Consider the following 57,671-nt stretch of genomic DNA (forward strand, 5'->3'; position numbering starts at 1 on the left):
GCGGTCCCAATCGACCCGCTCCGTTTTCACCGCTTCGAGTTCCTTCCGCAGCTCGCCGGCCTGCGCCTCATATTGCTCCCGGGCTTCGAAACCACGGGCTCCGCTATGGGCATGATGCACGAAATAAGCCGCGACCGCTGCTGAGATGCCGTAGAGCACCAGCGGAATCAGGAATCGTCGTGCACGCCTGCGGATGACCATGCACGACTCATAAGGCCGCCATGGTTAAAGAGCCGTTAGGACATTCCGCAACGGTGACGCGCTTCGCCGGGTTGATGAAAAGAGAAACGATGTCGGTCAGCCGCTCGGCTTATTCTTGCCGCTCGCCTCGACCTTTCCGCCCGTCTCGCTCTTTCCTCTCGCTTCGACCTGGATGCGGTGGGAGCGTTCCTGCTCCTTGCTCTTGGGCAAGCGAACCATGAGGACGCCGTTCTCGAAAGTCGCCTTCACCTGGTCCGGCTTGATCATATAGGGCAGCCGGAGGGAACGCTGGAACGTGCCGAAGGACCGCTCCACGAAATGGAAGTTCTCCTTCTCTTCCTTGCGTTCCAACTTCTTCTCGGCGCGGATGGTCAGCATGTCGTCGTCGAGGCTGACGTCGATGTCCTTTTCAGAAACGCCCGGCAATTCCGCGGAAATGAGCACTTCCCGATCGGTCTCGCTGACATTGATCTTGGGCATTAGCATGCCGGTGGCCTGTCCCTCCGGCATGGCGAGGAGTCCCCCGCCTCCGCCGCCGCGAAGCACGTCGTCGAAAAGACGGTTCATTTCGCGGTGCAGCGACGTGAAGGGGTCCTGCGCCAAGCCCATTTCCATCGGGAGGCCGAAACGATAGGGAGATAAGGGATTGCGGGCCATGATGCTCTCCGTGATCGGACAAGCGCCGTCCTGTCGGCGCTCACCTTTTCAACGCGGCATCGACCCCACGGTTTCTTGAGGATTGGAGTGATCGAGAGGAGCAATTGTCGTCTTGTTCCACTCCCAGCCGGAGGGGCGTCAGTCCTCGCAGGGGATGGACATCCGTAGCATGCCCCAGCCATGGATTGCTCTCAGCGCTACGCGCGCAGCAGAGTGACACCTTCTCCGTCATTCCGGGGCCGCGCAGCGGAGCCCGGAATGACCAGTGGGGTATCGTGTTTTAAGCCAGCGACTTCAGCGCGGAGCGGCCGGCATAGCGCGCCTGTTCGCCAAGCTCCTCCTCGATGCGGATGAGCTGGTTGTACTTGGCCAGCCGGTCGGAGCGGGCCAGCGAGCCGGTCTTGATCTGCCCGCAATTGGTGGCAACGGCGAGGTCGGCGATGGTCGAATCCTCGGTCTCGCCGGAGCGGTGGGACATGACGGCCGTGTAGCCGGCGCGCTGCGCCATGTCGACGGCGGCAAGGGTCTCGGTCAGGGTGCCGATCTGGTTCACCTTCACCAGAAGCGAGTTGGCGACGCCCTTCCTGATGCCGTCCGACAGGCGCGTCACGTTGGTGACGAAGAGATCGTCACCGACGAGCTGGCACTTGGAGCCGGCGAGATCCGTCAGGATCTTCCAACCCTCCCAATCGTCCTCGGCCATGCCGTCCTCGATGGAGGCGATGGGATAGGCGGCAGCGAGCTTGGCAAGATACTCGGCCTGCTCGCGCGGGCTGCGCTTTTTGCCTTCGCCTTCATAGACATAGGCGCCGTCCTTGAAGAATTCGGTCGCGGCGCAATCGAGCGCAAGCACCATGTCCTCGCCGGGCTTGTAGCCGGCCTTCTCGATGGACTTCATGACGAAGTCGAGAGCGGCCTCGGCGCTCGGCAGGTTCGGGGCGAAACCGCCCTCGTCGCCCACATTGGTGTTGTGGCCGGCGTCCTTCAGGGCCTTCTTGAGGGTGTGGAACACCTCGGCGCCCATGCGGACCGCTTCCGACAGGGTCGGCGCGCCGACCGGCATGATCATGAATTCCTGGAAGTCGATGGGGTTGTCCGCATGCGCACCGCCATTGATGATGTTCATCATCGGCACCGGCAGCACCCGCGCCTGGGTCCCGCCCACATACCGATAGAGCGGCAGGGTCACGGCATCGGCGGCGGCTTTCGCAACGGCAAGTGACACGCCGAGGATGGCGTTGGCACCAAGGCGCGACTTGTTGGGCGTGCCATCGAGCTCGAGCATCGTCTCGTCGATGAGAACCTGCTCTTCCGCATCCATGCCGCCGATGGCGTCCAGGATCTCGTTGTTCACGGACTCGACGGCTTTCAGGACGCCCTTGCCGAGATAACGCGACTTGTCGCCGTCACGCAGCTCGACCGCTTCATGCGCGCCGGTGGAAGCGCCGGAGGGAACGGCGGCCCGGCCCATCGAGCCGTCTTCCAGGGTTACATCCACCTCGACCGTGGGATTGCCCCGGCTGTCGAGAATCTCGCGCGCGTGAATATCGATGATCGCGGTCATAGAGCAGGCTCCTGAAGGCTTAAATGGCGAAAGGTGCGGCCTCACGTCGTTCAATGGCTTATTGACCGAAACGCGCAGGTGGGCAAGGACATCGGGACGTTTCAAACATAACCATCCAAGGTCAATTGCGGTGACGGATACAACCCTCCAGCTCGGCCATGCGAGCGCCCTTCCCCGTTCTCCCGAAGAAGCGCGGCTCGACCGGGTGCCCAACCCCCATGCGGACACGGATTACGTCGCTCGTTTCACCTGTCCCGAATTCACATCCCTGTGCCCTGTCACCGGCCAGCCGGATTTCGCGATCATCGTCATCGATTACGTGCCCGGAAAGTGGCTCGTCGAATCGAAGTCGCTGAAGCTTTACATGCACAGCTTCCGCGATCATGGCGCATTCCATGAGGATTGCACCGTCGCCATCGGCAAACGGCTGGCGGAACTGCTGGAGCCTCGCTACCTGCGGATCGGCGGCTACTGGTATCCGCGCGGCGGTATTCCTATCGACGTGTTCTGGCAGACAGGCGACATGCCGAAGAATCTCTGGCTGCCCGACCAGGGCGTCGCGCCCTACCGTCCCCGCACCTGAGCGGCCGGCCGCCTCAGAACCATGGAGGCGGTCAGTCCGACCCCGAGGATCACCAGGGCAGCCGTCGCGGTCGAGGCCATCAGGCCGACATTGCGCAGGCCCAGGCCCATGATCACCACGCCGAGCGCTTGGCCGACGAAGAACGAGAAGGCGTGCAAGGCGACCGCCGAGGCGCGGGCATGGGGCGCGACCTCGGTCACCTGCGCCTGGAAGGTGTTATGGAGCATGTAGAAGCCGAGCCCCATCGCCAGCATGGCGGCGGCATCGACCCTCCAGTCGCCTCCGAACCCTATCACGACAAGCGCGGCGGCGGCGAACATGCCGCCTCCGGCAACGATGCGGGCAATGCCGAGACGCCGGAGCATCCAGCCGACGAGCACGGAATAGACAAGACCGCCGATAGCAAAGCCGCCGATGGCGAACCCGGCCTGCGCAGCTCCGCCCCCGCCGCGCTCCTCGAGCAGCGGCGCGATATAGGGAAAGATGCCGAAGATCGCGATGGCCTCGACGAAGACGAAGCTGAACAACGCGAGAGCGCGCGGGTTGGAAAGGATATCCCGGTAGCGGAGCGCCGCGCTCCGCAGATCGAACTTGCCGCCTGCCTTGGCGCCTCGAAAGCCGATGACGGTCGCAGCCAGGGCGCAGGCCATCATGGCGGTAGACAGGACAAAGACGCCCCGCCAGCCAATCATTTCCGCCAGCAATCCGGCAAGGGACGATCCCGCCAACTGCCCGACGATGATCGCCACGAGATAGCGGCTCAATGCAACCTGTCGCTGGGCAACCTCGACCCGGTCGCCTATCAAAGCGATGGAGAGCGGCACCGCGCCTCCCGCTGCTGCGCCCGCGAGAATGCGGAGACCGAAGAGCGTCTGTGCATCGGGCGCGAGGAAGGAACAGGCTAGCGCCACGAAGAGAATCGAGAGCGCCACCTTCATCACGCGCTCCTTGCCGAGCGCATCCCCAATAGGGCCGAGGATCGGCTGAATGAAGGCGTAGGGCAGCGTGAAAGCGGCCGAGAGAAGCGCAATCGTCTGAGGATCGGTCTGGAGATCCCGCGCGATCACGCCAACCATCGGCTCCACGGCGCGGGATGAGAAAGTCCCCGCGAAGCCGCTCGTGCCGAGGATGAGGATCAGATTGCGAGGGGACATGGCACTTCGATGCTGGAAGGCGGGACGCGAGGTCCCTTAACACGCCCCGGCGGCAAGGCCGAGCACAGGCAGCGCACACCTGCCCTCAGCTATCGACATGGATCGTCAGACTAAAGGATCAGGCCAGAGCGTTCTTGGTGAGCGCGTCATAGGCCTTCAGTTGCGCCAGGAGCGCTTCCATCTCCTTCAGCGGCACCATGTTGGGACCGTCGGAGGGAGCCGTGTCCGGATCCTGATGGGTTTCGATGAAGACACCCGCCACGCCGACGGCGACCGCCGCACGGGCCAGAACCGGCACGAATTCCCGCTGGCCGCCGGAGGTCGCGCCCTTGCCGCCGGGCTGCTGCACGGAATGGGTGGCGTCGAAGATCACCGGAGCGCCGGTCTCTGCCATGACCGGCAGGGAGCGCATATCGGAAACGAGGGTGTTGTAGCCGAAGGATGCGCCCCGCTCGGTCAGCATGACGTTCGGATTGCCTGCACCCGTCACCTTGGCGGCGACATTCGCCATGTCCCAGGGGGCGAGAAACTGCCCCTTCTTCACGTTGACGACCCGGCCGGTCTTGGCGGCAGCAATCAGAAGATCGGTCTGGCGGCACAGGAAGGCCGGGATCTGGAGGATATCCACCACCTCCCCGACCGGCGCGCATTGATCGTTCTCGTGCACGTCGGTGAGGACGGGAATGCCGAGTTTCTCCTTCACTTCCGCGAAAACGGAGAGAGCCTTGTCAAGACCGATGCCGCGGCCGCTCGAGAGCGAGGTCCGGTTCGCCTTGTCGAAGGAGGACTTGTAGACGAACCCCATGCCGAGCTTCGTCGTGATCTCCTTGAGCGCCGAGGCCATTTCGAGCGCATGCTCGCGGCTCTCCATGGCGCAGGGCCCGGCGATGATGCTGAGCGGCAGATGATTGCCGAAGCGGACGGAGCCAGCCTCGACGACGGCGGAGCGGTGCTTTTGATCGGTCATGAGCCGTCACCTACCGTGTTTGGCGCCGGAGGCAAAGAGTAAAGGATACGCACATCTGTCATTCCCGGCCGAAAGAGGCGGAGCCGCTGGGGGAGGAGTTTAACCCCTCAGCGAGGCGTACCTCACTCTCCGCCCTCATCCTGAGGAGCAGCCGCAGGCTGCGTCGCGAAGGAGGATCCAGAGAACATTGGAGACGCCTCTCCTTCGAGACGGTCACTGCGTGACCTCCTCAGGATGAGGCTGTGGGTGCATTCCCACTGTCATTCCCGGCTGGAGCGCAGCGGGGAAGGGAATCCATGGCGCTACACTGGAGACTGGATCCCCCTCCCGGTCCTGACGGACCGTCGGGATGACAAGGGGTGTCTCAGAACGTCATCGCCGCAGCGTTGATGATTCCGGCGGACAGGGATGCTGCGCCGAGAAACAAGGCCGCCGCCATTTCGCCGGAGGCGATCCGCTGCGACAGGTTCGGCATGACGATGCGCACGAGCCAGTAGACGACGATCTGGACCGCCAGGGCGACGAGACCCCAGATCAGGCAATCGACGATGGTCTGGGAATGCACGATGGCGCTGGCGAGCGGCAGGGCGAAGCCCACGAGGCTGAAACCGAGCGAGGTCGCTGCCGAGATCACGTTCTGCCGGATCAGGGCGAACTCGTTATGCATGGTCGCCAGGGTGTAGATGGTGAGATAGAGCGCCACCAGAATGGTGGCGATGACGAAGAAAATCAGGAAATCGGGCAAGCCTGCCAGAGATGAAGTCACGATCTGTCCCCCTTGGATCGTTATCGAATCGCGTGCGGATTCGTTTTTGAGTCGTGCCCTATATTACGTTGCCTCGAAAGCAATCGCGACGCCCAAAGCGGCACTTGCCGGAACAACCAGCCTGCTTCCGATATGGGCATAGGGAATTTCGGCCGCATCGAGCCATTTCGCCTGCCTCTCGACATCCTCGATGCGGATGGCGAAGGCGACGAAGGACGGCTGCTCCATCTCGGCCTCGACGGAGCCGTAGACCTCGCCGGCGTCGTCCGGCGTCATGACGTCCAGATGCCCGCCCGCGAGACGATAGGACAGATCGTGCAGGGAAGGCTGGCTCGGCTTCACGCCGGTGAAGGACGAGAGAAAGCCCTCGTATCGCTCGGGGTCGGGCGCCGACAGGGCGACGACGCAGACATCCTCGGCCTTGTTGTCGTGGATCTGGAAGGCGGGATTCCAGAAGTTTTCCGGAAAGTGCTGCTGGCAGACGAAGAAGCCGGCGTGCGGTGCGTCCGCCGCCTCCGCGAAGGCGAGCGTGAAGGCGACCTTTATCTCTGAGCCGTCAGGCCGCCGACCCATCCGCTCGAAGAAGAACGGCTCGAACGCACCTATGCGTTTCTCGGCGAAGAGAGCAGCGTCGGCCTGCGCATCCTGGCTGTCGAGCACGAGCATCGCCAAGCCCTCGCGATGCTGTAGATAATCCCGAAGGAAGGCGCCGAAGCTGAACGCCCGGGGGGTATGAGGTGCAATTTCGGCCCCCTCCCCGACAGTGATCAGCTCGACGAACGAAGTGCGAAACTGAATCAGCCGGTTCTCGGTGCCCCAGGAATGGCGGTTGCGAGCGCCCACCTGGAAGCCGAGACGCTTATAGAACGACGCAGCCTTGTCGAGATCGCGGACGGCGACGACGAGATGGTCGATACGGCGGCTCATGCTACGCCCCTGTGATGCTTAGAGCATCGTGCGCAAAAGTGGATTCGGTTTTGCGGCAACACGATGCGCCATAAAGAGAATCTAGAGCGGAAGACGATTCCGTGAAATCGTCTTCCGCTCTAATGGCCGGGTCGAACCCGGCCATGACACATCAATATATTATCAAACCAGCCGGCTTTGCTCGACGGCGGCGTGGATGAAACTTTTGAAAAGCGGGTGCGGCTCGAAGGGTCGCGACTTCAATTCCGGATGATACTGGACGCCGATGAACCAGGGATGGTCCTCGTATTCCACGATCTCCGGCAGAATGCCGTCCGGAGACACGCCGGAGAAGCGCAGGCCCTTCCCCTCCAGACGGTCGCGGTAGGTCATGTTGACCTCGTAACGATGGCGATGGCGTTCGGAGATTTCCGTGCCGCCATAGATCTCGGCCACCTTGCTGCCCGGCTTGAGCGACGCCTGATAGGCGCCGAGCCGCATCGTGCCGCCGAGATCGCCGCCCGCCGCGCGCTTTTCCAGCTCGTTTCCGCGCAGCCATTCGGTGAGAAGGCCGACGACCGGCTCCGGGGTCGGTCCGAACTCGGTGGAGCTGGCATTCTCGATTCCAGCCAGCGACCGGGCGGCCTCGATCACGGCCATCTGCATGCCGAAGCAGATGCCGAAATAAGGCACCTTGCGCTCACGGGCGAAACGCGCGGCGCGGATCTTGCCCTCGGCTCCGCGCTGGCCGAAGCCGCCGGGCACCATGATGCCGTGAATTCCCTCCAGGAAAGGAGCCGGATCCTCGCGCTCGAAGATCTCGCTCTCGATCCAGTTGAGGTTGACCTTCACCTGATTGGCGATGCCGCCGTGATGAAGCGCCTCGATGAGCGACTTATAGGCGTCCTTGAGGCCCGTATACTTGCCGACGACGGCGATGTTGACCTCGCCCTCCGGGTTGTGGACCCGGCCGGAGATCCTGGTCCAGCGGCTGAGGTCGGGCGCAGGCGCGTTCTCGATGCCGAAGGCCGCCAGAACCTCGCTGTCGAGACCGGCCTCGTGATAGGCGAGCGGCACATCGTAGATGGAGGGCGCGTCCCGCGCCTCGATCACCGCCGTCTCGCGGACATTGCAGAACAGCGCGAGCTTGCGGCGCTCATCCCTCGGAATTTCGCGATCCGTGCGGCAGAGCAGGATATCGGGCTGGATGCCGATGGAGCGCAGCTCCGCGACGGAGTGCTGGGTCGGCTTCGTCTTCAGCTCGCCCGCGGAGGGAATGAAGGGCAGAAGCGTCAGATGGGTATAGATCGCCTGCCCGCGCTCGAGATCGTTGCCGAGCTGGCGGATGGCCTCGAAGAACGGCAGGCCCTCGATGTCGCCCACCGTGCCGCCGATCTCGACGAGCACGAAATCGAAGCCCTCGTTGCCGGTCAGCACGAAGTCCTTGATGGCGTTGGTGACATGCGGGATCACCTGGATCGTCGCGCCGAGATAATCCCCGCGCCGCTCCTTGGTGATGATGTCGAGATAGATCCGGCCGGTGGTGATGTTGTCGGCCTTGGTGGCCGGCACGCCGGTGAAGCGCTCGTAATGCCCGAGATCGAGATCGGTCTCGGCACCGTCATCGGTGACGAACACCTCGCCGTGCTGATAGGGACTCATCGTCCCCGGGTCGACGTTGAGGTAAGGATCGAGCTTGCGAAGCCGAACCTTGTAGCCGCGCGCCTGGAGAAGCGCTCCGAGGGCGGCCGAGGCCAAGCCCTTGCCGAGCGAAGACACCACGCCGCCGGTGATGAATACGTACCGCGTCATGGACCCCTATCCAAAATAATGGGCAGCCGATTCGCAAATGCGAAAGCGGCGCCACGATTGCCATCCACAAAAAGAGAGGGCCGGAAGTTCCGGCCCTGATCGTCCGATTACTGAGACTGAGGCACCTGCGGCGCCGCGGGGGCGGGAGCCGGAGTACCCGGCGCTTGCGCCGGAGGCTGACCGCCCTGCATGCGCTGAAGCTGCTCGAGGACGTTGCCGCCCTGCCCGCCCGCCGGAGCCTGCTGGCCTGCGGGTGCTGAGGTCGATGCGCCGTCGATGATCGAGCGCGGCGCGCCGCTATGGCCCGCCATGAGGGTCAGCGCGAGGCTCGTCAGGAAGAAGAGCCCGCCCAGAATCGCCGTCGTCCGGGTCAGGGCATTGGCCTGTCCACGGCCGGTCATGAAGCCGGAGACGCCGCCTCCGCCACCGCCGCCGAGTCCCATGCCGCCGCCCTCGGAGCGCTGCAGGAGAACCACGCCGATCAGCGCCAGGACTATGATCAGGTGGACAATGATGAGGACTGTTTGCATCGTTCCAAAAACCTCAAGCGGCCGCGCCGAAAGGCGTCAGCCGCTCGCATATGTCTCTTCGTTAAGGCGGGCTGTAGCATAGGTGTGCACGGGATCAAAGACCCGCAAGCACCCTTTTGCCGATTGATCAGCCGAGATAGGCCCCGGCAATGCCCAGAAAGTCCGCGGCGACGAGGCTGGCTCCGCCCACGAGGGCGCCGTCGACATTCTCCACAGCCATCAGCTCGGCCGCGTTCGAGGGCTTCACCGAGCCGCCATAGAGGATCCGGACTTTGCCATGCTCGGCCTTGCCGACCAGCCGCCGCAGTTCCTCGCGGATGACCGCATGCACCTCGGCCACATCGGCTGCGGTCGGGGTCAGGCCGGTTCCGATAGCCCAGACGGGCTCGTAGGCCACGACCAGGTTCCGGCTATTCGAGTCGGCGGGGATGGAGCCGCGCAGTTGCTTCTTCACCACGCTGAGGGTGCGTCCGGCCTCGCGCTCTTCCCTGGTTTCGCCGACGCAGACGATGGCCGTGAGACCGGCCCGGTGGGCCGCCAGCGCCTTGGCGCAGACATCGGCATCCTTCTCGCCATGGTACTGGCGGCGCTCGGAATGGCCGGCGAGAACATAAGTCGCACCCATATCGGCCAGCATCTCGGCGGAGACATCGCCCGTGAAGGCACCCGTTTCCTTGGGATGGCAATCCTGCGCACCGATGGCGACCCGCGAGCCGACCGCCATCACGGCGAACATGCCGACGAGGGTGGCCGGAGGGCAGATCGCCATGTCCACCTTGGCCTTCAGGCCCGGCGTATAACCCGCCTGGATCTCGTTCAGGACCTTGGCCGAAGACTTCAGCCCGTTCATTTTCCAGTTGCCCGCCACCAGCGGGCGCGGCCGATCGACGCTCATTCAGGCACTCCTGTCACGCTTGATAAGTTGGAACTAGCAGAGACTTAGAGCCTCTTTCAACCAGACTTGCCCTTTTCCCCGCGCCTCTGATCGGTTATCGCCGTCTCTAACGAGTTTTTACGAAGAACGGGTTCACAATGCTCAGAGGATTGCGCAACGCTGGTCAAAGCTTGGTCGGCAAGGTGATCATTGCCATCTTTTTTGGCCTCTTGATCCTCAGCTTCGCGATCTGGGGCATCGGCGACATCTTCCGCACGATGCCTCCGAGCACGGTCGCCCATGTCGGCAAGACCGACATCAGCGTCGAGGCGATGCGTACGGCCTATAACAATGAGCTCCAGCGGCTCGGACGCCAGTTCCGTACCGTTATCTCACCGGAACAGGCCCGGGCCTTCGGCATCGACCAGCAGGTCCTGTCCAATCTCGTGAACGAGGCGATCATGACCGAGGAGGCCAAAAAACTTGGCCTGAGCGTGTCCGATCAGCTCGTGGCCAGCTCGATCCTGGAAGATCCCGCATTGCGGGGGGCGGACGGACAGTTCAACCGTGCCCTCTTCGACCAGATGCTGCGCAACGCCTCCATGTCCGAGGCCGGTTTCGTACGCGAGCAGCGCAATGCCATGACGCGCATTCATCTCGCCGAGGCCATCGCGGGCGGCCTGACCGTGCCGAATGCGGCCCGCGAGGCACTGAACCGCTATACCAGCGAGCGCCGCGCCGCCTCCTACTTCGTCCTGACCCCGGCCATGGCGGGCGAGGTTCCGGCTCCGACCAACGACCAGCTCCAAAGCTTCTTCAACGAGCGCAGGGGCGCGTTCCAGGCGCCCGAATACCGTGCCCTGTCCGCCCTGGCGCTGGACGCCGCAGCAGCGGCCAAGCCGGAATCGGTCAGCGATGCCGATGCACGCCAGCGCTACGAGCAGGAAAAGGCCAAGTTCGGCACGCCCGAGCGCCGCACGATCCAGCAGATCGCTTTCCCCTCGCAGGAAGAGGCCGAGGCCGCCTTCAACAAGATCAAGGAGGGCGCGACCTTCGAGGCCGTCGCGGAAGAGCGCAATATTTCCCCGCAGGATCTTGAACTCGGCACTTTCACGAAGAGCGAAATGCTCGATCCGGCCGTGGCCGATGCGGCCTTCTCGATCGCGGAAGGTACCACTAGCGGCCCGGTCGCGGGCCGCTTCGGACCCGTTCTCGTACGGGTGACGAAGATCGAGCCCGAATCCGTCCGCCCGTTCGAGGATGTGGCGGGTGATATCCGCAAGGAAATCGCCCTGGCGAATGCAAAGACGCAGATCGAGCAGATCCACGATGCAATCGAGGACCTGCGTGCGAGCGCCCGTCCCCTGGCAGACATCGCCAAGGACAAGGGACTGACCCTCGTCCAGATCCCCGCAATCGACAACAAGGGCCTGGACAAGTCCGGCAATGCCGTCGCCCTGACCGACCGCGACGCTGTCGTGAAGGCGGCTTTCGCCTCGGATATCGGCGTCGACAACGAGCCCCTGCGGACCTCGGACGGCGGCTATGTCTGGTACGACGTCACCGGCATCGAACCCTCGCGGGAGAAGAGCCTTGACGAGGTCCGCGATCAGGTCGCCAATCTGTGGCGCGAGGACGAGATCGCCAAGCGTCTTGCCGACAAGGCCCGCGGCCTGACGGAGCGGCTGGACAAGGGCGAGGCCATCGAGACCGTCGCCCAGGAGGCCGGCGCTCCTGTGAAGAATGCCGCCGATCTTGCCCGTGCCACGGCCAAGGACGATCTGAGCGCCGATGCGGTCACCCGCATCTTCTCGGTTCCGGTCGGAAAGGCGGGCAACACGGCGACCGGCGTCGATACGCGTGCGGTATTCAAGGTTGCGTCCGCGACCGTCCCGCCGCTCGTCACCACCACGCCGGAAGCCCAGCGCCTCGAGACTCAGCTCCGCAACGGCATGGGCGACGATCTGATCAACGAGTACATCGCCCAGATCCGGAAGGACCTCGGCGTCACCATCAACCAGCAGGCGCTGCGTCAGGCGACGGGCGGCGAACTCTGAGCCGATGAGCATCACGCCGGATTTCGAGACTTTCGCCAAGGCTTACGACGCGGGCGAGGCGGGCGTGCTTCGCACCACGCTCGTCGGCGACCTGCTGACGCCGGTCGCGGCTTTCCTCAAGCTGCGGCACGGCCGGAAGGGTTCCGCTTTTCTGCTGGAATCGGTCGAGGGCGGCACCGTCCGCGGCCGCTTCTCGATGATCGGGCTCGATCCGGATCTCGTCTGGCGCTGCCAGGACGGCGTGGCGGCGCTCGACCGCCAGGCCCTGAACCATGCCCGGCAGTTCGAAACGGATAGCCGCCCGCCGCTGGAAAGCCTGCGCGCGCTCATTGCGGAGAGCGCCCTGCCACTCGGGGAGGAACTCCCGCCCATGGCGGCGGGCCTGTTCGGCTATCTCGGCTACGACATGGTGCGCCTCATGGAGCGCCTGCCCGAGCCGAACCCGGACGTGCTGAACGTGCCGGACGCCATTCTCATCCGCCCCACCGTCATGGTGGTGTTCGACGCGGTGAAGGACGAGATCTCGCTCATCACGCCCGTGCGGCCCCAGAAAGGCGTTGCCGCCAAGGCCGCCTTCGAGACGGCTCTGGCGCGGCTCGACGAGGTGGGCCGGGCGCTGGAATATCCTCTGCCGATCGATGACCGCACCGATCCGAGCAGGATCGATTTCGAACCTCCGGTGTCCAACACCACGCCGGAAGAGTTCAAGGAGATGGTCGCGAAGGCGAAGGAATATATCCGCGCCGGCGACATCTTTCAGGTCGTGCTCTCGCAGCGCTTCGAGGCGGCCTTCCCCCTGCCCGCCTTTGCCCTTTACCGTTCGTTGCGGCGGGTCAATCCGGCACCGTTCCTCTGCTATCTCGATTTCGAGGATTTTCAGATCGTCTGTTCCTCGCCCGAAATTCTCGTGCGCGTCAGGGACGGCAAGGTCACGATCCGCCCCATTGCCGGAACCAGACCGCGCGGCGCGACGGCGGCGGAAGACCGCGCCCACGCGGAAAGCCTGCTCGCGGACCAGAAGGAACGGGCCGAGCATCTGATGCTGCTCGATCTCGGGCGCAACGATGTGGGCCGGGTCTCGGAAATGGGCTCGGTCGAGGTGACGGATTCGTTCTTCCTCGAATTTTACAGCCAGGTGATGCACATCGTCTCGAACGTGGAGGGGCGTCTCGACAGGAAGTTCGACGCTCTCGAAGCGCTCGTCGCGGGCTTCCCCGCCGGCACGGTCTCCGGTGCGCCGAAAGTGCGCGCCATGCAGATCATCGACGAGCTGGAGAAGCACAAGCGCGGTCCTTACGCCGGCTGCATCGGCTATTTCGGGGCCAATGGCGAAATGGATACCTGCATCGTGCTGCGCACCGCCCTGGTGAAGGATGGCCGCATGGCCGTGCAATCGGGCGCGGGCATCGTCTACGATTCCGATCCCGCCTCCGAGCAGCAGGAATGCATCAACAAGGCGAAGGCCCTCTTCCGCGCGGCGGAGGATGCGGTACGTTTCGCCAGCCGGGCGAGGTTCGGACAATGAGCAGAGCGGCAACGCTTCCCTTGACCGCGCCCGGTGCTTACGCAAACGTCGTGACGTCATGACCCGCGTTCTTGTAATCGACAATTACGACAGCTTCACCTGGAATCTGGTGCATCTCGTCGCGCCGCTCGCTTCCTCGGTAGAAGTGGTGCGCAACGACGCCGTGACCACGGACGACATTCTCGCCTCTCCGCCCGATGCCATCGTGCTCTCGCCCGGCCCCTGCACTCCCAATGAGGCGGGCATCTGCCTCGACCTCGTGATGCGGGCGGGCTCGCAGATCCCCACCTTCGGAGTCTGCCTCGGCCTGCAGACCATCGGCCAGGTCTATGGCGGCACGGTCCTGCGCGCGCCCCTGCCCATGCATGGCAAGGTGTCCGAGGTGGAACATCGCGGCGAGACGATCTTTCGCGGCATCAATAGGCCGTTCAAGGCCACGCGCTACCATTCCCTCATCGTCGACCGGGAAACCTGCCCGGCCGATCTCGCGGTGACCGCCGAGACGGGCGACGGCCTCATCATGGGCCTGTCGCACCGCTCGCTTCCGGTGCACGGGGTGCAGTTCCATCCCGAAAGCATCCTGTCGGAGCACGGCGTCACCATCATGCGCAACTTCTTCGATCTGGCAGCCTCCTGGAATGCCAAGCATCGACCGGGCCGTGACAGCAGCCCCCAAGCCGGGCATTGAGAACCTATGGAATCCTTCAAATCCTATCTCGCCAAGGTTGCCACCGGCGCGTCTCTGACGCGCGAAGAGGCGCGCTCGGCCTTCGATGATATTCTATCCGGCGAGGTGACGCCCGCCCAGAGCGGCGCCTTCCTCATGGCGCTCCGGGTGCGCGGCGAAGCGCTCGACGAAATCGTCGGCGCGGTCTCGGCCATGCGCGGGCGGATGCTCAAAGTAAAGGCGCCCGAAAACGCCATCGACATCGTCGGCACGGGCGGCGACCATTCCGGCAGCTACAACATCTCGACGCTGGCCGCGATCATCGTCGCGGGAGCGGGCGTGAAGGTCGCCAAGCACGGCAACCGCGCCGCCTCCTCCAAATCCGGTACGGCGGACGTGCTCGCGGCGCTCGGCGTGAAGCTCGGCCTTGATCCGGAAGGGCTGGAGCGCTGCCTGAAGGATGCCGGCCTGTGCTTCATGTTCGCCCAGACCCACCATGCCGCCATGCGCCACGTGGCGCCCGTGCGTGTGGAGCTCGGCACCCGTACGATCTTCAACCTGCTCGGCCCGCTCTCGAACCCGGCGACCGTCTCCCGCCAGCTTCTCGGCGTCTTTTCAGAGACTTGGCTCGAGCCTCTCGCCCAGGTCATGAAGGAACTCGGCGCGAAGAAGGTCTGGGCCGTGCACGGCTCGGACGGGCTCGACGAGATGACCACCACCGGCCCGACCTTTGTGGCTGCCCTGGAAAACGGCACGATCCGTCGCTTCACCGTGACGCCGGAAGAAGTCGGCCTGCCTTTGGCGAAGCTGGAGGACCTGAAGGGCGGCGCGCCGGAGCATAATGCGGCCCAGCTCCGCGCCGTTCTGGAAGGCGCCCGCATTCCCTATCGCGATGTAGCCCTGCTCAATGCCGCCGCCTCCCTCGTGATCGCCGACGAGGCCGCGAACCTGCGCGAGGGCATCGACCGCGCGTCCCGCGCTCTCGACAGCGGCGCGGCGAAGGCTACCCTGGAGCGCCTGATCGAAGCTTCGAACGCTTGAAAGCCGAGAGCCATCATGAGCGACGTCCTCGCCCGCATCGAAGCCTATAAGCGCCAGGAGATCGCCGCCGCCAAGGCCGCGATTCCGCAAGCGGAGATCGAGCGGCGGGCTCACGAAGCCCCGGCCCCGCGCGGCTTCGCGGCAGCCATCGAGCGCCATCTCGCGGAAGGCCGTCCGGCCCTGATCGCGGAAGTGAAGAAGGCAAGCCCCTCCAAGGGCCTCATCCGCGCCGATTTCGACCCGCCCTCCCTTGCGAAGGCTTATGCCGAAGGTGGCGCGACCTGCCTCTCGGTTCTCACCGACGAGCCCTCGTTCCAGGGCAAGCCGGAATATCTGGCGCAGACGCGTGAGGCGTCCGGCCTCCCGGCCCTGCGCAAGGATTTCATGTTCGAGCCCTATCAGGTCTACGAGGCCCGTGCCTGGGGCGCGGACTGCATCCTTGTGATCATGGCGAGCGTCACGGATGAACAGGCCCGCGCGCTCATCGATACGGCGCATGGGCTTGGCATGGATGTCCTCGTCGAGGTGCACGACCGCGCGGAACTCGACCGGGCCCTGCCGCTCGGCACGAAGCTCGTCGGCATCAACAACCGAAATCTTCGCACCTTTGAGGTCTCGCTCAGCGTCAGTGAGGAGCTTGCGCCCCTGATCCCGTCCGACCGCATCGTCGTGGGCGAGAGCGGCATCTTCACCCTGCAGGATATCGAGCGGCTGGAGAAAGTCGGCATCCGCACCTTCCTGGTGGGCGAGAGCCTGATGCGGCAGGCGGATGTCACCGCCGCGACGCGGCGTCTCCTGTTCGGCGAAGCGGCATGACGAACCTGACGCATCTCGATGCGGCGGGCGAGGCCAACATGGTCGACGTCTCGGCCAAGGACGTGACGAGCCGCAGCGCCATCGCGGAAGGCGCGGTGGTCATGCTGCCCGAAACGGTGGAGCTGATCCGCCAGGGCGATGCCAAGAAAGGCGATGTGCTCGGCACTGCGCGGCTTGCCGGCATCATGGCCGCAAAGCGCACCCATGAGCTGATCCCGCTCTGCCACCCTCTCCTCATCTCGAAGGTGAAGGTCGACTGCATTCTCGACGAGAGCCTTCCCGGCGTGCGTGTGACGGCGGAGGTGAAGGTGTCGAGCCACACTGGGGTCGAGATGGAGGCGCTGACCGCCGTCTCGGTCGCCTGCCTGACGATCTACGACATGGTGAAGGCCGCCGACCGGGGCATGCGGATCGAGAATATCCGCCTGCGCATGAAGAGCGGCGGGCGCTCGGGGCACTACGAAGCCCCGTAAGAAATCCCTTGGGAGGCCTGGCATGAGCCTGATTTCCGTCGAGGAGGCCTTGAGCCGTATTCTGGCTGGCATTCCGGGCCCCGTGGAGAGCAAGCGCGTGCCGCTTTCTGCCTGCGCCGGCAGGACGCTTGCCGAGGATGTCGTCGCATTGCGCGATCAACCGCCCTTCCCGGCCTCCGCCATGGATGGCTATGCCTTGCGCAGCGCCGATTCTCCGCAAGCCCCCTCGACCCTGACGGTGATCGGAACGAGCGCCGCGGGCCATCGCTTCCATGGGACTGTCGGAGCAGGGCAAGCCGTGCGGATCTTCACCGGCGCGCCCGTGCCGGAAGGCGCCGATGCCGTCATCCTCCAAGAGGATGCACAAGCCCATGGCGACCGGGTGACGATCACCGAAGCGCCACGCCCGCAACGGCATATCCGCCCTGCCGGCCTCGATTTCAAAGCCGGCGAAGCCCTGCTCCATGTGGGTCGCCGGCTCGATGCCCGCCATATCGCCCTTGCCGCCGCCATGGGTCATGGTGCGTTGAATGTGCGCCGCAGACCACGGGCCGCCCTCCTCGCCACCGGGGACGAACTGGTGCGACCCGGAGAGGAGGCCGGTCCCGATCAGATCACGGCCTCCAGCCTTCCGGCGACGGCGCTCATGGTCGAGAAGGCCGGCGGCGAGCCGATCGATCTCGGCATCGCCCACGATACGCTCGAATCGCTGGAAGAGCGGATCCAGGCAGCCCTGGACGCGCAAGCAGACATCCTCGTGACCCTCGGCGGCGCTTCGGTCGGCGAGCACGATCTGGTGCAGAAGGCTCTCGCGCGGCAAGGCATGTCCCTCGGGTTCTGGCGTGTCGCCCTGAAACCCGGCAAGCCGCTGATGCACGGAAGGCTGGGATCGACGCTGTTGCTCGGGCTGCCGGGTAATCCCGTTTCCTCCCTCGTCTGCAGCGTCCTGTTCCTGATCCCAGCGATCCGTGCGCTTTGCGGCGATCCGCAGGCAGGCGCGGATCCGACGGAGACCGCCCTTCTCGGAACCGACCTTCCCGCTAACGGCGACCGGCAGGACTACATGCGCGCCAGCCTGTCGGGCCAGGAGATCGAGACGGAAACGGGTCGTCTGACCATTTCCGTGGCAACGCCTCATGCCCGGCAGGATTCGTCCATGCTGGGTATCCTCGAACGCTCGGACGCTCTCCTCGTCAGGCCCCCGCAGGCTCCGGCGACCGCCGCCGGCTCGCCTTGCAGAATCGTCCGTCTCGGCCGATTTTGCTGAAACTTCCCTCACCCAGCGTAGCCATGGCTTGCAGAACACAGCAGGAACAGCTAACCTGTTCCTGCTTTGTTTCAGAATCGCTCCCGTGCGGAGCAGTAAGGGCCAGCCATGCTGACGCGTAAACAGCACGAATTGCTCCGCTTCATTCATGAGCGGCTGCGGGAATCCGGTGTTCCGCCATCCTTCGACGAGATGAAGGATGCTCTCGATCTCAAGTCCAAATCCGGCATCCACCGCCTCATCACGGCGCTCGAGGAGCGCGGCTTCATTCGCCGCCTGCCGAATCGGGCCCGTGCCCTCGAAGTGATCCGCCTGCCCGAAACCGTCGGGGCCACAGCCGGCGGCCAGAAGCGCTTCACGCCGAGCGTGGTCGAGGGAGGACTCGCCGCCCGCGCCAAGGCTGCGCCTGCGCCGGTCGCGGACGAAAGAGTGCGGGATCTCTCGATCCCCGTCATGGGCCGGATCGCGGCCGGTACGCCGATCTCGGCAATCCAGAACCGCAGCCATTCGATCACCCTCTCCAATGACTTCCTCAGCCAAGGCGAGCATTACGCTCTCGAGGTGCGCGGGGATTCGATGGTCGAGGCCGGCATTCTCGACGGCGATCTGGTGGTGATCCGCAAGCAAGACACGGCCAATACGGGCGATATCATCGTGGCCCTCATCGACGAGGAGGAGGCGACGTTGAAGCGTTTCCGCCGCCGCGGCTCCTCGATTGCGCTCGAAGCCGCCAATCAGGCCTACGAGACGCGCGTGCTCGGCCCCGACCGGGTCAAGATCCAGGGCAAGCTCGTCAGTCTGGTTCGTCGCTACTGATCTCTTCCTCGGGGAGTTCCTGGGGAAGATCCTGCTCGGGAACCGGCCGCGCCTTCTGCGGACGATGCTGAACCGGTGCGGACCCGGCGCGAGTTTCAGGAATTGTCACGGCGACGACTTCGCTGCCCTTGCGCACGGAGCGGATTTCGATCGTGGCGTCGTCCCGGAAACGGATCGCCGTTGCACCCCGGGCGGAAAGAGCCTCCCGGTCGAGCAGCAGGCTCGCCTGACATCGCGAGGGCGCTTTGAGTCGCGTGATGACGATTGCGGCGCGGCGGCAATCCTCCTCGAAGGCCGATAGATCATGAACAAAGGCGATCATTCGTTTGCCTTTGCCCTCGACAATGCATCCGGACCTGTCACAGCGGGCATTGCGCCGCAAGGAGGCGTCGTCGGCGTTTCGTCCGTCGCCATCGGCGCGAAGCCATTGTTCCGTGACGAATTGCGATGTCCTGCCGACGACGGTGAGGTTTCCGTCGCTGGCCCGGATCGCAGCGCCCGCCCCCTCCCGGTCTACGAAGATATCGGCGCGGTTCGGAGCGGCGAAGGCAAGGCCCGCCCCTACCGGAATTACCGCGAGCCAGCGTAAGGAAGACGCGGAAAGGGTCAGGATCAGGAGGGCTGCGCTCAGCAATGCCAATGCCCCGACGCTCAGGGCCGGGACGACCATGATCGAGCCGCTGAGACCGCCGACCCAGGCCGAGACGTCGAGCACGTGGTTCACGGCAAATCCCATGATCTGCCAGATGGGGCGATCGAGACCGAACGGATAAGCCAGCACGCCCAGCACCGCCGACGGCATGACCACGAGGGACACGAGCGGCAGGGCCAGGGCGTTTCCGATCAGGCCATAGGGATTGAGCGTCTGGAAATGGTAGGCCGAGAAGGGCGCGGTGGCGATGCTGGCGACGAGCGTTGTGGTGACGAGCCCGAGCGCATTCTGCACCATCCAGAGAAACCCTTTTTCCAGGGTGCCGCCGGGCCGTCCCTCGAAGCCTTTCCATGTCATGAGGGGCACGAAGGTCGTCAGGGCGGCGACGGCGCCGAAGGACATCTGGAAGCTCGGGCCAAGGAGTGCCTCCGGCTCCCGTGCGAGCACGATGAGCGCAGCGACCGACAGGTTGCGGATGCTGAGCGCCGGCCGGTCGGCCAGAATGGCCCCGAACATGACGAGGGTCATGATCAGGGAACGCTCCGTGGCCACGTCCGAGCCCGAAAACACGCAATAGCCGGTCGCGCCGGCCATAGCGGCGACGGCCGCGATCTTCTTGACCGGCCAGAGCAGAACGAGGGCCGGAGCGAGGGCGAGAAACGCGCGGGCGAGCCAGAAGAACGTGCCCGCAGCCAGCACCATGTGCAGGCCGGAAATGGAAACGATGTGATAGATTCCGGCCGCGCGCAGCACATCGTTCGTCGGCTCACCGATAAGCCCCCGCTTGCCGGTGACGAGGGCGGCGCCCACGCCACCAGCCGGGCCGCCGATGGAAGAAGCGATGCGCTGTGTCAGGGTATTCCGCGCCTCGTCGATCTTCGCTGCCAGCCACAATGACCATGAAGGCTGCTCCGGTGAAGTGACCCTCCGGACCGGGCCGACAAGCGAGCCGACCGCGCCGATCCCTTTGAAATACGCATCGCGCCCGAAATCGTAGCCACCCGGCCAAGCCGGTTGCGGGGGCGGAAGCAGGCGGGCCTTGGTCTCGATGAACTGCCCCGCCGCGAGCCCCTCCCCGTTCCGCACGCTCACCCGCACGATCCTCGGCCTGTCAGACTCCGCCACACCCTTCATCTCGGCGATACGCAGGAGCAGCCGCTTCCCCTCCGGCCTGTCCTCCACCGCTTCGATGAAACCCGAAACGGGGGTGATCGTCATGCGGGCGAGAACCGGAGCCGCAACACTCCTCGTGCGGATGGCACCAGCCGAAAATCCGGCAAACAGAGCGGCAAGCCCGATCATAATCGCCAGGGCCGCGAGGCTCCGGCGCAGGAGGAAGGCCGCCACTACGCACAGCATCAAGCCGCCGAGCGGCGCCCAGAGAACCGGCTGCCCTTCGGCCTGAAAAAACAGGACGATGCCGAGCCCGAAACAGACCGCAATCCAGGGAAATAATCGGCGCTGCTCGATCTCGCGGGACAGGCCCTGCGCCAGAAAGCCCTGCCAGTCGGGAACGGCCCAGGGAAACGCGAACGGGCGGCCTTGAGGCAACGCCAAGGCCCGCGCGAAAAGGCGCGGCATTGGGCGCAATAGGGGGAGACCGTGTCTTCTGTCGCTCTCGGCCATCGGTTCGGCTTAACGTCGGAGTGGTTTACATGGTAGACGACCCCACGTTTCGGCCAAGTCCACCCTGTGGATTGAGTCGAACCCGCTTTGGGCCTTCGATCCGCCCTGAACTTTCTTCGATGTAAGGTTTTTCCGCCGATGACCGTCGTCACCCGTTTTGCCCCGTCTCCCACCGGCTTCCTGCATATCGGTGGAGCGCGCACGGCCCTGTTCAACTGGCTCTATGCCAAGCGGCATGGAGGCAAGATGCTGTTACGCATCGAGGACACGGATCGGGAACGTTCGACGGAAGCCGCCATCCAGGCCATTCTCGATGGATTGCAATGGCTCGGGCTCGATTGGGACGGGGACGTCGTCTATCAGTTCTCCCGCGCCGCCCGGCACAAGGAGGTGGCGGAATCCCTGCTGGCGCAGGGCCGCGCCTATTATTGCTATGCGTCTCCGCAGGAGCTGGAGGAGATGCGCGAGACCGCCCGCAGCGAGGGCCGTCCCATGCGCTATGACGGCCGCTGGCGCGACCGCGATCCATCAGAGGCGCCGGCCGGCGTCAAGCCCGTCATCCGCCTGAAGGCGCCGCTCGAGGGCGAGACGGTGGTCGAGGACGAAGTCCAGGGCCGCGTGGTCTGGCAGAACAAGGATCTGGACGATCTCGTCCTCCTGCGCTCCGACGGAACGCCGACCTATATGCTCGCGGTCGTGGTCGACGATCACGACATGGACGTGACGCATGTCATTCGTGGCGACGATCACCTCACCAACGGCGCCCGGCAAACGCAGATCTACAACGCTCTCGGCTGGAATGTGCCGAAAATGGCGCATATCCCCCTCATCCATGGCCCGGACGGCGCCAAGCTGTCGAAGCGTCACGGCGCCCTCGGCGTCGAGGCCTATCGCAGCATGGGCTATCTGCCCGCAGCCCTGCGCAATTATCTCGTGCGCCTCGGCTGGAGCCACGGCGACCAGGAGATCTTCTCCACCCAGGAGATGATCGACGCCTTCGATCTTTCCAGCGTCGGCCGCTCTCCTGCCCGTTTCGATTTCGCCAAGCTCGAGAATCTCAACGGGCTTTACATGCGCCAGAGCGACGACAAGGAGCTGGTGGATGCCCTGGAGCAGCTTCTGCCGGAGCTCGGCGGCGATGAGCATCATCTCGGCCGCACCTTTACCCCGGCGCTGCGTGCAAAGCTGGTCGCGGCCATGCCGGGGCTGAAGGAGCGCGCCAAGACCCTCGTGGAGTTGCTCGACAGCGCCTATTATCTCTACGCCCAGCGCCCGCTGCACCTGGACGAGAAGGCAGCAAGTCTCCTGACCGATGGGCGCGCGAGGCTCGCAGGGATCGACCAGAAATTGGCGGCGATCGGCGAATGGACGCCCCAGAATGTGGAGGCCGTGGTGCGCGAGCATGCCGAGGCCGTGGGAGCGAAATTGGGACAAGTCGCTCAACCTCTCCGCGCAGCCATGACCGGCCGCGCCACCTCCCCCGGCCTGTTCGATGTCATGGCCGTGCTGGGCAAGGATGAAACACTAGCACGGCTTCACGACCAATTGAGCGCTGCGCCTGCTGCATAGCAGGCGCACTCACCTTTAGACGTGCTTGCCCCCTCCATACGGATAAGCTACCCAACCCCCATCCTCCTACCGACCGGCGACCTCGGTACGGCAGCTCGCACGGAGACACCTTCTCCAAAGCCCTGGCTGCCCTAGGTTATGCCCGGCCTCTTGTTGAAAGGGCGAAGACGCATGAGCTCCAATTCCTGCACGCTCACCGTGGACGATAAGTCGGTCGAAATGCCGGTGAAGCACGGCACTCTCGGCCCAAGTGTGATCGACATTTCCAAGCTCTACAGCCAAACGGGAATGTTCACCTACGACCCGGGCTTCACCTCGACGGCGAGCTGCGAGTCGAAGATCACCTATATCGACGGTGATGAAGGCGTCCTGCTCTATCGCGGCTATCCGATCGAGCAGCTCGCCGAGCACGGCGACTTCCTGGAGACCTGCTACCTGCTGCTCTACGGCGAGTTGCCGACCGCCGCGCAAAAGGCCGATTTCGATTACCGCGTCACGCGCCACACCATGGTGCACGACCAGATGAACCGGTTCTTCCAGGGCTTCCGCCGCGATGCGCATCCGATGGCGATCATGGTCGCCTCGGTCGGCGCGCTCTCGGCCTTCTATCACGACTCGACCGACATCTCGGATCCGCAGCAGCGCATGATCGCGTCCATGCGCATGATCGCCAAGATGCCGACCCTCGCGGCCATGGCCTACAAGTACTCCATCGGCCAGCCCTTCGTGTATCCGCAGAACGATCTCGACTATACCTCGAACTTCCTGCGCATGTGCTTCGCGGTGCCGTGCGAGGAATACAAGGTCAATCCGGTGCTCTCGCGGGCGCTGGATCGCATCTTCATCCTGCACGCCGACCATGAGCAGAACGCCTCGACCTCGACGGTGCGTCTCGCCGGCTCCTCGGGCGCCAATCCCTTCGCCTGCATCGCCGCCGGCATCGCGTGCCTGTGGGGGCCCGCCCATGGCGGCGCCAACGAGGCAGCCCTGAAGATGCTGGAGGAAATCGGCACGCCCGACCGCATTCCGCAATACATCGCCAAGGCCAAGGACAAGAACGATCCGTTCCGCCTGATGGGCTTCGGCCACCGGGTCTACAAGAACTACGACCCGCGCGCCCGCATCATGCAGAAGACCACGCACGAGGTGCTCAACGAGCTTGGCATCAAGGACGATCCGCTCCTCGACGTCGCCGTGGAGCTCGAGCAGATCGCGCTCAAGGACGAGTACTTCCTCGAGAAGAAGCTCTACCCGAATATCGACTTCTATTCGGGCATCACCTTGAAGGCGATGGGCTTCCCGACCTCAATGTTCACGGTGCTGTTCGCGCTCGCCCGCACGGTCGGCTGGATCGCCCAGTGGAGCGAGATGATCGAGGATCCGTCCCAGCGCATCGGCCGCCCGCGCCAGCTCTATACCGGCGCGCCGCAGCGCGACTACATCACGGTCGCCCAGCGGGGGTAAGATCATCCGATAACGGACACGAGAAAGGGGCCGAAAGGCCCCTTTTATTTTTCCATTTGGTCAATCGTACTCACCGCCGTCATGGCCGCACTTGTTGCGGTCGCCCACGTCTTGGAACCATCGCGCTCAAAAGGCGTGGATGCCCGGGACGAGCCCGGGCATGACGCGTAGGGTCAGGCGCGTTTCGCCCTCAAAACCTCGCCCACGATCCTTGCCGCCCGCTCGCTCGGCGCCTCGTCGCCGATGCGCATCAGCCCGTCGAGACGCTGGAGCGCTTCCTCCTGCCGCTGCCGCTCGGGCGTGTCGGAGAAGAGCGGGAGAACGGCATCCGCCAGCTTCTCGGGCGTGCAATCCCACTGGATCAGCTCCGGGATGACATTCTCGCCGAGCACGAGATTGGTGAGGACGATGGACGGCGCCTTGATGAGGTATTTGAGAACTTCCTCGATCTTCGACACCCGGTAGGCCACCACCATCGGAACCCCAGAGAGCCCAAGTTCCAGGGTCACCGTGCCCGATGCGGCAAGGGCCGCATCCGCCGCGCGGAAGGCCGCCCACTTGGCGGCCTCGCCCTGCACGATGGCTGGCTTCACGCTCCATGCCTCCGCCCGCTGCCGGATCTCGCCGGCAAGGTGCGGAACGGCGGGAATGGTCACCTCGAAAGGACGCGGCGAGTGCTCCTTCAGGAGCGCGAGCGCCTGCCCGAACGGCTCCATGAGCCGGCTGACCTCGGACCGGCGGCTGCCGGGCAGCACAAGGAGTCTCAAAGGCGAGCTCTCACGCGCGCCGCGTTCCCCCGCCGCCGGGCGGATCTCGTCCAGGCGTTCGATCAGTGGGTGGCCGACATAAGTTGTCGGCGGGCCGCCAAGCCGGCGATGCGCCTCCGGCTCGAAGGGCAGAAGCGCCAGCAGATGATCCACATAGGCGCGCATCTTCGGCGCGCGGCCGGGCCGCCAGGCCCAGACGGAGGGGCTGACATAATCGACAATGGGGATCTGCGGCGCGCGCGCGCGCACCGCCTTCGCAACGCGGTGAGTGAAATCCGGGCTGTCGATGATGACCAGCATGTCAGGCCTCGCGGCCACGACCGCATCGGCCGTCATGCGGATCCGCCGAAGGATCGTCGGCAGACGGGCGATGACGGCGGAGAAGCCCATGACGGCGATGTCTTCGAGCGGAAACAGACTCCTCAGCCCTTCCCGCTCCATGGCGTGGCCGCCGACGCCGCCGAAGCGGGTGCGTTCGGTTCCCAAGCGCGCTTTCAGCGAACGCATGAGCTTCGCGCCGAGCTGGTCTCCCGATTCCTCGCCCGAGACGATCCAGATCGTCAGCGGCTTCACATCATCCACGACCGGACTCCATCCAGGGCAGCTCGACGGCGGTCAGGAACAGCCCGAGGCGATCCGCGAGCGCAAGGGTTATCTCCTGATCGAGGATCAGGGTCGAACCTGCGCCAACGGCAATGCCGGAAAGCCCTGCCCTGGCCGCTTCCGCGACCGTACGCGGCCCGATGGCCGGCATGTCGACGCGCAGATCCTGCCCGCGCTTGGCAGCCTTGATCAGCACGCCGCCCTCCCGGCGACGGCGGAACCCGAGCCAGGATTGGCGCAGCTTCATCACCCGCCGCAGCATCCTGTCGGTGCCTTCGGGCCCTTCGATCGCCAGAACATGCTCGCGCGCGACGATGGCGGCTTGGCCGATATCGAAAGCGGAGAGCGACGAGAGCAGGTCGAGGCCGACCGCGACCGCCCGCGCATCGTCCTCGCCCGGCGCGAGCTTGCCGCGAAGGGTCGGGGGCGCGACGAGGCCGGGGGCCAGCTCATGGGCGCCGACGACCCGGTATCCGCGCTCTTCCAGAAGCATGACCGCGCCGCGCAGAACCTGATCGTCCCCGCGCGCGATGACCTCCTTCACCTCCTGCCGGTTTCGCAGAAGCGAATAGGCGCCGAGCAGCGCCGAAAAGCCCGGGCGGCGAACGGCGCCGACCAGGGCCACGGCCCGAGGCTGCCATCGGTCGAGCGTGCCCATGATGGTCTTGAGATCGAGGAGGTCGGCGCTCGCATCGGCGCGGCGGCGCAATTCGGGCGCGGCAAAGCCTCGAAAGGCCAGGACACGGCGATCCTGTCCCATCCTCTCGAGATGCTCCACGAGTTGGATGGGAAGCTGCCCGGACCCTGCGAGTATCGCGATCGGGCCGTTTCCTTGCATCAGGCCGAACCGACGGGATCCCGCGGCGTGCAGATCGCCCGATCCTTGCCCTCGCGGATGAAGTCGAGGATTTCATGGACGAACGGATGCGTCGCGAATTCCGCGGCCACGTCCTCGACCCGCTCGGACAATGTGCCCTCATCGGCGAAAAGCAGCCGATAGGCGCGCCGGATGTCATGAATCTGCTCGCGGGTGAAACCGCGCCGACGCAGGCCGATGATGTTGAGGCCGGCCAGATGCGCCCGGTTCCCCATGGCCATGCCATAGGGAATGAGGTCATTCTCGAGGCCGGACATTCCGCCGACGAAGGCATGGGAGCCCACGCGCGCGAACTGGATGACCGCCGAACCGCCACCGAAGATCACATAATCGCCCACCGTCACATGGCCGGCGAGCATCACGTTGTTGGACAGGATCACGTCGTTGCCGACATGGGTATCGTGCCCGACATGGGAGTTGGCGAGGAATGTGCAACGGTCGCCGACGACGGTCCTGAGGCCGCCGCCTTCGGTGCCGGGATTCATGGTCACGCCCTCGCGGATCATGCAATCCGCGCCGATGGTCAGCGTGGACGCCTCGCCGCGATATTTCAGATCCTGCGGAATATGGCCGATGGATGCGAAGGGAAAAATGCGCGTGCGCGGCCCGATATTCGTCCGGCCGGCGACCGCCACGTGGCTGACGAGATGACAGCCCTCCCCGAGCACCACCTCGGAGCCGACCATACAGAACGGACCGATCTTGACGCCGGCGCCGATCGTGGCGCCGTCCTCGATGACCGCCGTCGGGTGAATCACAGTTTCCATCAGTCCATCACCAGCATGGCGCTGACTTCCGCCTCGCAGACGATATTGCCGTCCACCTTCGCCTCGCCCCTGTACCACCACATGTTGCGGCGGTTATTGAGCTTTCTCATATGAAACTCGACCCGGTCGCCCGGCTCGACGGGCTTGCGGAACTTGACCTTGTCGATGGTCATGAAAAAGACCTGCTTCGGCTTTGCCTGCTGCGCAATCTTGGAAGCCACGCAGATCGCGCCGGCCGTCTGCGCCATGCCCTCGATCAGATAGACGCCCGGAAAGATCGGCCGCGACGGGAAATGCCCGGTGAATTGCGGCTCGTTGAACGTGACGTTCTTGATGCCGATGCAGGAATTGTCGCCATCGATCTCGACGATCCTGTCGACCAGAAGAAACGGATACCGATGCGGCAACAGATCGAGAATCTGCATGATATCGGCTGTCTGAAGCGTGATAGGCGCTTCGCTCATGTCATAAACTCCGGGTACTTCAAGATGTCTTCACGTGTCGGAAGACATACCGTCGTTGGTGGCGGAATCGCCGGAATCGCTTTGCGATGCAAGCTTTTTCAGAGCGATGATCTCACGGAACCACTCCCGCATGGGGCGGGCCGGGGTGCCGCCCCAACGGGCACCGGGAGGCACATCCCCGTTGACGGCGCTGGTCGCAGCGATCTGCGCGCCCATCCCGATCCTGACATGGCCTTTTACGGCGACCTGACCGCCAAGGGCCACAAAATCCTCGATGGTGGTGGAGCCGGCGATTCCGACCTGGGCCACGATCACGCAATGGCGGCCGATCACCACGTTGTGGGCGATCTGGACCAGATTATCGATCTTCGTGCCCTCGCCGATCACCGTATCGCGGCTCGCGCCCCGGTCCACCGTCGTGTTGGAGCCGATTTCCACGTCGTCCTGAATGATGACGCGTCCCACCTGGGGGACCTTCAGATGTCCCTGCGGCCCCATGGCGAATCCGAATCCATCCTGGCCGATGCGAGCGCCGGGATGGAGAATGACCCTGTTGCCAATGAAGGCATGGGACACGGTCACATTCGCACCGATGGAGCAATCCCGCCCGATCTTGACCTGCGGACCGATGACGGCATGGGCGCCGACAATGGTGCCTGCGCCGATTTCGGCCTGGGGACCGATCACCGCGCCGGGATCGACCTTCACCCCATGTTCCAGCCGCGCCGTCGGATGAACGAACGAGCCCGGAGAAATCCCGGTTGCCGCAAACGAGGATTCCGGTCGCATGGCGGAGGGAAACAGAAGCCCGAGAACCTGCGCGAAGGCACGATAGGCCTGTGGCGTCACGAGCGCCACGGTGTTCGCGGGAACCTTGCCGGCAAAACGGGGCGTCACGAGGCAGGCACCGGCCCGGGTGGCGCTCAGCGCCTTTCCGTAGGCCGCATTGTCCATATAGGCCAGATCGTTGGGGCCAGCGGTCTCAAGCGGGGCGACGCCACGAAGCAAAAACTCCCCGTCGACGCCGTCGGGGAGTTGTGCACGGGCCATTTCCGCGACCTGACGCAAACGAAGCGCTTGGCTCTGCGGGAAGAAACTCGACTCGGTCATGAAAAAGAAGCGAGGGCGCCGCCAAGGCGCCCTCTCCAATTAGAAGCGTGTACCACCCGAGAAGCGGAAGGCCTGAGTCCGGTCTCCGCCGATCTTCGCGCCATTCGCCGCCGGGACACCCTCGTCCTTCGTGAGAGCGATCGCGTAGTCGAAGCGGATCGGTCCGAGCGGAGAGCTCCACAGGATCGAGGCACCGACCGACGAGCGGATCGTCTTGCTGTCGCGGACCAGGATGCACTCCTGCGAAACCGATGAGGATTGGGCACAACCCGTCGGAGCGAAGCCTTCGATGATGCCGTTACCGTTGGTATCGAATCTCGTGGGTCCCTTGTAACCAAACAGCGTACCGGCATCGGCGAACACGGCACCCTTCAGCCCCAACTCCCGCGGAATGCCGAAGATGGGGAACTGAACTTCGAGCGAGCCGCCGAAATAGGTGGAGCCGCCGATGGCGTTGGCGTTCGTATCGAAGCTCGAGATATCGCGCGGACCGATACCATTGGTGGCGAAGCCGCGAACGAGCGATGGGCCGAGGAAGAACTGGTCGACGATGCGAAGGTCGCCGCCGCCGCCGGCCCCCTTGTCGCCGCTGCCGAGACCCACGATCTGGCCGCCCTGAAGGCGGGCAATACCGACGATATCTTCCCACAGCTCGTGGTAGTAACGGAGATCGCCCGTGGCGCGGAAGTAGCGCGAGTCGCCGCCGAGGCCGGCGAAATCGGTCTTCACCTCACCGTAGAAACCGTTGCGCGGGTTCTTGACGTTGTCGAGCGTGTTGTAGTTGAAGGTCAGGCCCGCAAGGGAGGTCAGGGTCTTGCCCTGCGATTCCTTGATCGCGAGCGACGCTTCGCCGTTGCCTTCGCAGAACAGGCGGTTCGGCGTTGAGGTACCCGGATTGAGCTGGGTGTAGCCAGGGATCGGCAGCGAGCAGTCGTTATAGGGCTGCTTGAGATCGTTCGGGATATCCAGATCCTGCTGGTACAGCGAGTAACGCAGGGTCACCGAGAACTCTTCCGTGAAGGGAAGGCCCAAGCGCAGCTGACCGCCGGTCACGCGGTTCTCATAGCGGGCATACCGGGTCTGGTCGCTGAACTTCGAGAACAGATCGATACCAGCCGCCATCCGGTAGCCGAGGAAGTACGGTTCGGTGAACGAGAAGTCGACACCGTTGGTACGCTGTCCCAGCTGGCCGGCCACGCGGACGAATTGACCGCGGCCGAGGAAGTTCGACTCGCTGACCGCGACTTCGCCGATGAGGCCGTCGGACGTCGAATAACCACCCGACACCGAGAACGCGCCAGTCGACTGATCTTCCACATCCACGTTCACGACGACGCGGTCGGGCGCGGAGCCCGGCTCGTTGGAAATGCGAACCTGCTTGAAGTAGCCGAGGTTGTTGAGACGGCGCTCGGCGCGGTCCATCAGCACGCGGTTGTAGGGGTCGCCTTCGCCGAGGTCGAACTCGCGACGGATGACGTAGTCGCGCGTCCGCGTATTGCCGCGCACATTGATGCGCTCGATATAGACCCGCGGCCCCTCTTCGATCACGTAGGAGAGGTTGATGGTCTGCGTTGCCGGATCGCGCGTGCCGACCGGACGGACCTGCGCGAAGGCATAGCCCCGGCGCGCCACGTCGGTCGTGATGTCCTGAAGCGAACGCTGAACGGCATCGGCATTATAGGTCGAACCCGCCGAGGTCGACAGATCGCCACGGACCGAATCCGCGGTCACTTCCGGAATACGGGAATCGACGTTGACGGAGCCCACGCGATATTGCGGACCTTCGTCGACGGCGACGGTGACGACATAGCCGCCGGCATTGGGATCGAACTGCACGTCGCTGGAAACGACGCGGAAATCCGCATAGCCGTTCTTGAGATAATAGCGGCGGATCAGCTCCAGATCGTTCGCGATGCGTGCCGGATCATAAACGTCCGTGCTCTTGAGGAAGCTCAGGATGTTCGATTCGGTCGTCGTCATCACGCCACGGAGGCGGCTGGCCGAAATCTGATTGTTTCCGACGAAACGGATTTCCTTAATGCCGGTCTTGTCACCTTCGACGATCGTATAAACGACGTCGACGCGACCGTTGGGAAGATCGACGACGCGAGGCGTGACCTGCGCGAGGCCGCGACCCGAACGACGGTAGACCTCGAGGATACGCTGAACGTCGGCATCCACGGTCGCCTGATTGTAAGGCGCCCTGGCCCGCAGCTGGAGATCACCCTCGATGAGCGCCTTCTCCACCCGGCTGTTACCTTCGATAACGACGCGGTTGATGATGGGCCCCTGCGCAACGGAAGCCCGGCGGCTGCCCTGGGCGGCCTGCTGAGCGAACGCGGTATCGGCTGCAGTGATTCCGGCGATCATCGCACTCATGGCGATCATGGCAGTGGCGGCCGGTTTTCTCCGGCGTGGCGTGGTCGTCGACATCATCAACTGGCCCGTCTCTTTATCTTTTGTCCTACAGCGGATCTCTCCGCGAGGCTGAAAACACTGGTCCCCAACCTTATCGGTTCGATCCGCTTGTACAAACTTTCGCCGTTATTGCAAACGGCGCTTTCTCCAACGAGGTAGCATTTTTGCTCCGCGTGGCGTCCTTGTCACGTTCCACGGGCCAGGAAACTTGTGCCAAGGTGAACAATGTCATTCCAGGTTGCGAACAACATAAGCATCGCAACGATGGCAAAACCGATCCGAAAGCCGATTTCCTGGGCTTTTTCGCTCAAAGGACGGCCCCGGATCGCTTCGATGGCGTAAAAAAGAAGATGGCCGCCATCGAGCAACGGAATGGGAAAAAGGTTAATAAGTCCGATCGAAACCGACATGAATCCGATCAGGCTGATCAGGCTGTAGACCCCGCCTACGTCGAAAGCGGTACCCGAAGCCCTGGCGATTCCAATCGGTCCGGAGAGCTGGTCGGCGGATTCCCAGCCGAGAATGAGCCTACGCATAAAGTTGAGCGTGCGCTCCACCAGGTTCCAGGTTTCGACCGCCCCGGCCTTCAATGCTCCAAACGGCGAATAGGAAACGCGCTTGATGGCGTTCGGATCGCGGGACGCCTCGACGCCCAGAAGGCCGATGCGCTGCTTGCCGAAGGGAGTCGTCCTTTCCACAAAATTCGGCGTTGCGTTCAACGAAACGGTCTTCCCCGCCCGATCGACCGTGAAGTCGAGAGCCTCGCCGGCGCTCGAGCTGACCAGGAGCTGCATGTCGGCGAAGGTGTCGATCCGCCTGCCGTCGATGGCCAGGATGAGATCGTGCGGCTGAAAACCGGCCTTTTCGGCGGCGCTTCCCGCTTGCACCGCCTCGATGCGGGGTTCCAGGACCTGACGCCCGTTGAAATAATTGAAGCTCGCGAAGATCGCGATCGCCAGGATGAAATTGGCGATCGGTCCGGCCGCGACGATGGCGGCGCGCTTGGCGACATTTTGGTGGGGAAAACTTATGGCGCGCTCGGCAGCCGACATATGATCCAGCTGATCCTGGTTGGGAACGCTGGCCGCATTCAGGTCGCCGACGAACTTCACGTAGCCGCCGAGAGGAATGGCCGAGATTTTCCAGCGGGTCCCATGACGGTCGGTCCAGCCGAACAGCTCCCGCCCGAAGCCGATGGAAAAGGCAGTGACGCCGACTCCGCAGCGCCGTCCGACCCAGAAATGGCCGAGCTCATGGATGAAGACGACGACAGTGAGAACGACGAGAAAGGAGATGATCGTCAGCAAGAAGGAGCCTGTCGCTCCGGTGATGGTCCCAAGCCAATCCATTATCGTCCCTTTCATGCCCGTCAGGCAGTGCCGGCTTCAGCTTAGGGCGGCATGAGCCGCCGCGCTGCCACCCGAGCTTCCTCGTCAATCGCAAGAGCATCCGAAATCGTTACAGGCGCCGAGATGCTCCTTCGTGAAAAAGTTGAACAAACCATCTCAACTTTCTCAGATATAGCATAGAATCCTATCCGTCCTGCCATGAACGCTTCGACAGCGATCTCATTGGCAGCATTGAGGACGGTCGGCATCGCTCCTCCGGCCTGAAGCGCAGCCCTGGCCAGGGTGAGACACGGGAAACGGGTCTCATCGGCTCTCTCGAAGCTTAAACGGCCAATAGCGGCAAGATCGAGACGAGGCAGGTCCATTGCAAGGCGCTCACGGTGACGCAGGGCATTGGCGATGGGGACTTTCATGTCCGGCAAAGCCAATCCCGCGGTCAAGGCACCGTCGCTCCATTGCACCAGGCCGTGGATGATGGCCTCCGGATGGACCAGCACATCGAGGCGCTCCGGTTCGAGGCCGAAGAGATGGTGCGCCTCGATCAGCTCGAGGCCTTTGTTCATCAGGGTCGCGGAATCGATATTGATCTTGGACCCCATGGACCAAACCGGATGGGCCGACGCCTCGGCCGGGCTTGCCTTCTCGATCCGTTCCCGCGTCCATGTCCTGAATGGGCCGCCGGTTGCGGTGATGATCGCCTTCTCCACATCCCCGTTCCGTCCGGCCGCGAGCGCCTGGTCGAGGGCATTGTGCTCGGAATCGACCGGCATGATCTCGACGCCGAGCCGCCGCGTCTCCGCCATGAAGGCAGCGCCGGCGCAGACGAGGCTTTCCTTGTTGGCAAGCGCGATCCGCCGGCCGGATTTCAGGGCCGCATGGGTCGGGCTCAGGCCCGCCGTTCCACTGATCGCGGCCAGGACGACATCGGCATCCCGCTCGGCGGCCTCGATGACCGCGCTCGGCCCGGCGCCGCTGTCGATTCCCGAGCCGGACAACGCTTCCTTCAAGGTTGCCCCGCCCTTTTCATCGGCCAGCGCCGCGAATCTGGCGCCAAGCTTGCGCGCGACATTTGCCAAGGCCTGAGCATCGCGACCGCCGACGACGGCTTCGACGCGAAGCTCGTCCCGGTGCGCGAGAACCACATCCACCGTCGAGCGGCCAATGGAACCCGTAGCGCCAAGGATGGTGAGAGAGCGTGCCATGAACCTCATGCTGCCAGTCTAATGATCAGAAGGACGGCCCCCAGGATCAGGGATACGGCCCAGAACCCGTCGAGTCGGTCCATCACGCCCCCATGGCCCGGAATCAGGTGACTGGAATCCTTCACGTCGCAATGCCGCTTGAGGGCCGATTCTCCAAGATCCCCAAGCTGGCTCGCCACCGAGGCAATCATAGACAGGATAACGGTATTACGAAGGCTGAAAGGGTGAATCCATCCAAGGCGCTGTGCGCCCCAGGCCACGAGAAATCCACCGAGGGCACCGGCCGCCAATCCGCCGAGGAAGCCGGACCAAGTCTTCTTCGGGCTCACCCGGGCCCAAAGCTTCGGCCCGCCGAACTTGCGCCCGGTGAAATAGGCCGCGATATCGGTCGCCCAGACGACGGCGAACATCCAGAGAAGCCCGACAAGGCCAAGATTGGGATGGGCGCGCACGATCGGCGGCACAAGAACGATAATCGCCCCATAGGCAAAGCCTGTGATCGCCCAAAGCTTTCCTTGAGTGCCACGGGCAAGCAGCCCCCCCAGGACGAGCGGCATGAGACTTGCGGCGACACCGATGGCGAAATCCGCCTCTTTCAGCAGAAGGACGGTCTGCCCGGTAAGGCCCAGGCCCAGAACGATCTGCACGGGCCAGCGCGGCTCGACCCGGGTCATGTTGGTCCATTCGACCATCATGGCGATTCCGGCGGCGAGCCAGAACAGGGCAAACGTCCAGCCCCCCTGATAGGCGGTGAACAGCGCGACCGCGATCAGGACGATGGCGGAACCGACCCGGCTACTGAGCTCGCTGGATGGCCTTTTGACAGCGTCGGCAAGAGAGGAGCCCTCGTCCGCGGCCATGATCAGACCGCCCGGGCGCTGAGGCCGCCGAAACGGCGCTCGCGCTTGAAATACTCGTCGATGGCGGCCCGGAAGGTCGCGTCGTCGAAATCGGGCCAGAAATCGGGAATGAAGACGAACTCCGAATAGGCGGTCTGCCAAGTCAGGAAGTTCGAGACCCGCTGCTCGCCGGAGGTGCGGATTACGAGATCGGGATCCGGAATGCCATGGGTGTCGAGCCTGGACTCGATCATGGCCGCATCGATGGTGTCGGGGTCGAGTGTCCCCTCCTTCGCCTCCCGAGCGAGTTCGCGCATGGCGCGGGCGATTTCCTGGCGCCCACCATAGTTGAAGGCGATGACCAGGGTGAGGCCCGTATTGAGCCGGGTCAGTTGCTCGGCCTCGTCGAGGAGAAGGCGGATGTCCGATGCCAGCCCCTCCCGCTCGCCGATGACCCGGACGCGGATGTTGTTGGCATGCAGGTCGGCAAGGTCATGCCGGACGAAACGCTTGAGCAGTCCCATCAGATCGGAGACTTCCTGCGCCGGACGACGCCAGTTTTCCGCCGAGAAGCTGTAGACTGTCAGATAACGGATGCCGAGATCGCCCGCCGAGCGCACGGCGCGCCGGATCGCCTCGACACCCCGGCGGTGCCCCTCGAACCGGGGCAGTCCGCGCTGTGCTGCCCACCGGCCGTTGCCGTCCATGATGATCGCGACATGCGTCGGCATGCCCTCGCCCGCATCCTTGCCGGCATAGGTTGGAACCGAACGCTGCGCTTCTCCGCTCATGGGCTTTTCCTCATGCAGGCCCGACGATCAGACGTGCATGATCTCCTTCTCCTTGGCGACGAGGAGGGTTTCGACCTCGGCCACGAAATGATCGGTCGCCTTCTGGACCTGATCACCCTGGCGCTTGGCATCGTCCTCGCTGATGGCGCTGTCCTTTTCGAGCTTCTTGAGGAGATCGAGGCCGTCGCGGCGCACATGGCGGATCGCGACGCGGGCTTCCTCCGCGTATTTGTGCGCGACCTTCACCATCTCCTTGCGGCGCTGCTCGTTCATTTCCGGAATGCGCAGCCGGATGACCTGACCTTCGGTCTGCGGGTTCAGGCCCAGATCGGATTCGCGGATCGCCTTCTCGACGGCGGCGACCATGCCGCGATCCCACACCTGGACGCTGAGCAGGCGCGGCTCCGGCACGCTGACCGTCGCGACCTGGGTGATCGGCATCAGCGAGCCATAGGCGTCGACCTGGATCGGGTCGAGCAGGCTCGGCGAGGCGCGGCCCGTCCGAAGGCTGCCAAGGTCATGCTTGAACGCGTTGATGGCGCCTTGCATGCGGCGCTTCACGTCATCGAGGTCAAAGGTCGTTGCCATCGTGATTGTTCCTAACTCGAACTATTAGAACGGGCTTACGCTTCCCTGGTGCTTGCATCAAGGGGCGACAATGGTCGAGAAGACATCCCCCTTCAGGATTGCAGTCACAGAACTGGGGGCATGGACCGATCCGACGATAATCGGCAGCCGGCTTTCACGGGCAAGGGCGAAAGCCGCCGTATCCATCACCTTCAGATCCTTCGCGATCGCCTCATCATGGGTGAGCCGATCGAATCGAATCGCCTTCGGGTCCTTCTTCGGATCGGCTGAATAGACGCCGTCGACCTGGGTGGCCTTCAGAACCGCGTCGCAACGCAGCTCGGCGGCCCGTAGAACGGCGGCCGTATCTGTAGTGAAGAAGGGGTTGCCGGTTCCGCCGGCGAGCACGACCACCTGGCCCTTGTCCAGATGGTGCAGGGCCGGCTGGCGGGCATAAGTCTCGCAGATCGTCGGCATCGACACCGCCGCCATGGTGCGCGCGGAAACACCGGCGGCATTCAGAGCCGTCTCGATGGCGAGCGAATTCATGACAGTGCCCAGCATGCCCATGGAATCGGCGGTGGGGCGGTCGATCCATCCGGCGGCGCTCATGCGGGCACCACGGATAATATTGCCGCCGCCTATGACGAGGGCGATCTCGAAACCGGCGCGGGTCGCGTTGGCCAGATCTTCCGCCAGACCCGACAAGGTCTGGGGGTCGAGCCAATATCCGTCGGGAGCCATCAAAGCCTCTCCCGAGAGCTTTACCAGAATGCGCCGGAATTTCGTCACTGCCAGACCTCTCTTTCGATGAACCGATCCCCTGGCCCAAGCCATCGCATCGGTTCCTTTCCTTCCCAGTGAAGCATGCTCCACCCTCTCATGAAAACGGCGGCTGAAGCGCCGCCGTTTGTCTTGAGGTCTGATTAGGCTTTCACCCCGGCCGCCGCGGCCACCTCGGCCGCGAAATCGGGGGCCTCTTCCTTCTCGATGCCCTCGCCGAGGGCATAGCGGACGAAGGCCTTGAGGGTCACCGGCTTGCCTGCCTTGGATTCGGCTTCCTTCAGAACCTGCGCCACGGTCTTCGACGGATCGTGAACGAAGGGCTGCTCCAGAAGGGTAACCTCCTTGTAGTAGCTCTTCAGACCGCTCTCGACGATCTTCTGCAGCACGTTGTCCGGCTTGCCGGCGTTCTTCTCGCGCAGGATGTTGCTCTCGCGCTCCACCGTCGCGGCATCGATGCCGGAAGCATCGACCGCAACCGGATTGGTGGCTGCGACATGCATGGCGATCTGGCGACCGAGGGTGCTCAGAGCGTCCACATCACCTTCGGACTCAAGCGCCACGAGAACGCCGATCTTGCCGAGGCCGTCGCTCACCGCGTTGTGGATGTAGGAGGCGATGACGCCCTTCGACACCTCGAGCTTGGCGACGCGGCGCAGGGTCATGTTTTCGCCGATGGTGGCGATCAGCTCCTGAAGACGGTCCTTCACGGTCGTCTGCGAACCGGGGAAGTGCGCGGCTTCGAGAGCCTCAACCGTGCCGTTGCCCATGAGGGCTATCTTGGCGGCTTCGCGTGCGAAAGCCTGGAACTGGTCGTTACGGGCGACGAAGTCGGTCTCGGAGTTCACTTCGAGGATCGTGGCGATGTGCCCCGAGGACTCGACGGCGACGAGGCCCTCAGCCGCAACGCGTCCGGCCTTCTTGGCGGCCTTCGAGAGGCCCTTCTTGCGCAGCCAGTCGATCGCAGCCTCAAGGTCGCCGTTGGTCTCGTTGAGGGCGGTCTTGCAGTCCATCATGCCGGCGCTGGTCGTCTCGCGCAGCTCCTTCACCATCGCAGCGGTAATGTTCGCCATGGCTCGTCCTTTCACGGGTTCGTACATAGAGGGAGCCCGGCGTTCAGGGAACGCCGGGCTGATAAGTTTCGTTCAAGAGGCGCCGGATCAACCGGCGCCGGGCCGGCTTAAATCAAGCAGCCTCGATCATCGAACGGGCCTGGCCGATCCAGCCGTCACGGTCGATGCGGCCGTTGAGCTTGGCGTCCTTGTCAAGCTGGGCCACGTCGGCCGGCTGCATGGCGGCGACCTGCCAGTAATGGAAGATGCCGGCCTCGTTGAGCTTCTTCTCGAGCTGCGGGCCGACGCCCGTGAGCTTCGTCAGATCGTCCGGAGCGCCGCGGGGAGCCGCAAGACGCTCGAACTGCTCGCCCTGCTCCGAGGAGCCGGTGTCGCCCGCCGGGAGCTCTTCGGCCATCGGATTCTCGGACGCACCGATATCGATGCCCATGGCGCCGGCGCCGCGGGAGATGCCATCGAGAGCGGCGCGGGAGATCAGATCGCAATAGAGCGAGATCGCGCGGCCGGCGTCGTCATTGGCCGGAACCGGGAAGGTGATGCCGTCCGGATCGGAGTTCGTATCGACGATCGCGGCAACCGGGATACCGAGGCGACGGGCCTCCTGGATCGCGAGCTGCTCCTTGTTGGTGTCGATGACGAAGATCAGGTCGGGCGTGCCGCCCATGTCCTTGATGCCGCCGAGGGCGCGCTCGAGCTTCTCCTTCTCGCGGGCGAGCATGAGACGCTCTTTCTTGGTGAGGCCCTGACCGCCGCCGGCGAGGATCTCGTCGACCTTGCGCAGGCGCGAGATCGAGCCGGAGATCGTCTTCCAGTTGGTCAGCATGCCGCCGAGCCAGCGGGAGTTCACATAATACTGGGCCGAGCGCTTGGCAGCCTCGGCAACCGAATCGGCAGCCTGCCGCTTCGTGCCGACGAAGAGCACGCGACCGCCCTTGGCCACCGTATCGCTGACGGCCTGGAGGGCGCGGTGCAGCATCGGGACCGTCTGGGCGAGGTCGATAATGTGGATGTTGTTGCGGGTGCCGAAGATGTATTGACCCATCTTCGGGTTCCAACGGTGGGCCTGGTGGCCAAAATGCGCGCCAGCTTCAAGCAGCGAACGCATCGAAAATTCAGGAAGCGCCATAGTCTTTTCTCCGGTTAAGCCTCCGCGGAGCAGTGGACCGGGCTAACCGGCCACCGGGACGCCTCATTCAGTCATGAGGCAAGCTCCGCGTGTGGGATAGGCGCGCATATAGGCCAAAAGGCGCTCAAATGCAAGCAAGGAGGGCCCGTCATACCGGAGCTGCTCCACCGTCATTCCGGGGCGAGCGGGAGCGAGAGCCCGGAACCCATAAACACTACCAGTTCGGGGATTGGGCGAGGTGGCAACCGTTGCGCCCTATTCGCAAGCGTCAGCGGCTCTGGGTTCCGGGCTCGCCTGCGGCGCCCCGGAATGACGGAGGGACTCAATTCATATGCACATCCACCACCCCCGGCACGGCGCGGAGCGCGCCTGCGATCTGGGGTGTGGCCATGTATTTGCCTGGAAGCTTCACCTCCACCTCACGGTCTCCGTCGTCGAGGATCAGGACGAGGGAGACCTCCCCCTCCCCACGGGCCTTCAGGCGCTCGTAGACGCTGCCGATGGGGCGCTCGTCGCGCAGGAAGATGCGCATGCCCTTCTGGTGCTTGGCGACGGCCTCCTCCAGGGGCTCGGCCATGCCGATCCGCGCCCTCACCTCTTCGCCCTCGACACCCGCCTGGAGCATGAGCACGACGGCGTTGCCCGGCTCCAGGATGTCGCGCAGGCGCTGAAGTCCTTCGGAGAAGATGATGGCCTCGAAATGGCCGGTCTGATCCGAGAGGTTGATGATGCCCATCTTGTTGCCGGTCTTGGTACGCCTCTCCTGCCGGTCGAGCACCGTGGCGGCGACGCGCCCGACCGAATTGCCCGCCTTCACCGAGCGGCTGAAATCGGCCCAGGTCTGGACGCGCAGATTCTTCAGGAGATCGCCATACTCGTCCAGCGGGTGACCGGACAGGAAGAAGCCGACGGCATCGTATTCCTTCTGAAGCTTCTCTGCGGCGGGCCAGGGTTCATAAGGTGGAATGCGTAGCTGCACATCGGCCGAGGCGACGCCGCCGAACATGTCGATCATGCCGCCGTTCGCCGCCTCGTGGGATTGCTGGGCGAGGCTCATCATGGCGTCGATGGAGGCGCTGGCCTTGGCACGGTCCGGCTCCATCTCGTCGAAGGCGCCCGCCGCGACCAGGTTTTCCAGCGTGCGCTTGTTGAGCATGCGCGGATTGATCCGCCGGGCAAAGTCGGCAAGGCTCTCGAAGGGCTTGTCGCCCCGCGCCTCGATGAGGGATTCGACGGCTTGGCGCCCCACGCCCTTCACGGCGGCGAGCGCATAGAGGATCGCGCCGTTGCCCTCGGCATCGTATTTCACGTCGAACACCACGCCCGAGCGGTTGATCGATGGCGGTTCGACCTTGATGCCGAGGCGCTGGGCCTCGCGGCGGAATTCGGACAGCTTGTCGGTGTTGTCGAGATCGAGCGTCATGGACGCCGCCAAGAACTCGACCGGATAATTCGCCTTCAGATAGGCGGTCTGGAACGCGACGAGCGCATAGGCGGCCGCGTGGCTCTTGTTGAAGCCGTAATCGGCGAACTTGGCGAGCAGGTCGAAGATCTCGTTCGCCTTCGCCTTGTCGATTCCGCCCGCGACGGCGCCCGAGACGAAGCGCTCGCGCTGGGCGTCCATCTCGGCCTTGATCTTCTTACCCATGGCGCGGCGGAGCAGGTCGGCGTCGCCGAGCGAGTAGCCGGCGAGGACTTTCGCCACCTCCATCACCTGCTCCTGGTAGACGATGATGCCGAAGGTCTCCTTCAGGATCGGCTCCAGCTTCGGGTGCGGATACCAGTCCTTCTTGTTGTGCTCGTCCTTGCCGAGCTTGCGCGCGCAATAGACCGGGATATTCGCCATCGGGCCCGGACGGTAGAGCGCGACGAGGGCGATGATGTCCTCGAAACGGTCGGACTCCATCTCCACGAGGGCCTTGCGCATGCCGACCGATTCCACCTGGAACACGCCGACCGTCTCACCCCGGCAAAGCATTTCGTAGGACTTCTTGTCGTCGAGCGGCAGCGCCGAGAGATCGACTTCGATGTCGCGGCGTCGGATGAGATCGACGGCAGCTCTCAAGACGGTCAGCGTCTTCAGGCCGAGGAAGTCGAACTTCACGAGGCCCGCCTGCTCGACCCATTTCATGTTGTACTGGGTCACCCGCATGCCGGTCTTCGGGTCTCGGTAGAGCGGCACCAGCTCCTGCAGCGGACGATCGCCGATCACCACGCCGGCAGCGTGCGTCGAGGCGTGGCGGTGCAGGCCTTCCAGCTTCTGCGCGATGTCGAGCATGCGCTTGACGACGGGCTCCTCGTCGATGGCGGCCTGAAGCTTCGGCTCGCCCTCGATGGCCTGTTTCAGAGTGACGGGATTGGCCGGGTTCTGCGGCACGAGCTTGGTCAACTTGTCGACCTGGCCATAAGGCATTTCGAGCACACGGCCGACGTCGCGCATCACGCCGCGGGCGAGCAGCGTACCGAAGGTGATGATCTGCGCGACCTGTTCCTCGCCATAACGCTGCTGCACGTATTCGATGACGCGCTCGCGCCCTTCGACGCAGAAATCGATATCGAAGTCCGGCATCGAGACGCGTTCCGGATTGAGGAAGCGCTCGAACAGCAGGCTGAACCGCAACGGATCGAGATCGGTGATGGTCAGCGCGTAGGCAACGAGCGATCCCGCGCCCGAACCGCGCCCCGGCCCCACCGGGATGTTGTGATCCTTCGCCCATTTGATGAAGTCGGCCACGATCAGGAAGTAGCCCGGAAACTTCATGTTCCGGATGATGCCGACCTCGAAGGCAAGCCGGTCGTGATAATCCTGTTCCGTCAGTCCGGGAGCAGGGCCGTGTGCGGCCAGGCGCTTGGTAAGCCCCTCCTCCGCCTGCCGCTGCAATTCCTCGCCCTCGTCCAGTGCGACGGCGTCCGATCCGACGCCGAAGCTCGGAAGGATGGGCTTGCGCGTCCTGACACGGGTGGAACAGCGCATGGCAATCTCGACGCTGGCCTGAAGTGCGTCCGGCAGATCCGCGAACAGCTCCATCATCTGCTTGCGCGTCTTGAAGTCGTGCTGCGGCGACAGGCGGCGGCGGTTGTCGTCGGAAACGATGCGCCCTTCGGCGATGGCGAGCAGTGCGTCGTGGGCCACGTAATCGCCGGGAGCCGAGAAGAACGGCTCGTTGGCGGCGACGATGGGAAGGCCGTTCCTGTCGGCGAGCGCGATCAACTCGCTCTCGACCAGCCGCTCCTCGTCGAGCCCGTGACGCTGGATCTCCACATAAAGCTGATGGCCGAAGGCGTGTTTCAAGATGTCGAGCCGCGCCTGGGCGAGATCCTGCCGGCTACCATTGCGAAGCGCCGAGTCGAGCGGCCCGGTGAGGCCGCCCGTCAGTGCGATCAGCCCCTCGCAATGCCTGGCGAGTGCAGGCGCCGCGACGCGGGGCGATTCCCCGAGAGGCACGCCGAAATAGGCATGGCTCACGAGGCGCATGAGGTTGCGATAGCCCTCGTCGTTCTGGGCCAGGAGCACGATATTGGCTGGCTGCGGGGCCACCCGCGCCGCCGGATCGGCCTCCTCGAAACAGACCGAGAGCTGAACGCCGGCGATGGGCTGGATGCCGGACCCGGCCAGCTTCTCGGAGAATTCGAGCGCGCCGAAGAGATTGTTGGTGTCGGTCAGCGCCAGCGCCGGCTGCTTGTCCGCCGCCGCGAGCTTCGCCAACTGCGCGATTTTCAGAGCCCCCTCGAGCAGCGAGTACGAGGAATGCACATGCAGGTGGACGAAGCCGATATCTTGAAGAATGCGCGTCATGAAACCCAACTCGATATGGGCGCATTGTGACACGATTCTCCCCTGACCAATCCTTAAGGCAGGTCAGGGAAATCCAGTTCCTGTGGATCGCGTGGATTCCTGTGAACTATGGGAAATCACGCAAGGGGAGACAGTGCCAGCGCCCACAGCGCTATCGCAGATCCGAATATGGCAAGGGAAGCGATTTCAGCAGCTGTTTCAACGATGATGCGAAGCATGATGACCTCCGTGTTCCTGATAAGTTCATCATTGTTCGATGTATGTTCTGTGTAAAGCGTGGATATCGATACGTTGAAAGGTGAGTCAACGGAATCTTAAAACGAAGGACGGAGGCGAAGCGGGAGATGGTCGGTGGAAATTATGTGGATGCGATTTCGAGGGAGGCTAAAAACAGCCCTCGGCTCTGAAAGGCCTCTCGCATTCACGCGCCGTCATCCCGGGGCTGCGCGGCAGAACCAGGGATCGTTTTCAGGATGAGGTGTCTTCTTGTCCACGATTCCGGATCGCCTGACGGCGTCCGGGATGACGGCGCGGGGCGGGACCGCCCTTATCGCAACTGCACGATCTGCCCGTCGCGGATGGTGACGCGACGATCCATGCGGGCAGCAAGGTCGAGATTGTGGGTGGCGATCAGAGCCGCGAGCTTGGAGGCCCGGACGATCGAGACGAGGGTCTGGAAGACCCGGTCGGCCGTGTTCGGATCGAGGTTTCCGGTCGGCTCGTCCGCCAGCAGAAGGCGCGGCGCATTGGCGACGGCGCGGGCGATGGCCACACGCTGCTGCTCGCCGCCCGAGAGCTCACCGGGCCGGTTCTCCAGCCGCTTGCCGAGACCGAGGAAGGTGAGAATCTGCTTGCCCCGCTCCTGCGCTTCGCCCTTCTTGAGGCCCCGGATGAGTTGGGGCAGCACCACATTCTCGAGGGCAGAGAACTCCGGCAGGAGATGGTGGAACTGGTAGACGAAGCCGAGTTCCTCCCGCCGCAGGCGCGTGCGCTCCCGGTCGTTCATCGCCGCAGTCGGCTGGCCGCCGACGAAGACCTCGCCGCCATCGGGCTTTTCAAGCAGGCCCGCCACATGAAGCAGGGTGGATTTGCCGGTTCCCGAGGGCGCGATCAGCGCCACGATCTCCCCCGGCCAGATCGCGAGGTCCGCGCCGCGCAGGACTTCGAGAAAGCCCTCCCCCTGCGGGTAGCGGCGCTCGACTTTCGACAGGTAGAGAGCGGGTTTGGACTGGCCGGATGACATGCTTTATCCGTAACGCAGCGCCTCGACCGGGTCGAGTTTCGCGGCGCGCCAGGAGGGGTAAAGGGTTGCAAGCAGCGACAGCACCATCGCCATGACGAGAATGGTCACGACCTCCGTCGGGTTCACATCCGCCGGGAGGCGGCTGAGGAAGTAGAGTTCCGCCGGAAAGAGGTTCGTGTTCGTCAGATACGAGATGAAGTTGCGGATGCTCTCCACGTTGAGCGCAAGCAGCAGACCGAGGCCGAAACCGGCAATGGTGCCAACGATGCCGATGGATGCACCGGTGATCAGGAAGACCCGCATCACCGCCCCCCTCGTCGCGCCCATGGTGCGCAGGATTGCGATGTCGTTCGACTTGTCCTTCACGAGCATGATGAGTCCGGAGATGATGTTGAGCGCGGCCACCAGAACGATGAGGGTGAGGATGAGGAACATCACGTTCCGCTCCACTTCGAGCGCGCCGAAGAAGGTGCGGTTTCGCTGCCGCCAGTCGGTCATCAGGATCGGCCGTCCCGCCGCTTCCTCGATGGCGGCGCGGGCTTCGTCCACCTTGTCGGCGTTGTCGAGATAGACCTCGATCAGCTGCACGTCGTTCGGCCGGTTGAAATAGCTCTGGGCCTCGGCGAGCGGCATGTAGACGAAGCTTGAATCGAATTCCGACATGCCGATCTCGAACACGGCCTTGACCGGATAGCCCTTGATGCGCGGCGCCGTGCCGAACGGCGTCGAGGCGCCGCGCGGCGTGATCAGCGTGAAGGTATCGCCCGCCTGGATCGAGAGGGCCTCCGCCAGACGACGTCCGATGGCGACGCCCTCGCCCTGGTCGAAATTCTCCAGGGTACCCTGCCGGAGATTGCCGGCGATATGCTCGATCTTGCGCAGATCCTCGCCCCGGACGCCACGAACGAGAACACCGCTGCCGTTATATTGCGAGGAGCCGAAGGCCTGCCCCTCGATGAGTGGCATGGCGCGCTTCACGCCGGGAACCGCCGCGATGCGCTTGGTGACTTCCTCGTAGTCGGTCAGCGGGGAATCGATGGGTGCGACGAAGATATGGCCGTTGATGCCCACGATCTTGTCGAGCAGCTCCTTGCGGAAGCCGTTCATGACCGAGAGCACGACGATGAGCGTCGCAACCCCGAGCATGATGCCGAGGAAGGAGAAGCCGGCAATGACCGAGACGAAGCCCTCCCGCCGCCGCGTGCGCAGGTAGCGCCCGGCGAGCATCCACTCGAAGAGCGAGAAGGGTTTTGTCCCGGTTTTTGCTGACTTGGCCATCACACCCTTAGGAGCGACCGGTGAGCCGCGCGACCACATCGCCGAGCGGCAGCAATTCCCGCTCGCCCGTGGCGCGGTGTTTCAGTTCCACCTTGCCGTCGGCGAGCCCCTTCGGGCCGATCACGACCTGCCACGGAATGCCGATGAGATCGGCGGTGGCGAATTTGCCGCCCGGGCGCTCGTCGCGGTCGTCGTAGAGCACGTCGCGGCCGGCCGCCGTCAGCTCGCGATAGAGCTTGCCGCAGGCCTCGTCGGTGGCCGCATCGCCGGACTTGAGATTGAGGAGCGCAACGTCGAACGGCGCCACCGATTCCGGCCAGATGATGCCGTTCTCGTCGTGGCTCGCCTCAATGATCGCGGCGATGAGGCGGCTCGGGCCGATGCCGTAGGAGCCCATATGGACCTCCCGCTCCTGCCCGTCCGGCCCCATGACCTTCGCGCCCATGGGAGCGGAATACTTGGTGCCGAAATAGAAGATATGGCCGACCTCGATGCCGCGCGCGGACATCTTCTTGTCGGCGGACACGGCGTCGAACGCGGTCGCGTCGTGCATTTCCGATGTCGCGGCGTAGAGCGACGTCCACTTGTCGACGAGCGCCTGAAGGCCCGACGCGTTGTCGAAATCCGTATCGGCCGCGGGGATATCGAAGTTGAGATAATCCGCGTGGCAGAACACCTCGCTCTCGCCGGTCGAGGCCAGAATGATGAATTCGTGACTCAGATCGCCGCCGATGGGGCCGGTATCGGCCCGCATCGGGATGGCCTTCAGGCCCATGCGGGCGAAGGTGCGAAGATAGGCCACGAACATCTTGTTGTAGGAATGCCGGGCCCCAGCCTGATCCAGATCGAAGGAATAGGCATCCTTCATCAGGAACTCGCGCGAGCGCATGACGCCGAAGCGCGGCCGCACCTCGTCACGGAACTTCCACTGGATGTGGTAGAGGTTGAGCGGCAGGTCCTTGTAGGAGCGCACATAGCCCCGGAAGATCTCCGTGATCATTTCTTCGTTGGTCGGACCGTAGAGCATCTCACGCTCGTGCCGGTCCTGGATGCGCAGCATTTCCTTGCCATAGGCGTCGTAGCGCCCGGATTCGCGCCAGAGATCCGCCGACTGGATTGTCGGCATCAGCAACTCGACCGCGCCGGAGCGGTTCTGCTCCTCGCGGATGATGGCATTGACCTTGTTCAGGACGCGAAGGCCGAGCGGCAGCCAGGCATAGATTCCGGCTGATTCCTGCCGGATCAGCCCGGCCCGCAGCATCAGGCGATGGGAAATGATCTCCGCCTCTTTCGGCGTCTCGCGGAGGATGGGCAGGAAATAGCGGCTCAAACGCATGGAACGCCTTCAGGATCGATGAAAAGAGGTGGACGGGATACGACTCGTTTCAAGCACACAACACAGCCCCCCGCCAAAAAACAAGCTGTCATCGTCTCAAAGGGGGGACTGCATGGTGCCTTATACGAAAGAGTAATGGGGAATGTGCCGAAAATTGCATCAACGACTGCCAAAAAAGATGACAGCCCCCGGCAGGGCCTCTATAAAGCAATGGCTAACATCTTAGACTTTCAAAGTCAGAGGTTGCGGTCCGAGTTTCGGGAGGAACAAGATCCTCGCGCGCCATAGCAGGCGACGGCGAAAGAAAGCCAAGGATCAAAATTTGCCAAAAGGCAGTTCAAGCAAGGCGAAAGCCTTGCTTTTTCTTTTCCCCGAAAGATTTTCTTGCGAATTGAGCCGTGAATTCCGGGCTCTTGCCGCGAAATACCCTCGCCGTCATTCCGGGGCCGCGCAGCGGAGCCCGGAACCTATAACCGCTGACATACGCGGATAAGAAGCGGCGGCCATCATTGTGCCTTATCCTGCTGCCTCGGCGGGTATGGGTTCCAGTCCGACGGGCCGCCCCGGAATGCGGCGGACAGGCCCGCTCCAACCGCGCCTTACAATCCCGAAAGCGGCAGGACTCCGGCAACGACAATGAGAACGATGGCGGAGACAAGCGTCGTCCAGAGCGCCTTTTCGCGCAAAGCCGGCGCAGCGGGTGCTCCTGGCTCGCTGCCGCGGACCACCTCCCCGGTCTCCGCCTGACTGCGAACCCCGAAGGGCAGGATGGCGAAAAGCAACGTCCACCAGATGATGAAATAAAGGGCAGTTCCGCCGCTGACCCGAAGCTCGAAGGCCGTGACGACAATGCCGACGGCAATAGCCGAGATGGCCACAACGACCGCCGAGGTTGTCCAGAACGATTCCGAAAGAGATTTCATCAACTTTATCAATGGTCTACCCTCAAGCTTGCTCAAGTTCGACGAGCGTTCCGAAGAAGTCCTTCGGATGCAGGAACAGAACCGGCTTTCCATGAGCCCCGATCTTAGGCTCTCCCGAACCGAGCACGCGGGCTCCGGTCTTTATCAGCCGATCTCGCGCCGCGCCGAGATCGTCCACCTCATAGCAGATATGGTGGATGCCGCCGTCCGGGTTCTTCTCCAGGAATTTGGCGATGGGCGAATCCGCGCCCAAGGGTTCGAGCAGCTCGATCTTGGTGTTGGGGAGCGAAATGAAGACGACCGTCACGCCATGCTCGGGCAGTTGCTCCGGAGCCGAGACCTCGGCCCCCAGAGTGCCGCGATAGACGTCGGACGCCGCGCCGATATCGCGAACGGCGATTGCGACATGGTTGAGACGGCCGATCATGCCTGCTCCTTCCAGCGGGATTCTGTCTCCGTCATACCTCGATCACGAGGATATGGCAGGCGGGCTTCTTGCCCCAGGCCTCGTTGACCGCGGCCCGGACGGCCCGCTGCACGGCGGTTTCCACCGCCTCGGGATCCCGCCGTTTCGCCTTGGACAGTCCGTCGAGCACATCCCCCACCGTATCGGCGATGATGTCCGTAAGGCTTGCGCCCTGGCGATTCTTTTCCGGCAAGCCCATGGCGTCGACGATCGGATCGCCTGCGATCTCGCCTTGCTCGTCGATGGCGATGGCGACGCTGACGATGCCCGCGAAAGCCAGCTTGCGGCGTTCCGGCAGGGCGCGTTCGCCCGCCTCGATCACGATATTGCCGTCCTTGTAGAGGCGGCCGGCAGGGATATTGTCGGTAATCTCGGCCGGACCGGGCGCCAGACGAACGAGAGAGCCATTCTTCGCGCGCACGACCTCCTTGATCCCCTGCCCGTGGGCGAATTTCGCGTGCTCGGCAAGGTGCATAGCCTCGCCATGGGCAGGAATGGCGATCTGCGGGCGCGTCCACTGATACATCTTGGCCAGCTCGCCCCGCCGCGGATGGCCGGATACGTGCACGAGTTCGGTGCGGTCGGTGATGACCTCGATGCCCTGCTCGATCAGGCTGTTGATGATCGCGCCGATGGCCTTCTCGTTGCCCGGGATGCCGCGGGAGGAAAAGATGACCCTGTCGCCCTTTGACAGGGCGATATCCGGGTGCTCGTCCTGGGCGATGCGTGCGAGCGCGGCCCGCGGTTCGCCCTGCGATCCGGTGAGCAGCGCCACGACCTTGTCACGAGGCAGATAGCCGAAGGTATCGGGCTTGCGGAACTCGGGCAGGCCTTCGAGATAGCCGCATTCGCTCGCCACATCGACCACGCGGTCCATGGCGCGGCCGACCACGACGACCTCGCGCCCACATTCCCGCGCCGCTTCCGCGACAGAGCGGATGCGCGCCACATTCGACGCGAAGGTCGTGACGGCGACCCGTTGCGGCGCGTCCTTGATCAGTTCCGCGAGGCTGCGCGACACATCGGCTTCGCTGGGGCTTTCCCCCTCCCTTACCACATTGGTGGAATCGCAGACCAGCGCCAGCACACCCTCGTCGCCAAGGGCGCGGAAGGTCTCCTCTGAGGTCAGGCTGCCGAGATAAGGCGTGGGATCGAGCTTCCAGTCGCCCGTATGAACCACGAGGCCGTGGGGCGTGCGGATGGCGAGCGCGTTCGATTCCGGAATCGAGTGGGCCACCGGCACATACTCGATCTCGAAGGGACCGACCTTCAGGCGCTGGCCGGGTATGATCTCTTTGAGGTCGACCTTCGGCGCACCCGGCTCCGACAACCGCCGCGTTTCGAGCAGGCCGACGGCGAAGCGCGTGGCGTAGACCGGCGCGCGAAGACGCGGCCACATCTCCACGAGAGCGCCGATATGGTCCTCATGCGCATGGGTGATGAAGATGCCGAGAAGATTGTGCCGCTCCTCCTCGATGAAGCGAAGATCCGGATAGACCACATCGATGCCGGGCAGATGCTCCTCGCCGCCGAACCCCATACCGCAATCGACGAGGATCCATTGACGGTTCTGCTCGGGGCCGAAACCATAGAGCGCAGCATTCATCCCGATTTCGCCCAAGCCTCCGAGCGGGAGGAAGACCAATTCATCTTTGGGTGATGCCATCTATCAGGACCTTGTCGTGCCAGCGTCGGGTTTGGCTATATCGTGCTGCAAATGAGGAAAATAAAGATCGCCTGCATCGATCAGTTCCGTTCCGCCTGAGCCTTTCAGCTGCAGGCGGCCGAAGCGGTCGAGGCCCGCGAAGATACCGTGCTTCTCGCCCGAGGGAAGGCGGATCGTCACCTCCTGCCCGATGCCCGCCGCACGCTCCAGCCACAGGCGCCGGATCGCGCCTAACGGATCCGATGGGCTCATGCGAGCGGCCGCACGCCAAGCCGAGAAGGTTCGCGCGAAGGATGCGGCAAGCGCCGCAAATACATCTTCCCTGGTCAGGCCCGGCTTGAGTTCCTGCAGGGTGGCTGTGGGATAGGGCGTGCCGGTCGGTGCGAAGGCCACGTTGACGCCGAAGCCGATCACGATGGCGAGCGCTCCGCCGATCCGATGCCCTTCGAGCAGCAAACCGGAGATCTTCGCCCGATCGAGCAGGAGATCGTTCGGCCATTTGAGAGCGAGCCGCGGCGCGCCTTGGCCGGTGACGGTCTCGACCGCCTCGTGAAGCGCGAGCCCCGCCACGAAACCGAGCTGCGGCGCGATGGCCGCTTCGCAGGGATCCATGAGGAGAAGGCTGGCATAGAGATTGCCAACCGGCGACGACCAGTGCCGGCCATGCCGCCCCCTTCCCGCGCGCTGCTCGGCGGCGACGATCCAGAGTTTCCCCGGATCGCCTTCACGAGCCGCCTTGAGGGCATCGTCGTTCGTCGAGTCCGTCGCCTCAAGCGAGAGAATCCGATAGCCGGCAGACTCGGTCTCGGGCGACAGATGCACGTCAGAACAGCGAGCGCGCGGCCGTGGCAGCGGCTGCAGTCAGGGGAGCAGGAACCAGGACGTAGAGGACCACGAAGGCGCTGGAGAGTGCAAGAACCAGCTTCACCCCGGCCGGCATGGCATCGTAGCGCTCGCCCGGCTCGTCGAAATACATCACCTTGACGATGCGCAGGTAATAGTAAGCGCCGACCACGCTCGTCACGACGCCGATGATGGCGAGCGTCACGAGATCCGCCTTGATGGCGGCATTGAAGACCGCGAACTTGGCGAAGAAGCCTGCGAGCGGCGGAATTCCGGCGAGCGAGAACATCATCATCGCGAGGCAGAACGCGAGCATCGGATGCGTGCGGGCGATGCCGGAGAGATCGTCGACCTTCTCGAACATCACATTGCCGCGGCGCATTCCGAGAATGACGGCGAAGGTGCCGAGCGTCATGGCCAGATAGATCGCCATATAGATCACGACACCCTGGATGCCCTCGGGTGTGCCGGCGGCAAGGCCGATCAGCGCGTAGCCCACATTGCCGATGGAGGAATAGGCCATCAGGCGCTTGATGTTGCGCTGGCCGATGGCCGCGAACGAGCCAAGCGCCATCGACGCGATCGAGATGAAGACGATGATCTGCTGCCACTGGCCCACGATGCCGGGAAACGCACCGATGAAGAGGCGGATCGCCATCGCCATGGCGGCCATTTTCGGCGCGGCGGCGAAGAAGGCCGTCACGGGCGTCGGCGAACCTTCATAGACGTCGGGCGTCCACATGTGGAATGGCACGGCCGAAATCTTGAAGGCGATGCCGGCGGCCACGAAGACGAGGCCGAAGATCACGCCATTGCTCACAACATGGCCCTGCAGCGCCGTAGCGATGGCCGGGAAGGACACGGTGCCGGTAAAGCCGTAAACCAGCGAAGCGCCGTAGAGCAGCATGCCCGAGGAGAGCGCGCCGAGCACAAAATACTTCAGGCCTGCTTCCGTCGACCGCACATTGTCGCGGTCGAAGGCCGCGATCACGTAGGACGAAAGGCTGAGAAGCTCGAGGCCGAGATAAAGCGCGATGAGATCGTTCGCCGAGATCACCATCAGCATGCCGATGGTCGAGAGCACGATCAGGATCGGGTACTCGAAACGGGCGATCCCCTCGCGGCGCATGTAATCCATGGACAGGATGACGCCGGCCGCCGAGGCGATGAGGGTCAGCGACTTCATGAACTTGGCGAAGGAATCGACCACGAAGGAGCCGCTCATGGTCTCGACGCGCTCGGAAGGCAGCGTCAGCACGGCGATGAAGGCGAACGCCAGCAGGACCAGCGCAATGACGTTCACGGCTCCGGTCGAGCGTTCACCGCGGAACGCGCCGAGCAGGATCAGGACGAGAGCGCCTGCGGCCAGGATGATTTCCGGCAGCGCGGGAGCAAACACGGGAATGGCGAGGACGGAGTTCATCGTGACCTCAGTGTGCGGCTACAGCCGCCGTTTTCACGGTTTCGAGCGCGGCCTGATAGCCCTGCATGAGAGCACTCGTCGGCGCGGCGAAGGCATCGAGGATCGGGCCGGGCTGCACGCCATAATAGATGACGAGCAGGACAAGCGGCACGAGGGTGATCAATTCGCGGCGGTTGAGATCCGAGATGTTCTGCAAGGCAGGCTTCGTCAACCGTCCGTAGACCACGCGCCGGTAGAGCCACAGGGCATAGGCTGCCGAGAGGATCACGCCGGAGGCCGCAAAGAACGCCACCCAGGGATTGGACCGGAACGCGCCGACGAGCGTCAGGAACTCGCCGATGAAGCCGGAGGTCCCGGGAAGGCCCACATTGGCCATGGTGAAGATCATGAAGGCCACCGCATAGAGCGGCATCCGCTCCACGAGGCCGCCATAGGCCGAGATCTCGCGGGTGTGCATGCGGTCATAGACTACGCCGACGCAGAGGAAGAGTGCGCCGGAGACCAAGCCGTGGGACACCATCTGGAACATGGCGCCCTGAATGCCCTGAGGATTCATGCTGAAGAGACCCATGGTCACGAAACCCATATGGGCCACGGACGAATAGGCGATCAGCTTCTTCATGTCCTCCTGCACCAGCGCCACGAGCGAGGTGTAGATGATCGCGACGATGGAGAGCGAATAGACCAGCGGGGCGAAATAGATCGACGCATCCGGGAACATGGGCAGCGAGACCCGGATGAAACCGTAGCCGCCCATCTTCAGGAGGATCGCCGCCAGGATCACCGAGCCGGCCGTGGGCGCTTCCACGTGCGCATCGGGCAGCCAGGTATGGACCGGCCACATGGGCATCTTTACCGCGAACGAAGCGAAGAAGGCAAGCCAGAGCCAGATCTGCAGGTTCGAGGCGAACTTGAACTGCAGCAGGGTCGGGATGTCGGTGGTGCCGGCACTCCAATACATGGCCATGATGGCAAGCAGCATCAGCACCGAGCCGAGCAGCGTGTAGAGGAAGAACTTGAAGCTCGCATAGATGCGCCGCTTGCCGCCCCAGATGCCGATGATCAGGAACATCGGGATCAGGCCTGCCTCGAAGAACAGGTAGAACAGCACGAGGTCGAGCGCGGCGAACACGCCGATCATCGTCATCTCGAGGACGAGGAAGGCGACGAAGTATTCCTTGACCCGATGACCGATCGATTCCCACGAGGCCACGATGCAGAACGGCATCAGGAAGGTCGTCAGCAGGATGAACGGCATCGAGAAGCCGTCGACGCCCAGCTTGAAGCGGATCGTATCGGTGAGCCAGGCATGAGTCTCGACGAGCTGGAACGAGGACGATGCCGTGTCGAAACGGCTCCAGGCGACGAGCGACAGGAGGAAGGTGGCGATGGTCGTGGCGAGCGCCGCCCAGCGGGCGTTGGAACGCGCCGCCTCGCTATCACCCCGCAGAGTCAGGATGAAGGCTGCCCCGACGAGGGGAAGGACCAGAAGTCCGGAGAGGATGCCGAACCCGAGCATTAATGCGCTCCCCTGAAGAGATAGAAGGTCACGAGAGCGGCGACGCCGATCAGCATGGCGAAGGCATAGTGATAGAGATAGCCGGTCTGGACGCGGACCACGCCGCGGGTGATGTCCAGGACGCGGGCGGACACGCCGTCCGGCCCGAGGCCGTCGATAATCTTCTGATCGCCGGTACGCCAGAGCAGGCGGCCAAGCCGGATGGTCGGACGCACGAAGATCGCGTCGTACAGCTCGTCGAAGTACCACTTGTTGAGCAGGAACTGGTAGAGGATCGGGTGATCCGCAGCGAGCTGCACCGGCTTCTTGGTGTCGACGATATACATGTAGACCGCGAGCAGGAAGCCGAGCGTCATCATGATGGTGGGCAGCAGAGGCACCCAGCCCGGCAGATGATGCATCTCCTCGAGGATATGGTTATCCGGGCGGGTGAAGAGCGCACCCTTCCAGAACTCCGCATAACCCTCCCCGATGAAGGCGCCGTGGAAGAAGAAGCCGGCGACGAGCGCACCGATGGCGAGCAGAATGAGCGGGATGAGCATCACGAGGGGGCTCTCGTGAGGCATATGAGCCCCATGGTGATCGTGCCCGGCCTCGGCGGCCGCCTCGACATCATGACCCGTCTCGTCATGCTCGGCGCCCTCATGGGCGCTCGGCTCATGATGATGCGGATCGGCCCAGCGCGCGTTCCCCTCGAAGGTCAGGAAATACAGGCGCCAGGAATAGAACGAGGTCATGAAGGCGGCGATGACCGTAGACAGGAAGGCAAAGTTGCCGACCGGGCTATGTGCGGCAAACGCCGCCTCGATGATCGCATCCTTGGAGTAGTAACCCGCCGTGAAGGGAAAGCCGGTCAGTGCCAGCGTGCCGATGGCCATCAACCCCGTGGTCAGCGGGATGTAGCGGCGGAGACCGCCCATGCTCCGGATATCCTGCTCGTGGTGCATCGCATGGATGACGGAGCCGGCGCCCAGGAACAGGAGAGCCTTGAAGAAGGCGTGCGTGAAGAGGTGGAACACACCGGCGCCATAGGCGCCGACGCCGAGGCCAACGAACATGTAGCCGAGCTGCGAACAGGTCGAGTACGCAATGACGCGCTTGATGTCGTTCTGAACCAGACCGATCGTGGCCGCGAAGAAGGCCGTGATGCCGCCGATGACGGTAACCACCGCGAGCGCGTTCGGAGCATATTCGAAGAGCGGCGAGAGGCGCGCCACCATGAACACGCCGGCCGTCACCATGGTAGCGGCATGGATGAGCGCGGAAACAGGCGTCGGGCCTTCCATGGCGTCCGGAAGCCAGGTGTGCAGCAGGAACTGCGCCGACTTGCCCATGGCGCCCATGAAGAGCAGCAGGCAGGCAAGCGTCAGGGCGTTCCAGTCGTAGCCGAGGAAGTGGAAGCTCTTGCCGGTCAGGTCGGCGACGCGGGGGAAAATCTGGTCGAAGGCGACGCTGTTGAACAGCACGAAAACGAGACAGATGCCGAGCACGAAGCCGAAATCGCCGACGCGGTTGACGATGAAGGCCTTCATGGCAGCCGCGTTGGCCGATTCCTTCTGGTACCAGAAGCCGATGAGCAGATAGCTCGCGAGGCCCACGCCTTCCCAGCCGAAGAACATCTGGACGAGGTTGTCCGACGTCACCAGCATGAGCATGGCAAAGGTGAAGAGCGAGAGATATGCGAAGAAGCGCGAGCGGTGCGGATCCTCGTGCATGTAGCCGATGGAATAGAGGTGAACGAGGGCCGAAACCGTGTTCACCACGACGAGCATCATGGCGGTCAGCGTGTCGATCCGGAACGCCCAGTCGACGACGAGGTCGCCGACCGACATCCATTGCGCCACCTGGATCCGGGTCATCCCGGCGGAACCGAAGCCAACCTGGATGAAGGACACCCAGGACAGAGCCGCAACGATGACGAGCAGCGCCGTCGTGATGATCTCGCTCGGCCGCGGGCCGATGACCCGGCCGAACAGGCCTGCGATGAGGAAGCCGACGAGCGGCAGGAAGACGATTGCTTGATACATGATCGATCCGCTCGGGCTTAGCCCCTCATCATATTGACGTCTTCAACCGCGATGGAGCCGCGGTTGCGGAAGAACACCACGAGAATGGCAAGGCCGATGGCCGCCTCCGCCGCCGCAACCGTGAGGATGAGCAGGGCGAAGACCTGGCCGACGATGTCGTTCATGTGGGTCGAGAAGGCGATCATGTTGATGTTCACGGCGAGCAGGATCAGCTCGATGGACATCAGAATGACGATCACGTTCTTCCGGTTGATGAAAATGCCGAGCACACCGAGCGTGAAGAGCACGGCGGCAACGGTGAGATAGTGCCCTAAGCCGATAACCATCGCATGCCCTCCTTAGAGGCCCTGGCGGAAGGGAACCTTCCGCACCTCGACCGCTTCTTCCGGCATCCTGGCGTTCTGCACCGAGATGTTCTGGCGCTTGATGCCGACACGCTCGCGCAGGGTCAGGACGATGGCGCCGATCATGGCCACCAGCAGGATCAGGCCCGCAGCCTGGAAGAAGTAGAAATAACGGGTGTAAAGAACCTGGCCCAACGCCTCGGTATTGGTCATGACCTGGGGCGACGGAATCGGCACGGCGGCCGTGCGGATCAGGTTCGGGTCGATCACATAGGCGCCGATGACGAGGATCAGCTCCAGCAGGAAGACGATCCCGATCAGGCCGCCGATCGGCAGATATTGCAGGAAGCCCTGGCGAAGCTCGGTGAAATCCACGTCGAGCATCATCACGACGAAGAGGAAAAGCACGGCGACCGCGCCCACATAGACGATAACCAGGATCATCGCCAGGAACTCGGCCCCCATCATGAGGAACAGCCCCGCCGCGTTGACGAAGGCGAGGATGAGGAAAAGCACCGATTGCACGGGATTGCGCGAAGCGATCACCATGAATCCGGAGGCGACGGTAATGGTCGCGAAGAGATAAAAGAAGGCGGCAGTAACCGTCATGCTTCAAGCTCAAGCCGCGAGATTGCGGCCCCTTCCGAACGTGGCCCCGGAGGATCCGGCGGCCCGTCTATAGTGTCCGAATCCGTACGGGACAACCCGCCGGACCTGTTTGCCCCCTGCCCTCTTCAGGCAGGAAGGCGACTACCGATAAGGTGCGTTCTTCGCGATGTTCTTCGCGATTTCCCGCTCCCAGCGCTCCCCGTTCGCGAGAAGCTTGGCCTTGTCGTAGTAAAGCTCCTCGCGGGTCTCGACCGAGAACTCCAGATTGGGGCCTTCCACGATGGCATCGACCGGGCAGGCCTCCTGGCACATGCCGCAATAGATGCACTTTACCATATCGATGTCGTAACGCGTCGTGCGGCGGGTGCCGTCGTTGCGGCGCGGGCCGGCTTCGATGGTGATGGCCTGGGCCGGGCAGATCGCTTCGCAGAGCTTGCAGGCGATGCAGCGCTCTTCCCCGTTGGGATAGCGGCGCAGGGCATGCTCACCCCGGAAACGGGGTCCGCGATGCCCCATCTCGAAGGGATAATTGATCGTCGCCTTCGGCTTGAAGAAGTATCTCATGGCGAGGACGAATCCCGACACGAATTCCTTCAGAAGAAGCGACTTTGCAACCTGATCGAGCTTCATGAGCCGATCTCCTTCTTATCGCATGCCCGGCGCAAGGCCGGTCAGCATCAGGACGCAGGCCACGATCACGACCATGGCAAGCGAGAGCGGCAGGAACACTTTCCAGCCGAGACGCATCAGCTGGTCGTAGCGGTAGCGCGGCACCATGGCCTTCACCATGGCCATGAGGAAGAACAGGAAGCTCGCCTTCAGCACGAACCAGATCACGCCCGGCACCCAGGTGAAGGGCGCGAACGGGATCGGCGACAGCCAGCCGCCGAGGAACATGACCGTGCCGAGCGCGCACATGGTCATGATGGCCACGTATTCGCCGAGCATGAACAGCAGATACGGGGTCGAGGAATACTCGACCATGTAGCCGGCCACGAGCTCCGATTCCGCTTCCGGAAGGTCGAAGGGCGGGCGGTTCGTCTCGGCCATGGCCGAGATGAAGAACACCACGAACATCGGGAAGAGCGGCAGCCAATACCAGCCCAGGATGCCGAGGCTCGAATTCTGCGCCTCGACGATCTTGGAAAGGTTGAGCGTGCCGGCGCACATGAGCACCGTGACGATGACGAAGCCGATGGAGACCTCGTAGGACACCATCTGCGCCGCCGAGCGGAGCGCGCCGAGGAAGGGATATTTCGAGTTCGACGCCCAACCGCCCATGATGACGCCGTAAACGCCCAGCGACGAGATCGCGAAGATATAGAGAATGCCCACATTGATGTCGGCGATCGCCCAGCCGGCATTGAGCGGGATCACCGCCCAGGATGCGAGAGCGAGCGTGCACATCAGGAGAGGTGCGAGCAGGAACATGCCCTTGTTGGCCGGAGCCGGGATCACCGGCTCCTTGAGCACGA

General features: G+C 63.7%; 51 protein-coding genes (2 of these 51 cut by a window edge). 11 read left to right on the forward strand and 40 right to left on the reverse strand.

Annotated elements, in window-relative coordinates:
• The 3 genes from AB4Y97_RS07010 to eno form a co-directional block, all read right to left on the reverse strand.
• Window positions 1-201: the 5' portion of an FtsB family cell division protein gene (locus AB4Y97_RS07010; RefSeq protein WP_441998308.1), read on the reverse strand. Its footprint begins 129 nt before the window's first position; 201 of the gene's 330 nt are visible here — the first part of the coding sequence; the start codon lies at window positions 199-201; its stop codon lies off the left edge, out of view.
• Window positions 202-297: 96 nt separating this feature from the next.
• A complete protein-coding gene (locus tag AB4Y97_RS07015; protein ID WP_441998309.1) occupies window positions 298-858 on the reverse strand; it encodes an Hsp20/alpha crystallin family protein in 561 nt (186 codons plus the stop codon).
• A 280-nt stretch (window positions 859-1,138) separates the two neighbouring features.
• Window positions 1,139-2,422 carry a phosphopyruvate hydratase gene (gene eno, locus AB4Y97_RS07020; protein ID WP_441998310.1) on the reverse strand — a complete coding sequence of 428 codons (1,284 nt, stop codon included), beginning with the start codon at window positions 2,420-2,422 and terminating at the stop codon, window positions 1,139-1,141.
• 130 nt (window positions 2,423-2,552) lie between these two features.
• Here eno and queF point away from each other — a divergent pair, with 130 nt between their 5' ends.
• Window positions 2,553-3,005, forward strand: coding sequence for a preQ(1) synthase (queF, locus tag AB4Y97_RS07025; RefSeq protein ID WP_441998311.1), 453 nt, complete (start codon window positions 2,553-2,555; stop codon window positions 3,003-3,005).
• Here queF and AB4Y97_RS07030 read toward each other — a convergent pair.
• The 7 genes from AB4Y97_RS07030 to tpiA all read right to left on the reverse strand — a co-directional run bounded on the left by AB4Y97_RS07030 (window position 2,987) and on the right by tpiA (window position 10,035).
• Window positions 2,987-4,159 carry an MFS transporter gene (locus tag AB4Y97_RS07030; protein WP_441998312.1) on the reverse strand — a complete coding sequence of 391 codons (1,173 nt, stop codon included), beginning with the start codon at window positions 4,157-4,159 and terminating at the stop codon, window positions 2,987-2,989. The two genes, queF and AB4Y97_RS07030, sit on opposite strands and share 19 nt — an antisense overlap.
• 118 nt (window positions 4,160-4,277) lie before the next feature.
• A complete protein-coding gene (kdsA, locus tag AB4Y97_RS07035; protein WP_441998313.1) occupies window positions 4,278-5,126 on the reverse strand; it encodes a 3-deoxy-8-phosphooctulonate synthase in 849 nt (282 codons plus the stop codon).
• A 364-nt stretch (window positions 5,127-5,490) separates the two neighbouring features.
• Window positions 5,491-5,895: a DUF350 domain-containing protein gene (locus tag AB4Y97_RS07040; protein WP_441998467.1), complete on the reverse strand. Its 405-nt coding sequence runs from the start codon at window positions 5,893-5,895 to the stop codon at window positions 5,491-5,493.
• Window positions 5,896-5,955: 60 nt separating this feature from the next.
• Complete coding sequence (locus AB4Y97_RS07045; RefSeq protein ID WP_441998314.1) at window positions 5,956-6,819, reverse strand: VOC family protein; 864 nt, start codon at window positions 6,817-6,819, stop codon at window positions 5,956-5,958.
• A 162-nt stretch (window positions 6,820-6,981) separates the two neighbouring features.
• Window positions 6,982-8,610: a CTP synthase gene (locus AB4Y97_RS07050; protein WP_441998315.1), complete on the reverse strand. Its 1,629-nt coding sequence runs from the start codon at window positions 8,608-8,610 to the stop codon at window positions 6,982-6,984.
• Between the two features lie 107 nt (window positions 8,611-8,717).
• Window positions 8,718-9,140, reverse strand: coding sequence for a preprotein translocase subunit SecG (gene secG / locus AB4Y97_RS07055; protein WP_441998316.1), 423 nt, complete (start codon window positions 9,138-9,140; stop codon window positions 8,718-8,720).
• Between the two features lie 127 nt (window positions 9,141-9,267).
• A complete protein-coding gene (gene tpiA / locus AB4Y97_RS07060) occupies window positions 9,268-10,035 on the reverse strand; it encodes a triose-phosphate isomerase (protein WP_441998317.1) in 768 nt (255 codons plus the stop codon).
• A 137-nt stretch (window positions 10,036-10,172) separates the two neighbouring features.
• Here tpiA and AB4Y97_RS07065 point away from each other — a divergent pair, with 137 nt between their 5' ends.
• The 8 genes from AB4Y97_RS07065 (at window position 10,173) to lexA (ending at window position 18,676) form a co-directional block, all read left to right on the forward strand.
• Window positions 10,173-12,071 carry a SurA N-terminal domain-containing protein gene (locus AB4Y97_RS07065; protein WP_441998318.1) on the forward strand — a complete coding sequence of 633 codons (1,899 nt, stop codon included), beginning with the start codon at window positions 10,173-10,175 and terminating at the stop codon, window positions 12,069-12,071.
• 4 nt (window positions 12,072-12,075) lie between these two features.
• Window positions 12,076-13,596, forward strand: a complete 1,521-nt coding sequence (gene trpE, locus AB4Y97_RS07070) for an anthranilate synthase component I (RefSeq protein WP_441998319.1) — start codon at window positions 12,076-12,078, stop codon at window positions 13,594-13,596.
• A 58-nt stretch (window positions 13,597-13,654) separates the two neighbouring features.
• Window positions 13,655-14,284, forward strand: a complete 630-nt coding sequence (locus AB4Y97_RS07075; protein ID WP_441998320.1) for an anthranilate synthase component II — start codon at window positions 13,655-13,657, stop codon at window positions 14,282-14,284.
• 6 nt (window positions 14,285-14,290) lie between these two features.
• Window positions 14,291-15,304, forward strand: a complete 1,014-nt coding sequence (gene trpD, locus AB4Y97_RS07080; protein ID WP_441998321.1) for an anthranilate phosphoribosyltransferase — start codon at window positions 14,291-14,293, stop codon at window positions 15,302-15,304.
• Window positions 15,305-15,319: 15 nt separating this feature from the next.
• Window positions 15,320-16,120 carry an indole-3-glycerol phosphate synthase TrpC gene (trpC, locus tag AB4Y97_RS07085; RefSeq protein ID WP_441998322.1) on the forward strand — a complete coding sequence of 267 codons (801 nt, stop codon included), beginning with the start codon at window positions 15,320-15,322 and terminating at the stop codon, window positions 16,118-16,120.
• Window positions 16,117-16,593 carry a cyclic pyranopterin monophosphate synthase MoaC gene (gene moaC / locus AB4Y97_RS07090; RefSeq protein ID WP_441998323.1) on the forward strand — a complete coding sequence of 159 codons (477 nt, stop codon included), beginning with the start codon at window positions 16,117-16,119 and terminating at the stop codon, window positions 16,591-16,593. Before trpC ends, moaC begins: the two co-directional genes overlap by 4 nt.
• 22 nt (window positions 16,594-16,615) lie before the next feature.
• Entirely contained in the window at window positions 16,616-17,860 is a 1,245-nt protein-coding gene (locus AB4Y97_RS07095; RefSeq protein ID WP_441998324.1) for a molybdopterin molybdotransferase MoeA, read from the forward strand.
• 108 nt (window positions 17,861-17,968) lie between these two features.
• Window positions 17,969-18,676: a transcriptional repressor LexA gene (gene lexA, locus AB4Y97_RS07100; protein WP_441998325.1), complete on the forward strand. Its 708-nt coding sequence runs from the start codon at window positions 17,969-17,971 to the stop codon at window positions 18,674-18,676.
• Here the strand turns inward: lexA and AB4Y97_RS07105 are convergent.
• Window positions 18,654-20,909, reverse strand: a complete 2,256-nt coding sequence (locus tag AB4Y97_RS07105; RefSeq protein WP_441998326.1) for a ComEC/Rec2 family competence protein — start codon at window positions 20,907-20,909, stop codon at window positions 18,654-18,656. The genes lexA and AB4Y97_RS07105 overlap by 23 nt on opposite strands.
• 183 nt (window positions 20,910-21,092) lie before the next feature.
• Between AB4Y97_RS07105 and gltX the strand changes: the two genes are divergently transcribed.
• Entirely contained in the window at window positions 21,093-22,523 is a 1,431-nt protein-coding gene (gltX, locus tag AB4Y97_RS07110) for a glutamate--tRNA ligase (protein ID WP_441998327.1), read from the forward strand.
• A 171-nt stretch (window positions 22,524-22,694) separates the two neighbouring features.
• Window positions 22,695-23,987: a citrate synthase gene (gltA, locus tag AB4Y97_RS07115; RefSeq protein WP_441998328.1), complete on the forward strand. Its 1,293-nt coding sequence runs from the start codon at window positions 22,695-22,697 to the stop codon at window positions 23,985-23,987.
• Window positions 23,988-24,160: 173 nt separating this feature from the next.
• Here the strand turns inward: gltA and lpxB are convergent, their stop codons facing one another.
• The 29 genes from lpxB to nuoH all read right to left on the reverse strand — a co-directional run.
• Window positions 24,161-25,336 carry a lipid-A-disaccharide synthase gene (gene lpxB / locus AB4Y97_RS07120; RefSeq protein WP_441998329.1) on the reverse strand — a complete coding sequence of 392 codons (1,176 nt, stop codon included), beginning with the start codon at window positions 25,334-25,336 and terminating at the stop codon, window positions 24,161-24,163.
• A complete protein-coding gene (locus AB4Y97_RS07125) occupies window positions 25,329-26,195 on the reverse strand; it encodes an LpxI family protein (protein WP_441998330.1) in 867 nt (288 codons plus the stop codon). Before AB4Y97_RS07125 ends, lpxB begins: the two co-directional genes overlap by 8 nt.
• Window positions 26,195-27,001 (reverse strand): acyl-ACP--UDP-N-acetylglucosamine O-acyltransferase, encoded by an 807-nt coding sequence (gene lpxA, locus AB4Y97_RS07130; RefSeq protein ID WP_441998331.1) that lies wholly within the window; start codon window positions 26,999-27,001, stop codon window positions 26,195-26,197. Before lpxA ends, AB4Y97_RS07125 begins: the two co-directional genes overlap by 1 nt.
• Window positions 27,001-27,465 (reverse strand): 3-hydroxyacyl-ACP dehydratase FabZ, encoded by a 465-nt coding sequence (fabZ, locus tag AB4Y97_RS07135; RefSeq protein WP_441998332.1) that lies wholly within the window; start codon window positions 27,463-27,465, stop codon window positions 27,001-27,003. The genes lpxA and fabZ overlap by 1 nt, the downstream gene beginning before the upstream one ends.
• 30 nt (window positions 27,466-27,495) lie before the next feature.
• The gene (gene lpxD / locus AB4Y97_RS07140; RefSeq protein WP_441998333.1) at window positions 27,496-28,575 is read right to left on the reverse strand and encodes a UDP-3-O-(3-hydroxymyristoyl)glucosamine N-acyltransferase; all 1,080 of its coding nucleotides are present in this window, start codon (window positions 28,573-28,575) and stop codon (window positions 27,496-27,498) included.
• A gap of 39 nt (window positions 28,576-28,614) precedes the next feature.
• On the reverse strand, window positions 28,615-31,011 hold the full coding sequence (gene bamA, locus AB4Y97_RS07145; protein WP_441998334.1) for an outer membrane protein assembly factor BamA: 2,397 nt from the start codon (window positions 31,009-31,011) through the stop codon (window positions 28,615-28,617).
• 167 nt (window positions 31,012-31,178) lie between these two features.
• Window positions 31,179-32,342 carry an RIP metalloprotease RseP gene (gene rseP / locus AB4Y97_RS07150; RefSeq protein ID WP_441998335.1) on the reverse strand — a complete coding sequence of 388 codons (1,164 nt, stop codon included), beginning with the start codon at window positions 32,340-32,342 and terminating at the stop codon, window positions 31,179-31,181.
• 41 nt (window positions 32,343-32,383) lie between these two features.
• On the reverse strand, window positions 32,384-33,544 hold the full coding sequence (gene dxr / locus AB4Y97_RS07155) for a 1-deoxy-D-xylulose-5-phosphate reductoisomerase (RefSeq protein WP_441998336.1): 1,161 nt from the start codon (window positions 33,542-33,544) through the stop codon (window positions 32,384-32,386).
• A gap of 5 nt (window positions 33,545-33,549) precedes the next feature.
• Window positions 33,550-34,404, reverse strand: coding sequence for a phosphatidate cytidylyltransferase (locus tag AB4Y97_RS07160; protein WP_441998337.1), 855 nt, complete (start codon window positions 34,402-34,404; stop codon window positions 33,550-33,552).
• A 2-nt stretch (window positions 34,405-34,406) separates the two neighbouring features.
• Window positions 34,407-35,114, reverse strand: a complete 708-nt coding sequence (locus AB4Y97_RS07165) for an isoprenyl transferase (protein WP_441998468.1) — start codon at window positions 35,112-35,114, stop codon at window positions 34,407-34,409.
• 87 nt (window positions 35,115-35,201) lie between these two features.
• Window positions 35,202-35,762, reverse strand: coding sequence for a ribosome recycling factor (gene frr, locus AB4Y97_RS07170; RefSeq protein WP_441998339.1), 561 nt, complete (start codon window positions 35,760-35,762; stop codon window positions 35,202-35,204).
• Window positions 35,763-35,819: 57 nt separating this feature from the next.
• On the reverse strand, window positions 35,820-36,578 hold the full coding sequence (gene pyrH / locus AB4Y97_RS07175; protein WP_441998340.1) for a UMP kinase: 759 nt from the start codon (window positions 36,576-36,578) through the stop codon (window positions 35,820-35,822).
• Window positions 36,579-36,667: 89 nt separating this feature from the next.
• Complete coding sequence (gene tsf / locus AB4Y97_RS07180; protein WP_441998341.1) at window positions 36,668-37,597, reverse strand: translation elongation factor Ts; 930 nt, start codon at window positions 37,595-37,597, stop codon at window positions 36,668-36,670.
• A gap of 112 nt (window positions 37,598-37,709) precedes the next feature.
• Window positions 37,710-38,723 (reverse strand): 30S ribosomal protein S2, encoded by a 1,014-nt coding sequence (locus tag AB4Y97_RS07185; protein WP_441998342.1) that lies wholly within the window; start codon window positions 38,721-38,723, stop codon window positions 37,710-37,712.
• 322 nt (window positions 38,724-39,045) lie between these two features.
• On the reverse strand, window positions 39,046-42,519 hold the full coding sequence (gene dnaE / locus AB4Y97_RS07190) for a DNA polymerase III subunit alpha (protein ID WP_441998343.1): 3,474 nt from the start codon (window positions 42,517-42,519) through the stop codon (window positions 39,046-39,048).
• A gap of 547 nt (window positions 42,520-43,066) precedes the next feature.
• On the reverse strand, window positions 43,067-43,762 hold the full coding sequence (locus AB4Y97_RS07195; RefSeq protein WP_441998344.1) for an ABC transporter ATP-binding protein: 696 nt from the start codon (window positions 43,760-43,762) through the stop codon (window positions 43,067-43,069).
• Between the two features lie 3 nt (window positions 43,763-43,765).
• Window positions 43,766-45,040, reverse strand: a complete 1,275-nt coding sequence (locus AB4Y97_RS07200; RefSeq protein WP_441998345.1) for a lipoprotein-releasing ABC transporter permease subunit — start codon at window positions 45,038-45,040, stop codon at window positions 43,766-43,768.
• Window positions 45,041-45,047: 7 nt separating this feature from the next.
• Window positions 45,048-46,376 (reverse strand): proline--tRNA ligase, encoded by a 1,329-nt coding sequence (gene proS, locus AB4Y97_RS07205; protein ID WP_441998346.1) that lies wholly within the window; start codon window positions 46,374-46,376, stop codon window positions 45,048-45,050.
• 599 nt (window positions 46,377-46,975) lie between these two features.
• Complete coding sequence (locus AB4Y97_RS07210) at window positions 46,976-47,299, reverse strand: DUF1467 family protein (protein WP_441998347.1); 324 nt, start codon at window positions 47,297-47,299, stop codon at window positions 46,976-46,978.
• 22 nt (window positions 47,300-47,321) lie between these two features.
• Entirely contained in the window at window positions 47,322-47,726 is a 405-nt protein-coding gene (gene mce, locus AB4Y97_RS07215) for a methylmalonyl-CoA epimerase (RefSeq protein WP_441998348.1), read from the reverse strand.
• A gap of 31 nt (window positions 47,727-47,757) precedes the next feature.
• Window positions 47,758-49,431, reverse strand: a complete 1,674-nt coding sequence (locus AB4Y97_RS07220; RefSeq protein WP_441998349.1) for a ribonuclease J — start codon at window positions 49,429-49,431, stop codon at window positions 47,758-47,760.
• A gap of 3 nt (window positions 49,432-49,434) precedes the next feature.
• Window positions 49,435-50,253 (reverse strand): biotin--[acetyl-CoA-carboxylase] ligase, encoded by an 819-nt coding sequence (locus AB4Y97_RS07225; RefSeq protein ID WP_441998350.1) that lies wholly within the window; start codon window positions 50,251-50,253, stop codon window positions 49,435-49,437.
• Window position 50,254: 1 nt separating this feature from the next.
• Window positions 50,255-51,697: an NADH-quinone oxidoreductase subunit NuoN gene (nuoN, locus tag AB4Y97_RS07230; protein WP_441998351.1), complete on the reverse strand. Its 1,443-nt coding sequence runs from the start codon at window positions 51,695-51,697 to the stop codon at window positions 50,255-50,257.
• Window positions 51,698-51,704: 7 nt separating this feature from the next.
• Window positions 51,705-53,216 carry an NADH-quinone oxidoreductase subunit M gene (locus AB4Y97_RS07235; RefSeq protein WP_441998352.1) on the reverse strand — a complete coding sequence of 504 codons (1,512 nt, stop codon included), beginning with the start codon at window positions 53,214-53,216 and terminating at the stop codon, window positions 51,705-51,707.
• On the reverse strand, window positions 53,216-55,243 hold the full coding sequence (gene nuoL / locus AB4Y97_RS07240) for an NADH-quinone oxidoreductase subunit L (RefSeq protein WP_441998353.1): 2,028 nt from the start codon (window positions 55,241-55,243) through the stop codon (window positions 53,216-53,218). The genes AB4Y97_RS07235 and nuoL overlap by 1 nt, the downstream gene beginning before the upstream one ends.
• Before the next feature lie 17 nt (window positions 55,244-55,260).
• Entirely contained in the window at window positions 55,261-55,569 is a 309-nt protein-coding gene (gene nuoK, locus AB4Y97_RS07245) for an NADH-quinone oxidoreductase subunit NuoK (RefSeq protein WP_441998354.1), read from the reverse strand.
• 12 nt (window positions 55,570-55,581) lie between these two features.
• Complete coding sequence (locus tag AB4Y97_RS07250) at window positions 55,582-56,196, reverse strand: NADH-quinone oxidoreductase subunit J (RefSeq protein WP_441998355.1); 615 nt, start codon at window positions 56,194-56,196, stop codon at window positions 55,582-55,584.
• 141 nt (window positions 56,197-56,337) lie between these two features.
• On the reverse strand, window positions 56,338-56,826 hold the full coding sequence (nuoI, locus tag AB4Y97_RS07255) for an NADH-quinone oxidoreductase subunit NuoI (protein WP_441998356.1): 489 nt from the start codon (window positions 56,824-56,826) through the stop codon (window positions 56,338-56,340).
• Window positions 56,827-56,841: 15 nt separating this feature from the next.
• Window positions 56,842-57,671, reverse strand: the 3' portion of a protein-coding gene (gene nuoH / locus AB4Y97_RS07260; RefSeq protein WP_441998357.1) for an NADH-quinone oxidoreductase subunit NuoH. The gene runs 196 nt beyond the window's last position; only the last 830 of its 1,026 coding nucleotides appear in the window; the start codon falls outside the window, past its right edge — the gene reads right to left on this strand; it ends in the stop codon at window positions 56,842-56,844.

The organism is Microvirga sp. 2TAF3, assembly GCF_052114965.1.
In the GTDB taxonomy this organism is placed as follows: Bacteria; Pseudomonadota; Alphaproteobacteria; order Rhizobiales; family Beijerinckiaceae; genus Microvirga.

Coding starts and splice junctions, on each gene's coding strand:
- AB4Y97_RS07160 (WP_441998337.1), bottom strand. CDS start 34,404: ATGGCCGCGGACGAGGGCTCCTCTCTTGCCGACGCTGTCAAAAGGCCA.
- fabZ (WP_441998332.1), bottom strand. CDS start 27,465: ATGAGCGAAGCGCCTATCACGCTTCAGACAGCCGATATCATGCAGATT.
- lpxD (WP_441998333.1), bottom strand. CDS start 28,575: ATGACCGAGTCGAGTTTCTTCCCGCAGAGCCAAGCGCTTCGTTTGCGT.
- tpiA (WP_441998317.1), bottom strand. CDS start 10,035: ATGAGCGTCGATCGGCCGCGCCCGCTGGTGGCGGGCAACTGGAAAATG.
- dxr (WP_441998336.1), bottom strand. CDS start 33,544: ATGGCACGCTCTCTCACCATCCTTGGCGCTACGGGTTCCATTGGCCGC.
- AB4Y97_RS07125 (WP_441998330.1), bottom strand. CDS start 26,195: ATGCAAGGAAACGGCCCGATCGCGATACTCGCAGGGTCCGGGCAGCTT.
- frr (WP_441998339.1), bottom strand. CDS start 35,762: ATGGCAACGACCTTTGACCTCGATGACGTGAAGCGCCGCATGCAAGGC.
- eno (WP_441998310.1), bottom strand. CDS start 2,422: ATGACCGCGATCATCGATATTCACGCGCGCGAGATTCTCGACAGCCGG.
- gltX (WP_441998327.1), top strand. CDS start 21,093: ATGACCGTCGTCACCCGTTTTGCCCCGTCTCCCACCGGCTTCCTGCAT.
- AB4Y97_RS07210 (WP_441998347.1), bottom strand. CDS start 47,299: ATGAAATCTCTTTCGGAATCGTTCTGGACAACCTCGGCGGTCGTTGTG.
- trpD (WP_441998321.1), top strand. CDS start 14,291: ATGGAATCCTTCAAATCCTATCTCGCCAAGGTTGCCACCGGCGCGTCT.
- lexA (WP_441998325.1), top strand. CDS start 17,969: ATGCTGACGCGTAAACAGCACGAATTGCTCCGCTTCATTCATGAGCGG.
- AB4Y97_RS07015 (WP_441998309.1), bottom strand. CDS start 858: ATGGCCCGCAATCCCTTATCTCCCTATCGTTTCGGCCTCCCGATGGAA.
- nuoN (WP_441998351.1), bottom strand. CDS start 51,697: ATGAACTCCGTCCTCGCCATTCCCGTGTTTGCTCCCGCGCTGCCGGAA.
- nuoI (WP_441998356.1), bottom strand. CDS start 56,826: ATGAAGCTCGATCAGGTTGCAAAGTCGCTTCTTCTGAAGGAATTCGTG.
- secG (WP_441998316.1), bottom strand. CDS start 9,140: ATGCAAACAGTCCTCATCATTGTCCACCTGATCATAGTCCTGGCGCTG.
- pyrH (WP_441998340.1), bottom strand. CDS start 36,578: ATGGCTTGGGCCAGGGGATCGGTTCATCGAAAGAGAGGTCTGGCAGTG.
- trpE (WP_441998319.1), top strand. CDS start 12,076: ATGAGCATCACGCCGGATTTCGAGACTTTCGCCAAGGCTTACGACGCG.
- lpxA (WP_441998331.1), bottom strand. CDS start 27,001: ATGGAAACTGTGATTCACCCGACGGCGGTCATCGAGGACGGCGCCACG.
- AB4Y97_RS07030 (WP_441998312.1), bottom strand. CDS start 4,159: ATGTCCCCTCGCAATCTGATCCTCATCCTCGGCACGAGCGGCTTCGCG.
- tsf (WP_441998341.1), bottom strand. CDS start 37,597: ATGGCGAACATTACCGCTGCGATGGTGAAGGAGCTGCGCGAGACGACC.
- moaC (WP_441998323.1), top strand. CDS start 16,117: ATGACGAACCTGACGCATCTCGATGCGGCGGGCGAGGCCAACATGGTC.
- rseP (WP_441998335.1), bottom strand. CDS start 32,342: ATGGATTGGCTTGGGACCATCACCGGAGCGACAGGCTCCTTCTTGCTG.
- AB4Y97_RS07235 (WP_441998352.1), bottom strand. CDS start 53,216: ATGCTCGGGTTCGGCATCCTCTCCGGACTTCTGGTCCTTCCCCTCGTC.
- bamA (WP_441998334.1), bottom strand. CDS start 31,011: ATGATGTCGACGACCACGCCACGCCGGAGAAAACCGGCCGCCACTGCC.
- AB4Y97_RS07075 (WP_441998320.1), top strand. CDS start 13,655: ATGACCCGCGTTCTTGTAATCGACAATTACGACAGCTTCACCTGGAAT.
- AB4Y97_RS07045 (WP_441998314.1), bottom strand. CDS start 6,819: ATGAGCCGCCGTATCGACCATCTCGTCGTCGCCGTCCGCGATCTCGAC.
- gltA (WP_441998328.1), top strand. CDS start 22,695: ATGAGCTCCAATTCCTGCACGCTCACCGTGGACGATAAGTCGGTCGAA.
- AB4Y97_RS07105 (WP_441998326.1), bottom strand. CDS start 20,909: ATGCCGCGCCTTTTCGCGCGGGCCTTGGCGTTGCCTCAAGGCCGCCCG.
- nuoK (WP_441998354.1), bottom strand. CDS start 55,569: ATGGTTATCGGCTTAGGGCACTATCTCACCGTTGCCGCCGTGCTCTTC.
- AB4Y97_RS07220 (WP_441998349.1), bottom strand. CDS start 49,431: ATGGCATCACCCAAAGATGAATTGGTCTTCCTCCCGCTCGGAGGCTTG.
- AB4Y97_RS07185 (WP_441998342.1), bottom strand. CDS start 38,723: ATGGCGCTTCCTGAATTTTCGATGCGTTCGCTGCTTGAAGCTGGCGCG.
- dnaE (WP_441998343.1), bottom strand. CDS start 42,519: ATGACGCGCATTCTTCAAGATATCGGCTTCGTCCACCTGCATGTGCAT.
- proS (WP_441998346.1), bottom strand. CDS start 46,376: ATGCGTTTGAGCCGCTATTTCCTGCCCATCCTCCGCGAGACGCCGAAA.
- AB4Y97_RS07095 (WP_441998324.1), top strand. CDS start 16,616: ATGAGCCTGATTTCCGTCGAGGAGGCCTTGAGCCGTATTCTGGCTGGC.
- trpC (WP_441998322.1), top strand. CDS start 15,320: ATGAGCGACGTCCTCGCCCGCATCGAAGCCTATAAGCGCCAGGAGATC.
- AB4Y97_RS07050 (WP_441998315.1), bottom strand. CDS start 8,610: ATGACGCGGTACGTATTCATCACCGGCGGCGTGGTGTCTTCGCTCGGC.
- AB4Y97_RS07165 (WP_441998468.1), bottom strand. CDS start 35,114: ATGCCGACGCATGTCGCGATCATCATGGACGGCAACGGCCGGTGGGCA.
- AB4Y97_RS07200 (WP_441998345.1), bottom strand. CDS start 45,040: ATGGCCAAGTCAGCAAAAACCGGGACAAAACCCTTCTCGCTCTTCGAG.
- kdsA (WP_441998313.1), bottom strand. CDS start 5,126: ATGACCGATCAAAAGCACCGCTCCGCCGTCGTCGAGGCTGGCTCCGTC.
- AB4Y97_RS07065 (WP_441998318.1), top strand. CDS start 10,173: ATGCTCAGAGGATTGCGCAACGCTGGTCAAAGCTTGGTCGGCAAGGTG.
- nuoL (WP_441998353.1), bottom strand. CDS start 55,243: ATGTATCAAGCAATCGTCTTCCTGCCGCTCGTCGGCTTCCTCATCGCA.
- mce (WP_441998348.1), bottom strand. CDS start 47,726: ATGATCGGCCGTCTCAACCATGTCGCAATCGCCGTTCGCGATATCGGC.
- AB4Y97_RS07250 (WP_441998355.1), bottom strand. CDS start 56,196: ATGACGGTTACTGCCGCCTTCTTTTATCTCTTCGCGACCATTACCGTC.
- AB4Y97_RS07195 (WP_441998344.1), bottom strand. CDS start 43,762: ATGTCATCCGGCCAGTCCAAACCCGCTCTCTACCTGTCGAAAGTCGAG.